Below are 57,327 nucleotides of genomic sequence, written 5' to 3' on the forward strand. Positions count from 1 at the left end.
TAACCCGCTGAAAGCCTGCTGGGCTACCATCATCGGAAGCACGCAAACGACGCTGCCAATAATAAAAGGTCGCTGGGTTGAGGCCGCGTTGCTCGCAAAAAGCCTTCTTGGTCAGACCGGAACGGGACTGCTCGCTTAGGATCGCGTCCCATCTTTGGCGGAGTGCTGTATTGCTCATATCTTCCTTTTGGAACAAAGGTCAGGCCACCAAAAGAACTAGGCAAGATGGGGTTGCTCGGACGCTTACGCTAAAATTATACTATCCATTTTAAGTAATGACTCCGTATCGCTTATTATAGCCTTTCTTTCATTTTCATTAATGCTTTGTATTCTAGTATTCCTATAATGACGGTATACTAACCCTGACATCTTGTCGCTCATCATCTGACAGCCACAAATTGTTCATACTACAGCGTCTTTTTGGAGTACTCGCCTAAATACTTCTTCTGGATTAATCACCTTATTGTCTATTAGTGAATAAGCACTATAAACGACAACGACTGGGCTTTCATGGTCAAGCAATTGCAGTAACTCATCTTGAGTTGCTTTCTTACTCAACTTTTCATATTTGGCATATACATCACTTCTAACACCAGCATATCCAACATTTTTGCATTCCACAAAATCTGACTGTGCAATTGATTCAATTAGTGATTCTGTCTCGTAGCAAGAACTCATTACAAATAGAGAGACCAACAAAATTAATAGTCTATTACTCATTTCTGATATTCTTTCTTTATCCGCAGCTTCTGATCAGTGCTTTGTCTAAGAGTTTTAAATAGTCAATAGAATTGTCGAGATCGGTAAACCAAGCCGTTTCAGCTTCTCTGCTTCAGCTTTAGAAATTCCATAAGCCAAGTATTTATTAATTGAACTCAATTCTTGCTATGATTTTTTTACTATTTGCACCGAACTCCAAGCATATGCGAGCGTGCTGGAGCTTGCGGAAGCATGGACGTATATGCAAAGATGAGCGAGGTACTACATTTTTTCATTTTCAACATCTCGCTTAGCCACATTTTACAATATCTTTCTCACATATACAATGCCGCTTTGGCAATTAAATCTAATCATGAGAAGGGTACTTGGGTCACACTTGGCCATTTTGTTAACATCATCACAGGAGTATTTTGAAGAATGTATATTTCTCTCATTCGCTTGGTTTTCAGCTGTCAGAGTAAGTGTTTTATTATCTGTTCAAGTTTGCCAAAATCTCTTAGAAAAATCCATGTACCAGCTTTTTACATAGCTTGGTTTATCAAACAAATCAGATCGACTAATTTCTACGATTCGCGCTCTAGGGAAGTGTCCACCTAAATTCACATCACCTAAAAATAATCTTCTTGTGATTGGTTCAATCAATAAAAACAATTGATCATACTCACCAAAATTTAGCATGAACTGGTCATAACTTTTCCACTCATCAATACTTTTAACTTCTATAAGTTTATGTAGCTCATCTTCATTTTCATGATGATTAATCCCTAAATATTCTTCAAAGTCTTCTCTTCTGATAAATTCTGTAATTTTCATAGGTCTATTGATCCTTCTTACGAGCCTAAATCGAACATCGCTTTACGTTTATTAAGTTTTGTTTCTTTGACTCTTACCCTAGCTAAAGCCACTCAACTCTCAATCATCTGTTCGTGTTCCTGATTTCGCCCAACTCCAACTACCCCGCAGGCTGACCGAAGGGAGGCTTGACGGGGTAGTAAAGTTAGGCACAGTTTTTACTTCCTTCTTTCTTCATCAATAATTCTAACATCTAGCATTGATTGTTTTAGTTCATTAATATTCTCAATCTCATGTGCATCAATTAGTAAATGACTCATTCTAGGCAGGTTATTTAATTCTACTGATGCTGTTTTAAAATCATTACCGTGCATCCAGAGATTAACAACACTTTCGAGACCCAAAACTTCATTGGGAAATTCTGTGAAACGATTTTTATCAATAGAAAAGAACATAACATTCTTTAGATTTGATATTGATTCAGGAAGATCATTTAATTGATTTCCTCCTAGACCCAGGCTCCATAAGCTTTCTACTTCTCCAAGTTCTCGTGGAATACTTCTGAGATTACAATATCCAAAGTTAGCATTTCTAAGCTCTCGTAATTGACCAATTGCAGGAGATATTTTTTCAAGTCTACTTGCATTCGCTATAATTGAACGAAGGTATTTACAGTTCTGAATCTCATCTGGAATTTCAGTAATCCATGAGCCAGATATATCTAAAACTCTAAGGTTTTTCAATTCTCCTATCCTTTTTAAACTTCTTGATCTAGTATTTCGCAGTTTAAGTTCGTAAACCTTATCAGGTTGTGCTAAAGCCTCTCTAAATGATCTAGCAACAATCATGGTATCCCTTATAACATTATCCTTCAAAATTCCGATTACAATTTTATTGAGATAATCTGATAGAACTGCAAATTTCACTACTTCAGCAGAGTCAAGTTCTAAATAATCAACCTTTATATCTCTTCTTTTATAAGATGAAAACTTACGGAGATAAGTCGTATCGTCAACTTCTTTTTCTACCTCCATATAACCCATGTAATCAAAATAAGGATTATAGAAATATTCGTTACTTTTAAAGTCTTCTTCCTCAAACATATCAAAGATGTAGCTCAATATATTTTCTTGACCATACAATTCATAGTATTCACTTGCCCCTATTTGGATATCAATAATAGAGTCTCTTATATCAAAAATCACGCTGGGAGTCAACAGGCCAACATCCTCAATTTCATTTAATTGTCCTATAATCTTAATCTTTAGCGGCAGTATTTTAAATTTTTCCTCATCTACAGAATGGGTATTATCAGTTACTTGTAATTCTCCGCAACCAACTAAAAGAAGAGCTATAAAAATGAGTGATATGTTATTCATTTGATCAAATTTCTATGAAAAATAATCAATACTATTCTCAGTACTTTTTTCTTTCGACAAGTCATTAAAATTTCACGATGCAGAATCTTTTTCTGGTCTGTATATTTTTATTTTTTTGTTTCATTGTGCCTAACTCCCCTTATACACAAAAACCACCCTAAAAATAATCAAAAAAAATCACCTCAGCCAAAAACACACAAACAACTAACAATCAATAACTTAAATTAAAACTATCCGTTTACAAACGTTTATAAACGGATACAAACGACAGTATACGTTTATTATACGAGTAATACTTTCCCACTCCCCCATCTTTGCAGTGTTACCGGTTGAAAGCGCTCAACCAATACTTTTATAACCAGCACGTATTGCACATCAGGCCTGATATTAATACTGCGCTCAATCATCGTACAACAACTAAAATCAGCGATTATGAACTCTATCAGTAACCACGTACAACTCATAGGCAACCTTGGCCGCGATGTCGAATACCGCGCTCTTAATAATGGCAATTCACTTGCTCGAGTAAGCATTGCTACCAAAGAAATCTTCCGTGACAAGGAAGGCGGCAAGCGCATTGAAACCACCTGGCACCAGCTCATCGGCTGGGGGAAGATTGCCGAAATGATGCAGGTATTTTTAAAGAAAGGCTCCTCCGTAGTCGTACAGGGAAAAATACAACACCAGACGATAGGGGAAGGCGAGTTGAAGAAAACCCAAACGGAAATTGTGGTCAACGAATTTCGCCTCATGCAGTAACATACCCGTTACAGAGTGGCTTGAAGATTTAGGCCACTTCGTACCAAGTATAGACATTAGTATTTATTAATTAGACTTAATTTTTCTTTTAACATTCCGGGCATTAGCCGCTGTCGGCGTAGTAATAATAATTGGTAGCAACACTATCAATAAGGCTACACCACGCTCTCTGCTAAAACAAATACCAACCACCCGGTCCAAACTTTTTTATTATGAATCAAGTACAAAATTCCGTAACCCTCATTGGCAACTTAGGCAAGGACCCTGTAAAGAAAGGCTCCAAGCAAAACACAGTGACCAGCTTTAGCCTCGCCACCAACGAAAGCTACAACAACAAGGATGGAGAGAAAATTACCCTTACTCAATGGCATCGCTGCGTAGCCTTTGGCAAAAAAGCCGATATCCTCGTACAGTATGCCAAGAAAGGAAGTAAGCTCGCCGTACAAGGCAAGATCAAGTACGACCGCTACACCGATAAGGATGGTATCGACCGCTTGTCGATGGATATCATCATCAATGACTTTATTATGCTGGATCAGAAACCGGAAAAGAAGGCTGCATAGTCAGTCGTTCTGATGATTTTATCAGCGTGTCACCCGAAGAGCATGCGTTTTACAGCAGGATATTTTTGTGATATTCATTATTCCGTTTTCCCCCGACCCAGCACAGGGTCGGGGGTTTTATTCCGAATACGAAGTTTACCTTTGTTTAGCACTTGCTATCTTCGCCTTATGCCGCATCATTACTCCCCGTCCCGTAGCTTTTCCTTCCGCTGGCCAGCAAGCTGGCCGAATGGTTTACCAACGCTCGGCCGCAGTGATTTCCGCAGCGGAAGAGAAGCACTCTATGCCCTCGCTCAACACCTCAAATCAACAAGCCTCGATCAAGGGAAAGTACTCCTCCCCGCCTGGGTTCCCGAGGGCGTACAACTTCCGTTTTCGTTGGCACAATGGGAGATTCACTACTACAACCTGGATCAAAACGCCGATCCCAAATGGAAAGAGATCACCCAACAGTTAAATAATCAACATTTTGACCTCGTCGTGCTGATTCATTTCTTTGGCCAGGAAAGGAACGCCAAAAGAATGCAAAACCTACTGCCAGCAGGAAGTAGCTTACTCGAAGACTGGGCCCATAGCTATCCGCATCCTCAGTTCCGCCCCCCTATTAATGGTCACTCGGTCTTGTTTTCGCCTACAAAAATCATTGGCACAACAGATGGTGCCTGGCTCATCGGACCAACTATCATAAAGCCAACTCAAAAAGTCGACCGCCAACATTATCTTTTTCTTTTTTGGCAACTCCTCTACCTGATTGGTAGTACTGCGCTACAATTAAATCTTCCAGGCAGGCAATGGTGTAAAAAGCTGACTGGTGGCGCATACGCACGAGCATATCAGTATTTACTCGCCGGAACGAATACCCCAAAAGCACTAAGTAAAATAGGAAGATGGCTGATCAGACACACGCCACACAACAAAGTTGCTGAAGAAAGAATGGCGCAAGCAGCCTACTATTATGAGCATTTGACGCAAGAAAAAATCCGCTTTCTTGTCAAGGACAACCACCTACTTCATCCTCTTATTGGGTTCCCACTTTGGGTAGATAATCCCCGGCATTTTTCCGCTTACTTACAAGCCCACGGTATCCGGGGGCAAACTTTCACCGATCGGTGGTGGTTTATCAAGGAACACAACTCAAGCCAGTACCAAAGTAGCAAAGACTTACTTGAGCATCATTTTCTATTGCCCATTCAGCACCGGTTTACAGCGCAGGACCTTGCGTATATCGTCGAAGTTGTCAATCAATATGAGGGGGAATAGAAAACAGCAGAACAAGTCTTCAAAGTCCCTTTACCCTATACTAAGTACCCAGTATGATGAGGCTTACCTAAGAGACTCTTACCTCACAAGGAGCACATAAAGGCATTGCTCACATTATCAATGCCCAATCCCCGAATAAGGGTCATTACTCATCCGATAGAGGCCACCACGCTGGGTGCCAATCCAGATTTCTCCCAATTCTACATCTTCTAAGAGGGCCGAAATACCTTGCCCACGAATGCCTGTTTCTCTACCAAAGACCCTGAGTTCATTACGCGTAATATTGAACCGTAAAAGTTGATTTGCAGCAACCCATAAGTCGCCATTAAAANCTACCAGAAGCTGCTGAATGTTAGTCAATGGTTCCGGAAGGCGTTCACTCAGATCATACTCATAGACCAATGACAAAGAATCCGGGCGAGTAGGTATACGATAAAGCGCTTCGTCACCTGCGAAAACAATACTGTCTCCCCATTCAGCAATAGCTTTCACCGGGCCATTGTACAACGGTGGTGGCCCTTCCACACCCCAAAAACGCTGCCACCAGTTTTGTTTTACAGGAGGAGCCATGCCTAAATTGTAAATGGTATCATTCGTGAGCGTAGCTAGCCCACGGTCTGTTCCTATCCAAATTACCCCACGCTGATCTTCGTAAATCGTGTGTACGATATTAGAAGGCAACTGCTGTCCTGCTGTCGAAAAACGCTCCGGCACATTAGAATATCCGCCGTATTCATCAGGCTCAAACAGAAACAGGCCATCTTCCAGGCTACCCACCACTATCCGGCCATCATCAGCGTAATGGATGGAAGTTGGGTGAACAGTTTTAGCAAAAAATGAACTGGTAAATGCCAGTGGTTCTTTCTCTTTTCCCACCAAAGGCCGAAAAGATTGGTAATTCACCAAGAGGTGAACTTCTTTATTTTTCTTAATGAGCCGGTTGAATTTTTCGCGACGGTCAGTCGGTTGTGCTAATAGCTTATGCTGTTGACTAGATTGACTAGACAATAGATAGCAGCCGTCGCTTTCCGTTAGCACATAGAGCCCTTCAGGCTGTTGAACCAGATTGGTAATGGAAGATCTTTGCTGAATACCAGCTGTCTGTCCGTCAGGTAGGGTAAGGGAAAAAGCTACACTTTCCAGTGATTGGCTTTGCCCGCATAAGGCAAAGGTCATCAGTAACACAACGATCTGTAGCTCTCTTCCCCACGATGATGTATGGAAGAACATGTTTTTGGAATTATTAAGGTATTACACAGTTTAATTCAGGGTCGTAGTTTCCTTAATAGTTGGGATATTGGTCTGGGTTAGACTCACTTAGTATTGTAAAGATAGTAGGAATTATTAACAACCCAAACATGGGGTTGTTCTAACACAGCAAACACACAAAAATAAAAACCCAATCCCCCTCTTTACCGCTCAATCTTATAGTCCACACCAAGTTTCGTCAAAGCAGTAACAAAATCATTATCAGCTTTCACTTTACGCGTTTTCGCTGCCAAAGGCAGCTTAACTCTGTTCTGTCGATCTAGTAACACCATACGTAATTGATGCTGCCCTTCATGTTTTTGGCACAATTGATCAAGGCCTTCCACTATTTCGCCTGTAAGCCTATCTAGTGGTAGGGTCAGTCTTATTCCTTTGGTAAGCGTATCGCCTACACTTTCGAGTAAAGAAACATCTTTAATTTTCAACTCCAGGCCGTCATCCCGCCACCCTCGTTGAAAACCAGCGGTAATGAAGATCGCTATCCCAGGCTCCAGCAAATGCTTGAATTTCTGGTAATCCTCGCCGAAAAGCCGGAATTCAAGTTCACCATCGAAATCAGAAACGGTGAAGATCCCCCAACCATTCCCGTTCTTGGAAATCATGTGTCGCGCTCCTGTTACTGATCCTGCCAGCTGCAGCTGAGAGCGTTGTTTGTTACTATCGACTTGATTAAGCGAACAAGTCACAAAATTGGCAACTTCCATCCGGTAATCATCCAGCGGATGGCCGGAGATAAAAATACCAGTAACTTCCTTTTCTCTGTCCAGCTTTTCAATCAGGCTCCACTCTCGGCACTCAGGAGGTGCGGGTTCCTGAACCATTACCTCATCTTGCATGGCGCCAAACAATGAAGTAGCAGCGCTAATTTTATTTTTCAGGTAAGCATTCCCGTATTTCACCAAGTGTTCGATATAGGTATCGTACTTATCGGAAGGCGCAAAATATTGCGCACGGTGAATCTCATCAAAACAATCGAATGCTCCTCCTAAAGAAAGGCTCTCCAATACTCGCTTATTAATAGCTCCTTGATCAAGCCTTGTGAGCAAATCGAAAACACTGACGTAACGTCCATTTTCATCTCGTTCATCCAGAATCGACGTCACTGGCCCCTCTCCTACTCCTTTCAAGGCTGACATCCCAAAACGCACCTGCCNCTTGACATTTACCGAAAAATCAGATACCGACTCGTTGATATCAGGCCCCAATACATCTAAACCCATCCGCTTACATTCCTGTAAGAAAAAGGTGACTTTAGAGATATCACTCTTATTCGTCGTCAAGACCGCGGCCATAAACTCTGCTGGGTAATGAGCCTTGAGGTAGGCTGTCTGGAACGCTACAAAGGCATAACAAGTAGAGTGCGATTTGTTGAAAGCGTAAGACGCAAATGCCTCCCAATCTTTCCAAACCTTCTCTAATTTATCTTTAGGATGACCACGCTCTTCACCGCCTGCCACAAACTTGGGGAGCATCTGATCCAGCAGGGATTTCTTTTTCTTACCCATCGCTTTCCGCAACATATCAGCCTCGCCTTTGGTAAAGCCTGCCAGTTTTTGCGAAAGCAACATAATCTGCTCCTGGTAAACATTGATCCCGTAGGTCTCTTCCAGGTACTCCTCCATCGCTGGCAAATCGTAAGTAACTGGCTCCCGCCCGTGCTTACGCGCAATGAAATTGGGAATATATTCCAATGGCCCCGGACGATACAAGGCGTTCATGGCAATAAGGTCTTCAAAAGCAGAAGGAACCAGCTCCTTCATGTACTTCTGCATCCCCGCACTCTCATACTGAAAAATACCCACCGTTTCTCCACGTTGGAAAAGCTCGTAGGTTTTCTCATCCTCCAGTGGAATAAGATCCATATCCAGCTTTACGCCATGGTTTTCCTCCACCATCCTTACGGCATTCTTGATAATGGTAAGGGTTTTCAAACCCAAAAAGTCCATCTTCAAAAGGCCTGCATCTTCGGCAACGCTGTTATCGAATTGGGAGATGAGCATGCCCGTCTCCTTATCTGCCGTCACCGGAACATACTTGGTAATATCGTCTGGTGTAATCACGACCCCACAGGCATGAATACCTGTATTCCTCACCGACCCTTCCAGCTTTTTAGCCGTTTGGATCATCCGCCCAATTTTATCATCGGCTTCCGCCAACTTACGGAATTGGTAAGCTTTTTCTTTTTCCTCGCTATTTAAAGCCCCTTTCAATTTGGAGTCTATATCTCCTTTAGCGAGTACATTGGCAAGGCTGGCTTTCAGGTGAGCAGGAAATGTTTTTGATACCCGATCTACCTCAGACAGCGGCACGTCCATCACCCGACCTACATCCCGCAAGCTCGATTTTGCAGCCATCGTACCGTAGGTCACGATTTGAGCAACCTGGCTTTGGCCATATTTGTCGATCACATAGTCGATCACTCGTTGGCGACCTTCATCATCAAAATCAATATCAATATCGGGCATGCTCACCCGCTCAGGATTCAAGAATCTCTCAAATAGTAAGTCATACTTGATGGGGTCCACATTGGTGATCCCTACACAGTAAGCAACCGCTGAACCCGCTGCGGAACCACGGCCAGGCCCTACGCTTACGCTCATTTCACGAGCAGTAGTGGTAAAATCCTGAACAATAAGGAAGTAACCGGGATAGCCTGACTTTTCAATGACCTTTAATTCAAAATCAAGGCGTTCTTTGATAGCTGGCGTAATGGTATCGTAACGGCGCTTGGCACCTTCATAGGTAAGGTGCCGAAGGTATTCATCCTGGGTATTAAAACCTTTCGGCATTGGGAAGTTAGGCAGTAGAATATCGCGTGCCAACGTCAGCTTTTCAATCTTGTCATAGATTTCCATGGTATTAGCTACCGCTGCTTGCTGATCGCTAAACAGATTGCTCATCTGCTGTTGCGTCTTGAAGTAGAAATCTGAACTGGAAAACTTAAAGCGCTTATTATCTTCCAGTAAACTATTCGTATTGATACAAAGCAAAATATCGTGCGGCTCCCAGTCTTCCTCTTCGACATAATGGGAATCGTTGGTNCAGATCACCTTGACATTGTGCTTTTGGGCCAATAACAAGAGTTTTTGGTTCACATCCTCTTGGCTCATCCCTGTAAAAATAGGGTTACCATTGCGGTCCTTGCCAATGTCAATATTCTCCAACCCACGATGCCGCTGGAGCTCAATGTAGTAATCTTCACCAAAGATGTTCAACCACCACTTCAGCTCTTTTTCGGCTTCCTCATCTTTACCTTGCAGGATAAGCTGCGGAATAACAGCACCAATACAGCAAGAGGTAACCACCAAACCTTCGTGGTATTTCTCCACCAATTCTTTATCAATCCGGGGAAACTTACTGTAAAGTCCTTCTATAAACCCCAGTGAACAAAGTTTACTCAGGTTTTCGTAGCCCTGCGCATTTTTAGCAAGCATGAGCTGGTGATACCGCTTGTCTTTCTCACCTTTCGCACGAGAGAACGCTTTTACATGACGGTCTTCCACCATGTAAAACTCACAACCAATGATGGGCTTAAGTTTGCGTTTTTCTGCTTCTGCAACAAACTTAAAAGCGCCAAACATATTGCCATGATCCGTAAGAGCAACACCTTTCTGGCCATCGGCCGCAGCCTTGTCCATCATAGTGCTGATCTCAGCAGCTCCGTCCAATAATGAGTATTGCGTATGGCAATGAAGGTGGCAGTAATCTGGCATAGTTCTCTCTAATCTTTCGCTTCAATATTAAGAACACTAAATTAGCCAAAAAAGATGGAGGGCACAGGGTACCTACGGGTAAAGTTTTCCACAAGTGTTATAAAAAAAGGCAGGAGTAAGCTCCATCTCGTCCCTTAGATGAAGATACTCCTGCCCTTGAAAAACTAACACAAAGGGTTATCCCCAATAAGGGGCAAGGGGGAAAGGTTAATGGGGTATTAGGGGGCAATGAAAACCTGCCCTGGCATTTTTCTTGGACATGCCAATGCAAAAAATGTCAGAAAAAAAAGAAGATGGCAGCCTCAGGCCGTCCCCACGTCTGGAGCTGACCATCTTCAAAAAGCAAACTAACACACTACCACCTAAAGTGGCAGCGGGTTGTTAAATAGGGTTTTAAAACCAGGTGTTCTTAAGAGATTCACTTGGCTCAAGATGCAGGAGGTACTTCTTCCACACCATACCAAATTTCATGGTTCGTGATGCCCTCAGCATCAATCGTAACTTTGATACCAGCAGCAGCTTGTTCTATATCAAATTCACTGGTATAGCCTTCTAGGTACAAGTTCCAATCATCTGTAATGACCGTTAAGCCCACCTTGTTTTTTAGTGTATTCTGAAAAGAATACGTTGGTTTGTCACCCTTCAGCAGCGTATGTAGGTGATGATGAATGGACGGTTCTTCATTTTCTAATACTACGCTATAATAACCGTTAGGCTCTTTCGTGAATTGAAGATCAATTCGCTGGTCAAAAAAGGTTTCTACTACCAGATTCACTACTCCGGTTACAGGGTCAACACTGTGCAAAACCAAAGCCCAATCTATTTCCTTCTTGGAGCTAGGATCGACGAATTTCTCATAAACACTGATACTGTTCAGAGAAGGCAGAAAATAAGTGTTCTTCATTCAGAGAATTTTTTAATAAAATTTCAAAAGGGTTTCTTACTGTCCAAATGGTTACTCCTGGAAGCTTTGTATTACAACTACTCTTCAAACAATTGCCTACAAATGAGTACTCAGAAATTAGCTGATCCATCCATTCGTCCATTGTTACCAAGACATCAACTTTATTTTCAAGCATCCAATCCAATGCCTGACGAAAACGATTCCCTTGTTTCCTGGAAAAAGAGGCCGTTAAAAACCTAGGACTGTGTACCCAAACCTGTTCCCCTAACAATAGGTTCCCAAAGGTGAGATTTGTTGCAACCTCTGTCGCCCGGGCATTTGCAACAGCAGATTCACAAGGGTTCCCAAAAATTTTTCGCTGCTGCAAAACACGCCCAACAAGTTCTTTTTTCTTGCGATTCAACTCTCCTCCGAGTATCCCAACGATGCTTGTTTTAGCACTATTGGAATACTTCGGGGTCGGGGAGAGCTTCGTGCCTGTATTCTTTTCAGGCATAATTAATAAGGAGGTGCATTCTTCATTTATGCACCCGTTAAAAGGGGTATTAGGAAAATTTGGGATCAACATTTTTCTGGTGTTTCATTTGATATTACAAATTTAGGGGGCTCAAATATGGATTTCTGTGAGATTATTCCTTGGTTTGTAAAACAGCCCTCAATTGATCTCCTTATTCTCTCAAGAATGCTAGACGACCTACACCAACTTATTCAGTCTTTTACCCGTAAGGAAATAGATGGACTCAATAATTTTTTACTCCAAAATGAGACCCAGCAGACTTTCATCTACCAGCTTCTTTTTCTTTTTTTATATGATGAAGGAGAAGACTACTCCCAAGAAAACATAGCTTCATTCTGTCAAACACATGAGCTTTCTTCAGAGGCATTGCGCGTACACTCCTATCATCTGTACAATAAGATCATGTTCTATCTCAGGGACCCAGAGATACGATCAAACCCAGAATGGAAGATCCAATGCCTAATTCAGGATGCTGAGACGCTTAAACTGAAGGCTCTATTTAACCTTGCTAAAAAGACGCTCAAAAAAGCCCTTAGCATTGCTAAAGAATGCCAGCTTACTGGTTGGGAATACAAGATATACCTTGCCTTAATTGACATTTTATTGAAGCAAAACAGCATTCAAAAATTTGATGAAGCTAAAGAATACTTAGGCCTGATGGCTACGAAGTGGGAAGACTGTAAGCAATCAGAAAAAATCCTCCAATTTAACTTTCACATCTTATTACTTTGGCTCCAAAAGTCCGGCAACCTCAAAGAATTAGCCGCGCAACTAGACCCAGAGTTAGAAAGTATTCCAGCAAACATATCCTTTCCAGCAAAAATCCGATACGCACAGTCGCGAGCTATTATTGCCCAATTAAGCCAAGACAAAAAGAATATGCTTTATTGGCAACAACTTGCGTTTGAGTTTTTTAGTCAATACCCCGAACTAAAAAAGCATTTCCCTCACAACTACTTATCTGCTTACGATAATTACTTGATGGCGACCTTGGTTATAGATGACAAACCCTTATTCAAAACCTTACTTACTGGAATTAAAGACCTAGACTACGATGATGCTTTTATTATCAGTAGGTTCAAAGCGCTTCAAGTCTTTATGCAGATTTCATTTTGGCTACTGTATAAAGACATTACACTTACCGTTCCAGAAACGGAAATTGATGATATTCTAGAGTTATTTGAAGATCATCAGGAAGTCATTAGTGCCTCTCGAAAACATGCAATTATATACAGCTTGGGAGTACTCTATTTTTTTAGAGGTAATACAACTGCTGCCTTATACTGGTGGGGAAATGCGAGCGAAGTAAGTAAAACTAACCCCTATCGCCCGGAAAGACTCCGGCTCATTATTTTACTCTTACTTATTAACGATTATCAAACGCCTGATTTTGATCGTTCCGCACTTTTGGCTCGTATTGACAGTACTCGCAGTAGGCTACGTACTTGGGATAAAAATGCTAAGGGCTTGGAAGAGCACGAGAAAATCACCATCAGGTATATCAGAAAACTCAGTAATCTACCCAATAGAGATAAAAAAGGAGAATTACAGCTCTTGAATAAATTCTATACCGAACTAAAAGCTTACTCCGACAAGGCTGAAGAATCTCAATTGCATCGTTCCTCAGTAATTCTCAGATGGTTAGAATACCAGCTAGGATGTTAACCCTCGATAAACCTCCATGCCCTTACGATAAAATTCATTGATCTTCGTAGGAGATAATAGCTTACCATGCTTATAAAGCACCAGGTAAAAGCCTAAGCCTTCCATCGTCCATCCTTTTTCTATCGCAAAAAAACGAAGAACTTCTTCTTTGAAGTTATGGCGAATGAATTCTTCATCTTCTCCTGTAAGCCAGTAATTCTGGGAAAAATCGAGATGCTGTTCAAAGTCAATATCTTTCGTAATGCCCAACATTTCACCAACCCGATGAAAAAAATATTCAGGACGCATATAAAACTCCGAAAGGCCCAACTTTCGTGACTCTAGGAAAAAGACCGTCTGGAGTACTCGTTTAGAGTGCTTACCCGCAAATTTGAGATAGTGATAATCAAAGACGTGTACCCGTGACTCCAATAAACTATCCTCGTAGCTCATCACATGGTTCAAGCGCCCACGAAATCCGCGCTTGAACAAGCGAAAATCCTGAAGTTGTTGCTTTATCCCCCACTGATCAACAGGATGATAGTCCAATTTCAAGTGGCGAGCCACCTGTTTTAGTTGGTCCCCTCGACTATGTTTTCTCAGCATGATTACCTTCCTTTTATTACGCAAAAAACAAGTAGTCTCTTCTCTTAAGTTTTTCAAATAGCTGGCACGCTTAAAATGAAACGCGTCACCAACTATTTCAAAAACGAAAAGACTATTCATTTTTGTGCTGTCCTTATTGCTTGATCAATTTACCCATCTTTTCGCCAGCATTTGTTCTTAGACGATAAGCATATATCCCGGCGGGTAAATCACCCAAATCTAAAGCTTGTAGACCTGAGCTTACTTTCAGCGATCGAAGCAACTGCCCTTCCGTGTTAAAGACTTCCAAGCTTGCCTCTTCGCTCAACCTTGGTATATTGATCCACACTTGTCCTTGGGTAGGATTAGGAAAGACACGCCATTCTGCAAGATAAGCTTCTTCATTCGCAACTACCTGCATCGCTCGCTCTACCGCAGCAAACACATCAATACGCCCATAGCCATAAGTGGCGTTAGGAATAGCCATCCCCGGAAATGGGCTACAGTCTTGATCACTCAGTAAAGGCACAGCAGTCTCTTGAAGAATGGCTTCAATAGTATCCACCTCACCAGCCAGCTGAGGCGCAGCCGAAATCATCAATGCAACCGCACCAGCTACATGGGGCCCTGCCATACTGGTACCATTCCAACTGGCATAACCATTATTGCGAATCGCCGAACGAACGCCAACTCCAGGAGCTACCACATTAGGCTTGAGCCTAAAACTGCTATCTACTGCGACCGAACCTCGGCTACTAAAATTGGCAATAGTATCATTATCGCGGCTCGCACCAACACTGAAGGAGCCCTCAAAAATAGCCGATGGCGTACTTACAGAATTGCAATTGGGGCCGCTGTTTCCTGCCGAAACCACCACTACTACACCCGCTGCTCTTAATGCTTCAACCGCGGTTTCCATCAATGCAAAATTCAGAGGATTGCAGCCCTCTACCTCTGGGCAACTCCACGAATTATTGATTACATGAGGAGCTTGTTCAGGGTCTGCATTTTCACCATCAAGGTCCGTAGGTGCCAAAAACCAATCAAAGCACTCGATATAACTTGCAGGACTCCCCCAGCCACGTTCCATATTTCGGCAGCCGATCCAATTGGCGGCTGGTGCAACACCAATCTGATTGTCACCACCATCATCGCCAACCATTGTTCCCATCGTGTGGGTTCCATGATTATTATCGTCACAAGGCACGTTTACATCAAGGCCGCAAGGGTTGTTATCCGGGCTAATGATGGTATCATTATGCAGTAAGCTAATTTCCCGAATAGCATCATGCCAATGATAATTATGATCAGCAGAAGTACCGTCATAACCTCTGTATTGCTCAATGATGGTGNGGTGCTCCCATTCATAACCGGTATCTTGTCCGCCTACGGTTACGCCTTCGCCGCGAAAACCTAAAGCCCATACATCATCTGCATTTATTCTTTGAACACCCCATTCCACAACGCCCCGCCCACCAGAAGAAGGTGTGAGGTCCAACGCAGGGCGATCTAGTGCCGTCCAAGGATTGGGCTGTAGGTTTGCGACCTCATCCATCTCTGCTATTGCCCTCGCTAAAGGCAGGTCTACTTCCGTCATCAAAGCATTCACAATCGCAAACGAACGGTACTCCTGATGCTTCATAAATAGCAACACCTTCACCTCCTTTTGTGAACGGCTAGCCACTTTATTTACCTGCTGGTATACGAATTGCCCTTTAGCCGCCTTGCCTCGCAAGCGATAGGCGAGGCTCAGATCTGCCTGTTCTTTAAACGCCACAATAACCTCTACTTTAGCACCGGCTTCGAGTTCAGCGAGCACTTGAGAATCAATTTTTGTTCGCCAATGGCCGGCACTGAGTGACAATGAGCTCAGTAGGATCGTCGCTAATAAAAACAGTTTTCCGTAATACATAAGATATTCTTTAAGCGTAGACAAGAACCCAAAAATACGCATAGCTACCGCCCTACCCCAAAAGTTTTACTAATTTTAAAGTTAATAACGAGACAAATCAGGTAAAACCTAAAATACATGGCCAAAGCGAGTAATGGTGCTAAAAAACATTTGCGGAAAGACCCTGTATTTGCCCCACTGGTTGATAATATTCAACTGGAACCACTCGATTTAACCAACGATATTTATCTCCGGTTATTAAAAGCTATTGTTTACCAACAGCTATCAGGCAAAGCAGCCAATACCATCTACCAACGCTTTATTGCTTTGTTTCAGGACAGCTACCCCCACCCCAACCAGCTCATCCTATTTCAAGAAGACCAACTGAGGGCAGCAGGGCTTTCTCGGCAAAAATCTCAGTATGTCCAAAACGTTGCTCACTATTTTTCTGAACAAGACCTCCATCGTCAGGATTGGTCAAAGGTTCCCGACGAACACATCATCGAGCAACTAACCGCCATCAAAGGAGTAGGCAATTGGACAGCGCAAATCATCCTCATGTTTAGCCTGGGCCGCAAAGACATCTTCCCTAAAGGAGATCTGGCGATCCAACAAAGTATGCAGCAATTGTACCAATTTTCCGGCAAGGGCAAACAACTGGAGCACAAAATGGAGAAAGTAGCCCAAGTTTGGCGGCCCTACCGCACGGTAGCCTGCCGCTATCTTTGGCAATGGAAGGATACGCTGGTTTGACATGCGTTTATCTTAAAATTTCTAGACCTTATCTAGAAAATGAAAGCCTGTTGGCGAATTATTATAATTTCGGAAAGTCAAAATTGCAACATTAAAAATTATCGCACTATGTACCCTCATCTTCAAAACCGCTGCTTACTCGGCCTTCTCCTTTTCTTTGCTTCCCTAGCTGCTGGGTTTGCCCAAACAACAGAAGACTGGCAAGGCAAATGGGACGGTGCCATTGAGATTCCCTCTACGCCACTAGCTTTGCAGATTAAACTTCAAACAACTGCCGATGGTTGGGAGGGGCTGATGAATATCCCGTCTCAGCGAATCAATGACATGGCCCTCGCTGATCTAAAGATCGAAGGTGATCAACTCTCCTTCACCTTACCAGAGGTACCTGGGTCAGCCAGCTTCACAGGCAACTGGAGCCCTGGTACCGTAACCGGAACATTTACCCAAATGGGGCAAAGCTTCCCACTTGTTTTGCAACAGCAAGATGCAGCCGCAGCAGCAGCCCTCCAGGCGAAAATTGATCGTATCAAAAGCCTGGTAGATTCCTTCCGCATCGGTGCTGAAGTCCCCGGACTTGGATTAGGAATTATACACAAAGGAGAAGTGGTGATGGCCGAAGGTTTTGGTCTACGTAATGTTGAAGATGAAGTCCCCGCAACGGCTGATACCCGTTTTGCCATTGGTTCTAGTAGTAAAGCATTTACCACGATGGGCCTCGCCTTGTTGGCTGAAGAAGGGAAACTCGACTGGGATACGCCCATCAAAGAATATTTGCCGGATTTTAAACTCTACGATAAGTTTGCAACCGAGGAGATGACCGCCATTGACCTCACCTCACATCGTTCCGGCTTACCAAGACACGATTTACTCTGGTACGGAACCGACTTTTCACGAGAAGAACTATACCAAAGGCTACAATACTTAGAGCCTTCCGCCTCTTTCCGAAGTAAATGGCAGTATCAAAACCTGATGTACATGACAGCAGGTATTCTTACAGAGCGCTTGAGTGACCAGACCTGGGAGGAATATATCCAAGAAAAGATATTCAACCCTTTAGGAATGGCCAGCGCTAATTTTTCGGTAACCGAGATGGAACAAAGTGACAACTTCTCTTACGGCTACGGAGAAAAAGAAGAAGAAATCACTCGCCTCCCCTTTCATCAGCTAGATGCCATCGGGCCTGCAGGCTCTATCAACGCATCGGCAAAAGACATGCTCAAGTGGGTAGAACTTCAACTGGGTGACGGCCAATACCAAGGGCAGCACTTCATCGGCGGCAGCCAGTTAAAACTGATGCACAAGCCACAGATGATCATGGAGAATACACTTATCGCTGATCCATCCATTTCGCACCCCTCCTATGGCTTGGGGTGGTTCACTTATGATTATGACGGACTAACCGTCGTAGAGCATGGTGGAAATATCGATGGGTTTTCGGCACTTGTATTTATGATTCCTGATGAAGGATTTGGCCTCGTAGCCCTTACCAATAAAAATGGTACTCCGCTTAATTATGTGTTGTCTTATTCCATTGCAGATATTCTTCTCGAACGTGATGGACAAGATTGGTACGAGTTAGTGTTTGGCGATGATGATGAGAACGAAGACGATGAGGAAGAAGAGGAGGAGGAAAAAGAAGAAGAAACAAGCCCTGCCCTCCACCCTTTGGAAGATTACATAGGCACCTATAATCACCCCGGATACGGAGATGTCGTTATCAGCCAGGAGGGAGAACAGCTTATTGTGACCTACTATCACTTTAGTGGTAAAATGGAGCACCAGCAATACGATACCTTCAAAGGAATAACTGAAGGAGACGAGATTGCACTCGACGTCCGTTTTGTGACCGACCGCAACGGACAAATTGAAGCCCTATACTCTTTATTGGATGCCAGTGTACCGGAAATTCGCTTTGATCGACTGCCTGCCGAAAAACTTAGTGACCCTGATTTTCTGGAAACCCTAACCGGCACTTACTCGCTGGAAAATGGTACAGAAATCAAAATCAGCCTGGAGGGCACCAAACTTAAAGCAGATATTATTGGTCAGCCCACTTATACACTGGAGCCACACCAGGGAAACTCCTTCAAACTAAGCTCTTTTGAGGGATTCACAATGGAGTTTATTATGGATGGTAAAAAAGCGACCGCATTGGTATCGCATCAACCTAATGGCGATTTCCGGGCAAATAAAGAGTAAGATTAGGGTGGAAAAAGTGTAAGGGTTAATAACACCAAATACGACTTGATTGAAGCCTATTTGACCAATAAAGTGCTCTCCCTTACTGGCAATTGATAGCGTTAACCCGGAACCCAACCTTTTCTAGAAAAGGTTGGGTTCCGGGTTAACTATGTAGAAATTGAATTGTTAAGCTACAATAAACTATTTTTGCCCGAACAATTCTGGTATGGTCAAGTCTTTGCGAACGATTCAGGCTCCAATTGTGGAGGAACTACAAGAATTCGAACAACGGTTTCGGGATTCTATGCGTAGTCCTGTACCCCTGCTTGACCGTATAACTTTCTATATCGTCCGTCGAAAAGGGAAGCAGGTGCGCCCCATGTTCATTTTCCTCACCGCCAAGCTTTGCAAAGACATCACAGATGCCACTTATACAGCTGCATCGCTAGTGGAGTTGCTCCATACTGCTTCCCTCGTACACGATGATGTAGTAGACGACGCAAATGAACGACGTGGTTTTTTCTCCATCAACGCACTATGGAAAAACAAAGCAGCAGTACTGGTAGGAGATTTTTTACTCACCAGAGGACTAGCCTTAGCACTTAAGAAAAAGCAATACCAACTTTTACAGATTGTCTCCAACGCTTTTGAAGCCATCACCGAAGGAGAGCTTCTCCAGCTAGAGAAAGCCCGCCGACTAGATATTGACGAAGAGGTCTATTACGAGGTAATCCGTAAAAAAACAGCCAGCCTCATCGCATCGGCTTGCGCAGCAGGTGCAGCATCCACTACCACAGATGAAGAAATTGTGGAAAAGATGCGTCTTTTCGGGGAGACCATAGGTATGGCCTTCCAAATCCGAGATGACCTTTTTGATTTTGGTGCCAGCGACGTAGGTAAACCCTTGGGTATTGACATCAAGGAGAAGAAAATGACGCTCCCTCTTATTTATGCTTTGCAGCAAACAGACAAGCAGAATCGAAAACGCATCATTCGCAAGATCAAACGATACAGCGAAGAGCCTGCCACCATCCGTGAAGTCATCGAATTTGTACGCCAAAGTGGTGGCCTGGAATACGCCCGCAANGTGATGCTCCAATTCAGGGACGAAGCTTTTGAAATACTCCACAGTTTTCCCACTTCTCCCGCTCGGGAGTCACTCGAAGACTTGGTGAATTTTGTAGTAGAACGGGAAAAGTAACTTACAAGCGACAAACAACTTCCAGGCTAGCTTGCCAATAGCCCCCTTTGATGAGTTGGACGTTATTCCTGTCAGACTGAGTAAGATAAAGTAATTCAGGGAGTTGCCAGGAGGCAAATTGAAAGTGCTCACCTAAACCTGCCTTTAGCCGAAGCTGTATTTTCTCCGTAAACACTCGCTCAAGCCCAGCAAAAACTTGCCCCGCATTATATAGGCCAGCTCCCCCCTTCACCTGATAAGCAGCGGGCAAAATCAACAGCTCCGTCATACCAACATTTTCGAAACTGTATTCGGAATCTATAGAGAATCCCCAAAAAGCCTGGGCGCCTAAAAAAGCCTGGTAGTTACCTTTGTTATTCAGCTTCAATTCGAAGCCAGGGCCAAAAACAACATTGTCAATACGCAGGGTTTCTTCCAAACCATAGAGCCCGGCAACCGCAATATCCTTCCCTTCGGCCCTTAGTTGCTGGAACCCCATGTATACAAAATAGCTTGTTGTTAACTTGGGAAACCTACATACATACTCAAGGTTGCCCCCATAACTAAACGCATCGAGGGGTTGTACAGCATGTGAATTAGTGCTTCTTCCTTGTGAGTATTGAATCCCTCCACTAAGCTGCCAATGACGTGAACTGGATGGTGTTGATTGAGCATATAAAGAAAAGCTCCAAACGATCAGTAAAAAGAAGAGTGCTAAGCGATTTATTGAAATCATAATAGATTATTGTAAGCGATTTTCCGGTAATTACAAGTCATGAACCACCTCTAAGCTAGCTTGCCAATAACCACCTTTGATCAACCGTGCTCTTTCATAAAGTGGTGTAAGAAAAGGAGAAGGAAGCTCCCATGATGCAAATTGACTCTGCTGTCCTAGCGCTGCCTTTAGTCTGAGCTTACTTTTTGCGCTAAACGTCATTTCTATCCCAGCAAAAAGCTGCCCACCTGTGTATAAACTAGCACCTCCCTTTGCGTTGAAGGAGAGTGGTAAATCATACTGAATATCCATTCTGACATTTTGGAAATCATACTCGGCATTTACAGGAAATCCTAGAAAAGCCTGTGCCCCTAGTAAAGGATGAAGCCTCCCCTTATTATTCAACTTTAACGCTATCCCTGGGCCTGTCCGAATATTATCGATACTAAGGGTTTCTTCTAAGCCAAAATCATTTTGATATGCAATAAGAGAGCCTTCCCCCTCTATCCGCTGAAAGTTAAGGTTTGCAAAATAGACTAATTTGATTCGAGGAAATGTAATCACGTATTCAAAATTGCCCCCGATACTTAGTGAACTGAGTGGTGGCGCAGGATCAGTAATAGTATTTCGACCTTGATCATATTGAACACCAGCACTAAATTGCCAATGCCGTGAATCTGACTGGGGGGATTGAGCACATAATGGAAAGTACAAATTAACCATTAAGCAAAAAAGCGCTAAGCGAGTTATTAAAATCATGCTTTATCAGATTATGAGCGTCTTGCATACTAGGGCCAGCTTAACCCCTTTTAGGTACAAACGCGCATTTTTAATAAAATGGCACGCTTTAACTATTGTTAAGTATCAGAAAAAATACTTTCTTTGGTAAAGCCTTAATCTATGGAGCAGTTTTTGCCTTTTCTAGGAATCCCCCTTGTCTTTATCGTTTTTTTTGTCCTTTTTCGTTACATCTTTCCCAGACTTGGAGGATGGAGTACCTTGGCAGAACGGTACAGCACCCCGCTAAAAAGCACGCAAATCAACGGCGAGCGTATCCACTTTGGTGAAATTAATGTCGGCGGGCTCAACATGAAAAATATGGTTCGTGGGTACAAAACAAAAGAAGGGCTATTCCTAACGCAGTATTTATTTTTTCTGAGTAAAACCACTAGCCTTTTAATCCCTTGGGAGGCTTTTCAAACACCAGAACGTAGGGATTTTCTTTTCATGAAACGCGTACGTTTATACGTCGGGTTCCCTAGTAAGACCTATCTGGAAATGCCCGAAAAGAAATACCGCCAAATCGAGGATCACCTGCCTAAGAAACTGAGAGAAGGTTAGAAGCTGCTTATTTCCAAGCTTAGCTTACGCCTTCGTTGCGTAAGCTAAGCTTGAAAATAACTCTAAAAATCATCATCATCCATACCACCTCCTTCACGGTCACCTCGGCTTCGTTGGCGCTTATCTTGGCGCAGACTGTAATTGAAGCCCAAATAAACGATTCGACTTTCTCGCTGGTAGGTTGCGTCAGAGGTAATACCTTCAGAAATAGTCAGGAAGCTAAATTTACGCGTTTTAAACAAATCAGAAGCCCGCAAAGTAATAGTCCCTTTTCCTTTTAGAACCTTCTGCCGAAAACCTAAATCAACAGAACCAAAAGCTCTCATCTCGCCTTGCGGGCGCACCCCGGCAGAACGATAGAAGCCTGTAAGTTGTACACCAAGGTCCTTGAACAGCGTATAGCTCGCCTGCATCCTTCCTGAAAACTGATAACCTGCCGCGTCAAGATCCGACTCTAGGTCATCGCTGTCGACTTCAGTGCGATAGCCATTACCACTGATAACAAGTTGCAACTTATCTACAGGGCGAATCGTTCCGATTACTTCTACCCCGTAATTACGCCCACTAGCGAGGTTGGTCGAGGTCCGAAGGTTTACACCTGTAGCTGGGTCGGGGATAATGATACGTGTAATCATATCGGTCGTTTCTCGCCAGTATCCCCCTAAGGTAACAGACCCCTTCTCTGAACTACGCAGGTAATTAAACTCATAACTATTGGTATACTCCGGCAATAGAAACGGGTTTCCACCGCGAGGATTAAGAGGATCACCAAAGTCAATAAAGGGATTCAATGACCGAAAACGGGGGCGATTAATTCGTCGACTATAATTGAGCTGTACACTTGAACGATCACTCAACTGATAGGTTAAAAACGCGCTGGGGAAGAGACTAAAATAATCGTTAGGGTATACTTCCTTAGTCGGTTCAATCAACTCCGCACTCGTATAGGTTTGTTCAGCTCTCAAGCCAGCTTGCCATTCCCAATTGTCACCAAAACTGCCTTTCAATATTCCGTATGCAGCATAGACATCTTCCTGGTAGCTAAAGAAATTACTAAAGCTTTCCAAGAAGACAAAATCATTAACGGCAGGGTCAAAGTCAAATAACTGGTTGTCTATTGAAACCCCACGCAGGGTAACACGGCTACCTGTTTCAAGCGTCGTACTCTCACTAAGGGGGTGTGTATAATCTCCTTGAAACAACCACACATCATTCCCCTGCGGCTGTGGATTCAACTGCCGATCCATATCAAAAATGGAACCATCTTCGGCAAAGAAGTCTTCAAAGAAATTCTCATTCTCCATTTCCTCCTGTTCAGAATGTTGAGCACTGAGCGTTAACTCCCGGCCTTTTTCGCGAAAGCGTTGGCGATAATCAAGGTTCAGTTCCCAAGAGTCGCTGGTTTCGGCACCTACCTCTCGACGCAAGCTACGGTACAGAAATTCATCGTTCCCTCCTAAAAACAGGTTGTCTCTGTTGGAGGTATTCTCACCAGAACGATCTGAATAATTACCACGCAGAGAGATACTGCTACGTGGGCCCACAAAATACTCTACGCCCCCCTGAAAGGTATGGCTCAAGCGGTTTCGATCTCCTCTAATGTCTTGATCCTGTATCCAAGTCGTATCAGTAGTCATCGTTGTACGGTAGAGCATCCCTTGGAACCAGCGATCATCATTGTTATAACTATAACCGGTCTGGATGTTAAACTTACCTACCCGATAATTAAGGTTTACATTGCCATTGTATTTATCGTTGGTACCGATATTAATAGACGTTTGGATATTAAAACCTTGTTTATTTTGCTGTTTGGTTATGATATTAATGATACCTCCCATCCCTTCGGGATCGTATTTTGCGGAAGGATTGGTGAGAACTTCGATACTCTCAATGGTTCCGGCAGCAAGCTGCTGTAGAAAGCCCTGCCGATCAAGTCCGGTCAATGCCGAAGGTTTGCCATTGATAAGAATCCGAATATTGGAACTCCCTCTCAAGCTGATATTACCATCCAAGTCAACCGTAACAGAAGGAATATTACGTAGAAGGTCTTCTGCGGTACCACCACTGCTGGCGATATCTTGTTCTACATTGAACACTTTACGATCCAGACCAAATTCTACAGCTGCTCGCTCGGCAGTCACTTCGATTTCATCCAGGTTGTTGGCACCGGCGCCAAGTAATACTTGACCAAGCCGCCCCATTCGCTGCTCCGCATTTAGCTGGATACCAGTCTGTTTAAAACTTGCGTAGCCCAAATAGCTGATTTCCAAATCATAGTCCCCGTAAGGCAAGTCCTTGATCACAAATAATCCACGCTCATCCGTTGTGGTTCCAGTTATCAGATCAGTAGTCCCTCCTTGGTACACCAACACATTGGCTAAAAGGATGGCTTCTTCTGTTTGTTCATCGGCTACACGGCCCAATACTGCACCAGTGCCATCTGCCAATTCCAGTTGTGGCCCGCCACCAGGCCGACCTCCGCCCGGACGGCCACCAGGAGGTTGAGCAAATACAAACAAGGGTAATAAAAGTAAGCCTGTAAGCCAAAATGTAAGTGTTTTCATCATCTAGTCTTCGAGTGATTAATATTGATATCCGTATTAGACCTTTGATAGTCTGGATTTTTTCCTTACTAACTAAAATTTCCTCCTTCAAACGACAACCAATTAGAAACCCCCTTTCCGTAGCTTTGTTCGCTACCAAAAGGGGGTTAACAGATCATTAGGAACCTCGTCTTAATCCATCAGTAAAGTTTTGCGGATATACCGGCCATACTTACGTCGGTAAACGCGGTATACTCGCTTCATGTGATGGTAACTGTAAGGGTTGACATCCTCGCCTTGTGGAGAAAGAAAACCTTGTTGTTTCATCCACTCATCATTGTAAATCTTACCCAAGTACCGACTACCATGGTCAGGAAAAAGTACGACGACGACATCCGATGGCTTCAGCTGATGCCGTAATTTAAAGACCGCATCCATTGCTGATCCACTCGAGTACCCTACCATCAGGCCTTCTCTACGGGCCAATGCACGTGCACGCAATGCGCTATTGCGATCGGTAACTTTGATAAAATCATCAATGACATCAAAGTCAACATTATCAGGAATAATCGTCTTCCCCAGTCCTTCAACTTTATAGGAATAGATTTCATTTTTATCGAAAACGCCCGTTTCCCAGTACTTCTTAAGTACCGATCCATAAGCATCTACCCCAATAATTCTGATATTGGGATTCATTTCTTTGAGGTACTGAGCCGTTCCCGAGAGGGTGCCGCCCGTACCAGCGCAACAAATATAATGAGTAATTTTTCCCGCTGTCTGTTCCCAAATTTCAGGCCCGGTAGAGTGGTAATGGGCTAGCTGGTTGTTCTTATTCCAATTCTGCCGGAGATAAACGGAATTAGGAATATCTCTTTCCAGTTGCTCTGCACGTGAATAATAAGAACGAGGGTCTTCAGGAGCAACATCTGCCGGACAGATGACCACCTCTGCGCCAAGGCTACGCAACAAGGCTAATTTTTCCTGACCAGCTTTACTCGTTACAGTAAGTACACAACGGTAGCCTTTAAGTGCCGACACCATTGCCAGACTGTAACCGGTATTTCCGCTGGTCGCCTCAATAACGGTTCCACCGGATTTAAGTATCCCTTTAGCTTCCGCTTGTTCGATCATGTATCTTGCGACCCGATCTTTGGCAGATTGGCCAGGGTTAAAGGCTTCGACCTTAGCGTAAACATTGGCGGGGACAATTCCTTGAGTAATGTTTGTTAACTTAATCAAAGGGGTATTCCCAATAGTTGCTACTACATTTTCGTGATGCATAGGCGCTTTATTTTATCAAGCAATGGGCTGATTAACCAACCCTGGGCAAAAAACAGAACAAGATCCTTACCCACAATGTTCTTTCTAAGAATGATCAGCCAGTGAGTAAAGGCATTGCTATTCTAAATCTTTAGCGAAAGATAATAGAAATTGCTCGAATCATTACAGAAAATAAATCGATATTGCTTCGTTATTCCGAAACCTAATCGTGGTTTCTGCTGCAAAACTAATAAGCTCGGTGAAAATTAGCCCGATCACAAACTTTATTTTCCATGCCCACCGTAAAAACAGTTATCAAAGCCAGGGTTATTCTTTATGATCACGGCCGCATTTTGTTACTTAAACAAACCAAGCCCAACGGTGGTAATTACACCCTTGTAGGAGGTACCGTTGAAGCAGAAGAGTTTGCCCAACAGTGTCTTATCAGGGAAAGTAAAGAGGAAGCTGGCATTACTTTAGAGCAAAAAGACCTTACGCTCGTACACGTCATGCACAAGCGTTCCAAGAACGAACACCGTATTGGTTTATTCTTTAAAGCCTCTCGCTGGGAAGGTAAATTAAGAGCTCGTGAGAAAGAAAAGTTTAAAGCTGCTCACTGGTTTGATCTCGATCGCCTGCCAACAAATCTGACACCTACCATTCAGCAGGTGCTCAAATGTTATCGCAAGGGCATCTTCTATTCCGAAATGAGTAAAAAGTCGGAATCAAAAGTACGCGGCCAACTTAACACGAGATGATCTACGGGGTTGCTTATTAGAAGGAGCCGTTTGATCAGGCAATAATTTGCGTTGCTGAAGGTTAGTGCTATCTCCCTGTTCTTGGCAACCAGCAGTTTGGCTTCCTTTGCTCTCTTCCTGGTCTCCATGCACTGCATAGTCCTGGCGTTCCACAAATTGCTCTAAACGGGGGTCAAACGTCAAAAGGTGATAACCTTTTTCACCACTCCAAGGGCTGGAATACTGGCGAACGTAATAAGTTTCTCCTGTACTCGGATCTATCCGCTCTTCAATTGTTTCATCAGCAGCAGCAATCATCGAAGCTTTTGCAGATGGATCCTGTTGAAAAAAGGCGGGACTAGAAAGTGCTTTTTTAGAATTACACTGAGCGACCAACGTCGCCGAGCACATAGTCAGTAACAATACGGTAAGTACAAATAGCTTTTCCATAATACTGAATTGTATGATAGGTCATATCCACCACTAAACTGGTGCTAGACATTACCTATCTGTTTTTTACAAAAATCGGGTATCTTAAAGGTATACATTTTGTTCTGCGATACCTTACTTTTGGTTATTATTATTAAGACAACTACCTCAACTTTAACAATCTATTTAGAAATAGAAGGCTTAAAATAGTACTCCCCGAGTATTTTCGTCTGAAAATACTCGGGGAGCGACAACACACTGAACGCCAATAACCTGTTTGGGAAATGGCATATTCTTAAACAATTACTAGAACTTCAAGCCTACACTCAGACTGAGTACATTGTTTTTGCCTTCACTGCCAGCAAAAAAATCGGTCAGCCCTTTTTCATAAGTAAGGTCAGCAGTAAAAAACAGGATATCAATTCCTACGCCCATGTTAGCGCCCCAGGTAAGGCGATTGAGCTCATCTGTCGAGAAGTCAAAGTTATTTACCTCTTTCACTCCCATAACATAAGTAGGCACAATGCCTCCTTTTAGGTGTAGACCTAACAAACCGTTATCTCCTGTCACTCGAATACCTATATTCAAAGGTGCTTTAATACTCTGAATCGTTGTTTCTTCAGAAAAATTGACTTCTGTATCCTCATTGATATCCTGCATCAACCGTGCAGTATAGCTTTGATATTGTACACCAGGGTTAAGGAATAATACGCCATCGCCGATCCGAAAATCAAGCCCGGCATGCCATCCGGTACGAGCTTCTGCTTCAAAATCATTCAATTTAGCGTCCAGTGCGGATAAATTGACGCCCACTTTAGGGGATACGGTTACCTGAGCCATCAGGGATTGGGTAACAAAAAACAAACTCAGGAACAGGGCTACAAATTTCAATGTTTTCATTTTCTTGGACATTTTGGTGTTGGGAACGCTACAAACAAAAAGCAGAGGTTGCCTCTACTTCTGGTTCCCGATTGGTTTCAAATAGATGATGTGGGTAATAAACGAGCCCCCCTAAGAAAGTCGTGTGAAGGAAAAGTTAAAGTTGAATTAAGCTATTTCACCTGAATCTCCACTATCGGAATCATTATCTCGACGCGAGTACCGGCAGCAATGCCAGTACTTTCGTCGTAGAGGTCGATGGTACGCACCGATACTTCCTGCTTTTTAGTTCTCCGTAATAACTCTAGTCTTTTCTCTGTAATCTGGGTACCGCGAGAGCGATAGTTTTGCCGATTTGGGTCGTTTTGCTGCTGGGCCAGCGCTTTTTCACGACCGATTCCATTGTCTTCGACTGTACAGCAAATGGTATCATCATCCCATAATTTAAACTGGACGGTGATCAAGCCATCTTTACGGGAGCGCAGGCCGTGCTCCAGGGCATTCTCTACATAAGGCTGTACAATCATAGTGGGTACCCCAAGAATGTCTTCCTCCAAATCATCATCAACAATTACACGATAAGAAAGCCGGTCTTCAAAGCGCAGCTTTTCATTGATGTAGAGGTAATCTTGTAAAAACTCTATTTCCTTTTCTAGAGAGATGCTTTCTTCATCAGAATAATCGAGGCTCTGCCTCATCAACTTTGCAAACTTGGCGAGATAACGAGAAGCAATGGCTCCTTTATTAGAAGTGATAAAATGCTGTATCGAGTTGAGCGCATTGTAAATAAAATGCGGGTTCATTTGGGCGCGTAAGGCTTTCAGTTGCAAGCGGGTAGCTTTCAACTCTAGCAACTCTGTCTCTTGTTGTTTTCGAGCAGCCTGGTATTTCATTTCCAGTTCTTGTTGCTGCCTTCGATCCTGATCTTCGTGGTATACCTCCAGAAAACGATCGTGATCTAATTGGTATTCATAAGCCAATCGGTAATCTTCCGTTTCAGCATAGAGACTGGCAAAATCACTGTGCACCTCTGCCAGCATTTTGTAATCTTCCTCTGCTTCAGCGTAGCCTAATGCCTCCGTGAAAGAGGTTTGGGCAGCAACATAGTTTTCCTGTTCCATTTCAATACGCCCTCGCCAAGAAGCGATAACACAAAGGTTACTGGAATCATTGGGATTGAGTTCACGATGTAGGTGTTCGGCACGATGCAACAATTCCAGGGCTGCCGTAAAATCGCCTTCTTCAAAAGTGCAAAAGCCCAGATTGGCGTAGGCGCTGGCACGAGCTTCTAAACTGAGGTCATCACGAGTATCGATAACTTTTTGGAGAAAATCCTTGGCGGGAGCAATTTCGCCCAGCCCAAGATAAGCCCGACCAACGTTGAGATAATGCCAAGCCAATCGATTTGACATTCCCAATCTTTCACACAAATCTACCACCTGGAGAAATGCCCGAACACTTTTTTCGTATTCTTCATTATGTTCATAAACCTGGCCTAGTCCGGCAAATGCCAACGAGCGAAAATATTCATCCCGCAAAGGAAGCGCTTCCTCTTTTATTTCCAGCATAGAAACAGCGTTGAGGAATTGCTCTGTTGCTATAGCGTGGTTGCCAGCGTGCAGATACAAGTAACCCCGCCGACAGGCAATCCGAGAATGCAGCTGCTGATCTGGGAAGTTTTTCAACATTTTCAACGCTTTCTGTAAAAAGCGCTCTGCTGCATCTAGATCATTGAGGTTGATAGAGATACCTGCATATTCAATCTGTAGTTCAGTGAGCTGTTTGACAGAGCCAGCCGCCTCCAGGTATTTTATTCCTTGGCTGGCCGTTTCTGCGGCACCTGTAAAATCATACAGCTGATTTTGGACTACCATCTTATTAAGAAAATAACGAAACATAAAGTCTTCTACTTCATGTTGCTGAAGTAAATTCCACTGTTCCAGTAATAATTGCTGGGCCCGTAATACATTGGTGTATGCATAATGCCCTGCCAGCTGATCAATGATCGCTAATCGTTGGAGAGGATCTTCTTGTTGAGCAAGTTTTTGCTCCCACAAGCCTGGTTGGATAGCTATTCTTTCAGATGCCGCAAACATAAGGGTCACATAGTTTGGTTGAGTGGGAGAATGGTATTTTAAACCATAATCGCATAGAATTGGGGCATTTTTATCCCCCAAAGGCCTGTTAATTTTCTGTATCCTATGTGGTAAGAATAAGGGATGGGGTATTTCACCACATGATCACATGATTTTTTCAGAAGGGATGGAACTTAACACTTATTCGATATAACCCAGCGAAGATACAAAGATTGAGGGAAATAAAAACAGGACTACAACGCTGTTAAGCGTGCAATCCTGTTTATTAATCTTTTGTAGTCTGCTGACGATAATCACAGCAAAGTTAAGGGAGACCACTACGGTAAAACTACTGAGGCAAAATGCCGCCACAACCTTTGTTCCAACGCCGCTTTTTACGGCCGCCTTTGAACTTGGTCATTTCCTTTTTTGGCAATGGTTTTAAATCCTTATCCTTTTTGAGCTTATCAATGCCAGAGTTCTTGTCTTTGGCCATGGTTCTCGATTTAAGGAAAAACGTTTTCAATGTATTCTAGTGCCTCTCAATGCACTAAGCAGGAATAAAGATAGTTAAAATAATCGACCTAACCTACCTCTCCCTGCTTCTTAACTACCGGATCATCAATGGATTCGAAGATAAATAATTAGCATACCAATATTAACACAACCGTAATACTGCCTTAGCCAGCAGCTTACAAACCATTCTGCAGGCGTTTCATCTGCTCCATAAAAGCAGGGCGGCGGCGGCGGGAAACCTCAATTTTTATATCATCATCCATGATTAAATAGCCTCCGTCTCCTTTGACAAACTTACGCATGAAGTTGAGGTTGATCACATGCCTTTTGTGTACCCGGTAGAAATTGAAGGGTACCAGCATATCTTCATATGCCTTGATCGTTTTAGAGGCCGTAATTTTTTCTCCACCATTGAGGAAGATATGCGTATAATTATCTTCTGCTTCAAAACGAACGACATCTTTGATATTGACAAAATAGATACCATCCAGGGCCGAAATGCTCATTTTTGTAAAAGCATTCGGGTTATTCATGTAGTTCTGGAAGATATCCAGACGTTTATCGATCTCGTTTTGCTTGTCGGGGTGAATACGTTCTACCGCTTCTACCAAGGTATCAGGATCAATTGGTTTCATTACATAACCAATCGAGCTGTACTCACAAGCCTTAATAGCATAATCTTCATAAGCCGTGACAAAAATAACATCAAAAGATACTGGCTTCAGGCGGTTTAACAGTTGAAATACCAAGCCATCCGGCAAGCTAATGTCCAAAAAAGCGACATCGGGCTTGATTCGGGAATTAGAAAGCAACTTGTATCCCTCTTCTACTGACCCCGCAGTGCCAATAATTTCGACTTCTTCACAATGTTCTGCCAAGAGACTCTTCAGGTTGTTTAATCCATTGATCTCATCTTCAATGATAACAGCTTTGATCACGTTTACTAGTTTTTGGTTTCCGCTTCCATCAGCGCTAAATATTACGCTGAGTGAACAGGAATAAGATAAGTAGGTAAGTATATATAGTGGTAGTTTCTCTTGGTATGCTTGGCCTAATCGCTTACATTGAGTCAACGGCCAGATATACCCATTACGAAGTGGATTGGGTATAAAAACAAATGTAAGTATTATTTTTGGCTTTGAAAACAGTCAGTGCATGAGTAAACCGCAGAGCAAACCAAAGCGTAAACCAGAACATCCGCCACATATTAACCCGACACGGGAGAAGTTGCACGAAATCATTTTCGAAGCGGACACCCCTGTGGGCAAGGTCTTTGATATTGCTCTACTAATACTCATTGTCCTAAGTATTCTGATGGTCATGCTGGAAAGTATTGACAACTTCCAGGCCAATCACAAAAAGATCCTGATTATCATCGAGTGGGTACTGACCGTCATTTTCACGATAGAATACGTTCTTCGTTTGTGGGCAGTTTACAATCCCTGGAAATATGCCCGCAGTTTTTTTGGCGTTATTGACCTGCTAGCGATACTGCCTACTTATATCGCTTTTTTCTTTGGTGGAGCGCAAGCTTTTCTGGTTATTCGGGCTTTACGGCTCATGCGAATATTCAGGATACTCAAACTTGGGCATTTTCTTTCCGAAGGACAATACATTGCCTCTGCATTGCGGGCCAGTTTTACCAAAATCACGGTGTTCCTCTTCTTCATTTCCATCTTGGTCACTATCCTCGGAGCCATTATGTACTTGATCGAAGGTGGTACCAACCAGGGTTTCTCCAATATACCCAGCTCTATTTATTGGGCTATTGTAACCCTGACAACCGTAGGTTATGGTGATATTACTCCCCTTACTGCCGTAGGAAAGATGCTTTCCGCTATAGTCATGGTACTAGGTTATGCGATCATTGCTGTACCTACCGGCATTGTTACGGGTGAATTGATCAAGCAAGCGCGTGACAACCGCAACAATACTCAAGCATGCCGTTATTGCGGTCAGGAAGGCCACGATGACGACGCTGAATACTGCAAATACTGCGGTAATATCCTCAATTTACCTAAAATTGAAAATGATGATGAGGAATCCTCAATGTTTTAGGTTTGCTGACTAACCCCGGCAAGGCCCTTTCCTTCATTCTCGTGTATGCTTGCAATACTTTCGGCTTCCCTTCCTTATCTTCCATTTTTTAAAAACACTAGTCCCATACCATGGAACCCAAATCTTTTGATGCCGAAGCTGTATTCCAGCGGGCAATGACTGCCTACCAAACCGGAGAACTGGGAGAAGCAGAACAGCTTTTACGGATCATTCTTGTAGAAATGCCTGACCACGACGGCATTATGGTAACCTTAGGTGGCGTCTTACTCGCCGGTGGCCAAATAGCCGCAAGTATTGAGATAATTCAGCAAGCTCTTCAACTTAATAGTACTAACCCCGATGCCTATTTAAACCTGGGTATCGCCTATCAACAAAATGGGCAGACTGAAGAAGCAATTAGTGCTATTCGACAAGCTGCTCAGTTTGCCCCTCAACGCCCCGACATTGGGTATAATCTGGCCAATNTGCTCCTGGAGACCCAACAATTTCCGGAGGCAATAGCCATTTTGCAAGAGATTATCGGACAACAGCCCAATTTTCTCCAAGCCTACCATACGCTGGGTGCCGTTTACAGTTATCTGCAAAAAACAGAAGCGGCTCAACAAACCTACGAGCAAGCACTCCTGGTTGCGCCTAATGACCTCCTGACACTTACCACACTCGGCAACTTATTGGCCGACAATGGTCAAACAACTATAGCTACGGAGGTTTTTCAGCGCACCATCCAGGCCCACCCCGATCACTTTATGGGCTACGCCCTACTTGGCAAATTTTATCTCGACCTTGGTAAAAATGAAGATGGACTTAAGACATTAGAAAAAGCTTATTCTCTACACCCTGAGGACCTAAATATCAACATCTTACTTGGTAATGCTAACAAGGAACTTGGCCGCAACGATCAAGCCGAACAGTTTTATCGAAGAGCTTTGGACATTAGCCCTGGAGACCCTGGGGCTCTCAGTAACTTCCGGCGGCTGATGAGCAGTAAACTGCCCTATTGGCATTTTGAGATGCTTGCTGATAGCGAACGGAATAATGCCTATCAAGCTGCTATAGAAAAAGTCGTAACCCCGGATACCAGCGTATTGGATATCGGCACAGGCTCTGGTCTATTGTCTATGATGGCTGCTCGGGCAGGTGCAGAACGAGTGATTGCTTGCGAAATGAATGAACGCCTGGCCGCTACTGCCGATGAAATTATCAACCTCAATGGATACGATAAACAAATCAACCTTTTCTCTAAAAAGTCGACTCAATTAAAAGTAGGGAAAGAAATAAAAGAAAAGGTGGACTTGATCATTTCAGAGATTCTGGATGTAGGAGCCTTAGGAGAAGGCGTCTTGCCATCGATCCGACATGCTGTTCATAATCTGGCAAAACCGGAAGTTAAACTCATCCCGGCAGGGCTTCAGCTACATGGCCAGCTCATTGAAATCCCATTCCGAAGCAGGATTTCCCCCGTAAGGGAGATCGCTGGTTTTGACCTGTCTCCTTTTGAACAGTTTCGTATTCCGGATGAGTATTTTAGAATCATCCTCAAGGCAGAAAATTACCAAGAGCTTTCGCCGGTCATTCCTTTAATGACGATAGATTTTTACCAGCTTCCTCCTGCCGTCCCTGATGACCAACCACGAGAAACGTTGCTCGAATTCCCTATTCAGAAAAGCGGCACTATGCACGCCGTTGTTTTTTGGTTTGACCTAAAGCTTGATGAGGAAATCACCATGTCTTCACGGCCTAACGGAGAGCTAGAGCACTGGGGGCAGGCACTGTTCTGTTTTCCTGAGACCAGAGATGTTCACGCCGGTGAGAAGGTGGCTGTTCGAATGTTACAGAGTGATATGATGATCAGGTTTAGGGTGTGAGGTGGTTGATGGTTGATGGTTGTTGGTTGTTGGTTGATGGTTTTTTTGGGGTGTCCCGGTTTTTAGTACGGGGTGCGGAGTGTAGTCTGGGCTTCAGCCCGGACGTGGGTTGGGTGGTAACTTTTTAGTGCGGGGTGCGGAGTGCGGAGTGTGCGGGGTGACCTTTATTTATGAGTTTTAGATTCTTGCTCTTGCGTATCAGAGAATGCCTTACTGGATAAGTCCCCAAAAAAGGAAATGCCCTCTTTGGGGGTCGTTCTAAACCTGACAAACGCTGTCCTACCTATCGTGTATGAGCTCATTGCTTGAAATGGAAGATGGAGCCTACCAATGCGCAAGACGGAGCCTGGAGCGCGGGGTATTCCGATCCTCCACCGGAAACCACGGACAAAGGACAGCAGTGGAACCGAAGGTACGAACGGATGGCCTGGTGCCGAGGCACGAAGGCATGGCCCCAAATAAAATTGACTTAGAGCTTATTCGGAAAATTCCAGGGCAAGCTCTTATAAAAAGTCTGGGCCAAACACCTCGCCTACTTGGGTGCGGAGCATTTTAATTTCCTGTTCGCGGGACTTTGGGCAGATCATTAAGACATCGCCTTCGTCGACGATAATATAATCATCAAGGCCTGCAACTACGGCCAGCTTGTTGCCAGTGATCCGTACCAGGGTATTGTNGGTATCATGCAAGAGGATGGCTTTGCCTTGAGTGGCATTTCCATCTTCATCCTGTTTCATTTCCTGGTGGAGACTACCCCAGGCACCGAGGTCACTCCAACCAAACTGGGCAGGAATAGTAAAGACATTGGTCGCTTTTTCCATGATCGCGTAATCGACAGAAATCTTGGGCGTCTGAGGATAGACTTCATCGATAAAGGCCTGCTCCTGATCCGTGTTGTAGCACGCGAGGTTTTGCCCCAACAGCTTGGTGATTTCCGGAGCGTAGGTATTAAAAGCTTCCAGAACGGTAGCAGCACGCCAGACAAAAATGCCGGCATTCCAAAGATAATCACCGCTGGCAAGGAACTCACGAGCAACTTCTAATTTAGGTTTTTCGGTGAACCGTTTTACGGGATAAACACCATCCGCGCCCTGACTAAACTGGATATAGCCATAGCCTGTATGCGGGCTATCCGGAGCAATACCCAAAGTAACCAATGCATCATTTTCGGCCGTAAAGGACAATGCTTTGCGGATGTTATCAACGAAGAGGGGCTCGTTGTTAATGAGGGCATCACTGGGTGCAATCACCAGGTTTGCATCAGGATCAAGCTGGTGAAGCTTGAATGCTGTATAGGCTACGCAAGGTGCTGTATTGTTGCGAGAAGGTTCGCACAATATCTGATTCTCCGTCAACTCGGGGAGGTGCTCCAACACCTGCGCTTTGTACTGTGCATTGGTAACAATAAAAATACGCTCTGCGGAAGTAAGATTAAGAAAGCGCTCGAAAGTAAGCCTCAATAGGCTTTTACCAGTACCCAAGATATCTAAAAATTGCTTGGGGCGTTCTTCCCGGCTGGCTGGCCAAAAACGGGAACCGACACCACCCGCCATAATTGCTACGTAAGTGTGTTGATCTTGCATGAAGGAGAATAAATACTTTGATAAATGTTAGCCCCTAAGGTAAGGAGGATTTTTTGAAGTCGGAAGTGGGAAAGCGGAAGTCGGAGGTGGGAAAGCGGAAGTCGGAAGTAGTTGATGATACTTGTGGCAAACTTCCAACCCTTAAACGCTTACACTTACCCAACTTTTACACTTTTCAAAGTCGGAAATGTTTTGAGATCGAGACTGCTTAGAAATGGTAAAACACCCCTCTGAGAAAACGTGTGCCCAGATAATTCCGACTTCTGACTTCCGCTTTCCGAATTTAAAAAGGGCTGTTCTTGCGAACGAGCCCTTCCTCTCTTCTAGTATAACAAATATAGGCGCTACGCCATTTCAGGTGTAGTCACTTTGATGTTGATCTGACAATCAATCTCCAGCAAATACTCGTCGTTGGAGAGTGCTTTAAGCTGGCTTACCAATTGATCCCTTTCCGTCTTAATTTCTGTCAGGCGTTTTTTCAAATGGGAGGTATCGCTACCAAACCTTTCGAAGGTACTGAGTATCTGATGGTTCAGAAATCTGATTTTATCATTGAGTAAAGAACATAACACTTCGCGCGCTTGCTCGGGGCCGTAAGTGCTGTTGATTAAAGTAATTTGCTGATCTTGCATGGCTATTGTTTTTTATAACAACACAAAGATGGCACAAATGATTCATAGGTTTTTATTTATAGTTTTTAATGACATCATAAACAAAACCTATCATTCACTTTACCTCTCTTGCCTTTACATGGAAGAGAGTTTATCTAAAAATGTATCCATCTGGTTTTCCCAGGTATAAGGTTGAAGCTTGTGGGGATCAATTCGCCAGGGAAGGGCACCGGAGAAGGCCCAGGTGCGGTAGGCATGGAGGAGAAAAGTGCGTAGTTGTTCAGCGCTTTCAGGGTTTGAGCTAGCGTAGACAAAACCCGCCCCGGTTTGTTCAACTACCTGGCTGAGTTCAGGATCGGGCGGGCCGTGAAGGAGGGTAATAATGGGGCGACCTGCAGACAGGTAGCTGCCCAGTTTAGCGGTCATGATGCCACCATAATCTTTGGCAGACCAAGACAGTAGTAAATTAAGTTGGCTATTGCTTTGCATTTCCCGCGCTTGCGCCAGCGGTACTATTCCGTGATTGGTGCTTAGGTAGCCGAGGGTGTGGCGAGAGGCCCATTCTTGCCAGAGGACGCCATCTTTTCCTGCGTAGTGCAGTTCAAGGTGAGCAGGGTTGAGCTCGCCCTCATTGATGAGTTCGCGCAATAACCGCAGTAGCGGCTCTGCTGATTGCAAGCCAGGATACAAAGACCCCGTATAGGTGATAGTAAAATGCGGTGAGGCTGGTGCAGTGAGAAAACCGTTAGGTAAACTGGCCAAACCATTCCGTACGACGGTTACCTCCTGGTGATCATTGCGCAAGCGCTTTGCCAGCCCATCAGAAACGGTGGTCACTACATCGGCTCGTTTGAGTAAGCGTTTCTGCCACCAAGTTTGCAAGCGCGGCCACCAAACATCTTTCCTTACGGGGTCAACGGGCAGGTCGCGAAAATCTGCGATCCAAACGAGGTGAGGGAAACGTTTCTTCAGACGGTACGCCACCAGATGGTCGGCCCAAGGGCGGAAGGAACTGAAGAGGTGGGTTATCTCTTCTTGCTCGATGAGCTTTGCAGCGGCGCGGTAGCTTTCACGCAAATAAGTATAGCCCCCATCTCCTGTGAAAAGAATGAAAGGATAGGCGTGATAAAGGGAGCGAAAGAAGGTGTGACTCTTGCTACTTTTTTCGCTTATCGCTAAATGTCCTGCCTGCTGACGATGAGCCGCCCTTCTTGTCCGAAGGTCTCTGGTGGGAATCAATTTGATATCTACAGGAGCGCCTATTGTAAGATCAGCATCCTGGGGAAAGATCGACTGATTGGCTGAGGTTTGCACAGAATAGGGAATCCCTCTTTTGGCCAATTGCATAGAGATATGATACCACCGCAAGCTGCCGGGGTGGCTAACAGGGGGGTATTTATATGCTAGGAGAAGGAAGTGCATAGGTTATTGTTGTGCCTTATTCTTTTCCAATAAATCTTGAATAATCTCTAGATACTGCTGCGCAACAATCGCCTCACTGTAGCCTTCTCGAACCAATTTCCGGCCATTGCTTCCCAGTTGAGACAATTCCTCTGGCTTGCTGCGAGAAGCTTGCAGGATCGCTTCGGCCAAAGCTGCCGACGAGCGCGCAGGAACTCGCCAGCCCGTCTTTCGAGGAACCGCCAACTCCCTGCACCCCGGAACATCTGTAGCAATAATAGGCTTGCCCATCGACATAGATTCCAACAAACTACGAGGGATCCCCTCTCGATAGCTAGGTAAAATAACTACTTGGCTACGACCAATATATTTCCGAACGTTCTCTTGATAACCATGGTAGGCTACACGGGGAAGATCAATGCCAGCCTTCCATATTTTTTCAGGAATACAACGTGGGTGCTGGCGATCAAGCTCTCCGACCAAATGAAGGTGGGCATCGGGCAAAAGATGATGAATCTGATGCCAGGCATTAAACAATTCTTCCAGTCCTTTATCAATTAACATTCTGCCCAAGAACAGGAAATGCTTGGCAAGGTAGGGTGCCCCCAGGTCATTGGGAGCAAACTCATTCATATCAATTCCCGAGCCGGGAATCAATTGCCACTCCTTCGCTTTTACACCGATTTTTTGCAGTGCCTCAAGATCGTGAGCATTTTGCCCAACGATGACATTAGACGTAGGTAAGCTAAAGCGATAGAGGGCTTGAGTAATCTTTCTCAGCAATACCCCATTCAGCCAGGTTGTTCCCAAGCCTGTGATCGTAGCTATAGAAGGAATGTCTACTTTTTTCGCGGCTATACTGCCATAAATATTAGGCTTGATGGTAAAATGCAGAATGAGATCGGGCTGTAATTCCCGATATTTCCTTACCAAAGTCCGGTATAACAAAACATCACTGACCGGGCCGTTGCCATATTGCTGTAGACTGGGCAAGTCGACAAATCGTAGGCCTGCTGCTTCTAGCAGTTTTTCTTTGCCATCGCCGGGTGCCAGTGCAACAACATCATACCCTTCGTGCAGGAGCATCCTCCATAAACTCTTACGAAAATGCAGGATATTAAAGGCGGAATTAGAGACGAGAAGAATGGTGGGCTTGATGGCTAAACTTCTTTACTACTTGCTGGTGTCAACAATTTTTCTAGATGATAGAGGTATTTTGATCCTAAGTTTAAATCAAACAATTGCTCGTAGGAAAAGCAGCCAATTTCAAAGCTCTCCTGGCTTATCTGTAGGTCTTTTAATACAGCATTTGTTGTACACAAATATAAGACAATTAACACATTTACCTGATGATTCACCCTTGCCGTAAACACTTCCAACAGCTCTTCCACCTGTACTTCAATTCCCAATTCTTCTTTTATTTCCCGTTTCAAGGCTGTTTTAACCCCTTCTCTTCGCCCTATTTTTCCACCTGGTAAATCCCATTCATTGCGTTCATTTTTCAACAAAACAACTTTGCCATCAATAAAACAAATTCCCTTGACGGAAACAGGCATTCTGTAAGCAAAGAGATCAGAGGTCAACCAGCGGCCAATCGTTCTCAAGTAGAGTTTTTTTAGGGGTAGCTTCATACAGAGAGCACCTTTTGAAAAGTGTACCCTAAAGTGTGTTTCGTACAAAGGCGCAAAGACAAAGAGGTTTTTCCTCTTTGCATACCAATAGGTTGTAGATTATTTAAAATTATTGGACACACTTTTATAAACACTCTCTTCTTAATTAGCTTATTTCGCTGTTATCCAGCACCGAAAATTTTGAATTAAGGCTAGAAAACTCAGGAACAATATCTTTCATTTTACCCACGAGGAGCAATACATCATTTTGGTCCATTAGTTTTACTAGGGCAGCCATCTCGGTTTCTATTTCGTGATAATCATTAGCCCTCACTGCTGCTTTTTGAATCTTGGGGTGGTGAGTGGCAATAACACCTTCACCATCGTCGAGCAGCTCTTCGTAAAGCTTTTCGCCGGGCCGCAAACCTGTAAAGCGAATTTCAATATCCTCTCCTGGGACTAGCCCAGCCATCTGTATCATCTTATGGGCGAGATCAATAATCTTAACAGGTTCTCCCATATCAAAAATAAAAATCTCGCTGCCTTTACCCATCGCTCCGGCTTCCAGCACTAGCTGGCAAGCTTCGGGGATGGTCATAAAGAATCGGGTAACCTCCGGATGTGTGACGGTTACAGCTTGCCCATGTTCGATTTGTTTTTTGAAAATCGGAATCACGGAACCATTCGACCCCAAAACGTTCCCAAAACGAGTGGTAATAAACTGGGTATGGTGATCGCCCCTGCTACTGAGCGCCTGGACATAGATTTCGGCAATCCGCTTGGAAGCGCCCATGACATTGCTGGGGTTGACCGCTTTGTCTGTAGAGACCATGACGAACTTTTGCACCTGATGTTTCACTGCTAAATCCGCCAGGTTCATTGTTCCCATTACATTGGTACGTATTGCCTCTGCTGGAAAATGCTCCATGATCGGTACGTGTTTATACGCAGCTGCATGAAAAACGTATTCCGGTTGATACTTTCCAAAAAGTTGCTCTAACATCCCCTTGTTTCGCACATCGCCGATAACGGGAAGGAACCGTTTATTCTTTACAGCAGTTTTCAAACTCAATTCCAATTGTGCCAAAGGCGTTTCTGCCTGATCTACCCCAATCAACAATCCCGGTTCATAGGGCAATAACTGCCTGACAATTTCACTACCAATAGACCCTGCACAGCCTGTTACCAAAACAACCTTTCCCTGGATACTTTCCCGAATACCTTTCTGGTCCAATTCGATAGCAGGACGGCTGAGTAGATCTTCAAAACGAATTTTGCGAAGCTGCCCCAAGTCCAGTTTGCTATTCAACCAGTTTTCCGTTGGAGGAACCTTCATGACTTTGACCTGATGCTCCAGGCATTCGTTGATGAACGCTACTCTGCGAGTCTCTGGCAGCCCATTGATCCCAATGATGGCGTACTTAATATTGTACTTTTTGACAACCGCTGCAAACGATTTTTCAGGATTAAAAATCCGAACGCCGTTGAGGTATTTTTTGTGTACCCTGGGGTTATCATCAAAAAAAGCAGTAACCCGGTAATTGTGGGTCGTATTCTGTTTGAGTACATTATGTAGCATAGCTCCAAGTTCTCCGGCACCAAAAATGGCGGTATTCAGTCGATTGGCACCTTGCAACCTGAGGCGATCAAACAATAGGCGTAGAACAATTCGCGAACCGCCTGCCAGAAGTAGCAGCACGAAGTAATCGACTAAAACGATGGGTAATACCTCCTTGGGCTTAAATGGTGTGGCCAAAAACTTGAGTAACAAAAAGAAAATCGCCGAAGAAAGGCTGGCGGCATAAAAAACACTTTTGTAATCTTTCTCGCCTACATAGCGAACGATCAGCAGATAGGTTCGAAAAACAATAAAGGAAATTGCTCGAAATGCCAATAACAACACCGGTCCCCAGGTGAGTAAGAGATTGAGGCGTTCAAACTCAAAGTCCCCGGTCAGTAAAAGAGCAATGGTAATGGCAATAAGCGCATATACCATATCTACACCAAAGATAAATAGCTTGGTGACGTAACCGGCAATTGGGTTAGCGCCTAAAATTGATTTTTGGGAATTGAACTTCATGGGGGGATTCTGATCACTAATAGTCCTGATACAATTCGTACATGTTGGTACTCAAGCCAAAATAAATGTGCTGGCTATTGGGCAAGCCCAGTGCAGGTTCATCTTCCGTGCGGCTTTGAATACCTAGTTGCAAGCGTAGGTTGTAAACAGGGTTAGCAAGGTACGCAATTTCTGCCCGCCAGTAAAGGAGTTGGCTTTCTACACCACTACCTGGAAACAGCCCGGTATCCGCCGAGCGAACATTAAAGGACTTATAAATATTACCACCCCAGTTGGCTTCTTTGTTTTCATCACGGCCTAGCAAGGCCGTATGCACCGCAGCCTGGCCCTGCCAACGCCCTTTTCGGTAATTCGTTTGGATCAATATTTCTCTAAAGTTGGCACCAAGTGGATGAGCTAAAGGTTGGTTGTAATGCCCCCAATTGGTGAGCACATCGCGGTGACTATAGGTATGTGGGCGAGCGGAGTTGTATTCGGCTCGCAAAAACAGGTTGCGAATACCTAGTGCATCGCCCCATTTTACGCCCAATTGCCAGGCCAGCATGTTCCGCCAGGGGCCGTTTGTCCAGTCGCGAATTTCTGAAAAGGTAAATTCATCAATGGCCACCTGCCCGTAAGCTTTGATACCCCGGTTGAACTGGTAACTGGTATTGATTCCCATGAGGGTATTGCCGCCATTGGCTCCAACAGAGAATTCTACCGGTCGGTAAAGGATGACTGGGTTAAGAAAGTTAGCATCAAAACCATAGCGATTTAACTCATCCCCCCACATGATTCCTTCGAACAACCCCAAGTTCCAGCGTTGGCCTATATTGACACTCAGGTAATGCATGGAGAGATACTTACGGGCAAAAACCTCGTCGGCTAGCTCCACCTCTGGCCGAATATCATTCATGATCGCCCAAAGGTTGACATATTTGATTCTACCCACAGTCGTCTCTATACGAAAGAAAGGATAGTTGACGCTATTATCAGACATCAACATCGAGCGGTAGCCTTCGCCCAGAAACTGCTTGCCACGCCCCAGGCGTAAATGGAAAAATTTTGCAGGAGTGTAGGCAATTTCTCCGGAAGCGTAAGCGAAATCCGAGGCGAAATCACGAAAGCCTTTCCGTAGCCAGTAGCCCGGTACGACCCTGCTTGTTCCCGCCTGCTGGTTGACGTGCGCCGCAAAGCGGGCTTGGCTTTCGACCAAAGAGGTATAGAAGGTAAACCGCTTGCCCAATTGCCCTTCGATGCGGAGACCACGGCTGTTGCGGTAGGTGGTTTCGTAATCTGGTGATTCGCTCTCCTGCCCGTATTCAAAATGAACGGCAGGGTTGATAGTCAGCCAATAGTCTTCTCCTTGAAAAGAGAAAAGGTTTTCTTGAAAAGCTTTGCGGTCAAACCAGTTGTTGAAACCGGGTACTTTGGTAATGGTATCGGGTAGCAATTCGCTTTTGCGGCTGTAGGAGCTCACCTCGGTGGTGCGCCAGGGCAAGATAGCGGTGTGGATGTTGTGCTCACTGCGCAGTAGGTCATTCTCGTACCAGGCCCGTTCTGCTTGATTGAGTTGGATGGTAGAAAACTGGGCGGAGAGGGGGCTTTGCAGGCAGAGGGTTAATACGACCAGCGTAAACACGCGCAAGGACGTCCGCTGGGAATGAACTCCGTGGGCGTTATTTTTTGATTCCATGATTTTTTTAATTTTTTAGTGGATCGCTCGGGCCACGGCCCGCTCATGTCCCCTGCTCGCGGGGGTGGCCGAAGGTCGGGGGTGGACAGCCCGTCGCCGCAAGGGCTGCCCTCCCTCGACCCTGTGGATCGGTCCCTCCAGAGGGACACATTTGATGGCGCTAGAAGAAACAACACCTTAAACCGCAAACAGGGCTACAACCCTAAACAATGTCCTCCTCTAGAGGAGGTGCCCGCAGGGCGGAGGTGGGACTGCCCTCGAACAAACAAGTACCTAGTCGCAAACAGGATCATACTAGCTAGCTGCGCAACACGACCCCAACACCTTCTCTAGACTGGCAAAGATGCGCTCGAAGTCTTCCTCGGTGAGGTTGGAACCGCTGGGGAGGCAGAGACCAATGTCGAAGAGGTGCTCGGCAGTAGTACCACCGTAATAATCACAATCTGCGAAGACGGGCTGCAGATGCATGGGTTTCCAGAGGGGGCGGGCTTCGATGTTATCGGCTTCTAGCGCGAGGCGGATGGTTTCGCGAGTGAGGCCCTTGTTTTTCGCAGGATCAACGAGGATGCAAGTGAGCCAGCGGTTGCTGAACATGCCTGCTTGCTCTTCCTGGAATTGGATATTAAAGCCTTGCTCGTTCCATTGCTCGAAGTAGGTGCAGTAACGCTCGAAGTTGGCGCGGCGCTGGGCGACCCGCTCGTCGAGGACCTCCATTTGGCCACGACCAATACCAGCCAAAACATTACTAAGGCGGTAGTTGTAGCCCACGTGAGAATGTTGATAGTGGGGTGCATTATCACGAGCCTGGGTAGCCAGAAAGCGAGATTTGGCGATGAGGGCTTCATCATTCCCCACCAAGGCTCCTCCCCCACTGGTAGTGATAATCTTATTGCCATTGAAGCTGAGGATGCCCAATTTGCCAAAGCTTCCACAAGGGCGACCGTTCAAACTAGCTCCGAGGGCTTCGGCTGCATCTTCGACAACAGGAATACTGTATTTTTCGGCGATAGCCATGATTTCGTTCATTTTGGCAGGAAGCCCGTACAGGTGCACCGGAATAATTGCTTTGACTTGCTTACCCTTCGCCCGTTGATCTACGATGGCCATTTCGAGCGCCTGCGGATCCATGTTAAAGGTATCTGCTTCCGAGTCGATAAAGACGGGTTCAGCGCCCTGGTATTTGATAGGGTTGGCGGATGCCGAGAAGGTCATACTCTGACATAAGACGACATCGCCCAAACCTACATCTAGCAGGATGAGTGCTAGGTGAATCGCCGATGTGCCACTGCTGAGTGCAGCAGCGTGAGCGACGCCTACTTTTTGGGCCAACACTTCCTCAAAGGCGTTGACATGGGGGCCCAGCGGGGCGATCCAATTGGTCGCAAAAGCTTCGGCTACGTAGACTTCCTCGCGCCCCGACATGTGGGGGGAGGAGAGCCATATTTTAGGTTGGTTCATGGTGGAGGAGCTCCCTCTGTCCTAGCGGACATCTCCCTCGCGGAGGGAGAATTTTGGGAGCGATTTAAGGGGTGATTAACTTTTGCCCAACTCCTCCCTGGAAAGGAGGGGCTTTTTTGTAGAAACAGGGGTGAGGTGTCGTAATTTTAGGGAGTGATTTGCTACGGGTTTATGGACTGGGCTCCCTCTGTCCTGTGGACATCTCCCTCGCGGAGGGAGAGTTTTGGGGGCGATTTTAGGGGTGATTAACTTTTGCCCAACTCCTCCCTGGTAAGGAGGGGCTTTTTTGTAGAAACAGGGGTCGAGGTGTCGTAATTTTAGGGAGTGATTTACTACGGGTTTATGGGCTGGGCTCCCTCTGTCCTGTGGACATCTCCCTCGCGGAGGGAGAATTTTGGGGGCGATTTAAGGGGTGATTAACTTTTGCCCAACTCCTCCCTGAAAAGGAGGTTTTTTTTTGTAGAAACAGGGGTGAAGTGTCGTAATTTTAGGGGGTGATTTACTACGGGTTTATGGGCTGGGCTCCCTCTGTCCTGTGGACATCTCCCTCGCGGAGGGAGAATTTTGGGAGCGATTTTAGGGGTGATTAACTTTTGCCCAACCCCTCCCTAGAAAGGAGCTAACACTTCCGAATTCCTACTTCTGATCTCCGACTTTGAACCAGGCGTGGACCATACCGGCGTATTCATGGAGGAGCTTGGCGCTGATGTCTATTTTACGGGTGCTAGGTTTGAAGGCAAAGGATTCGTAGCCGGGGTCCGGCATGACCAAGTGATTAGTCGGTGCGGGGATGGGGTCAAGGCCATGATGGCGAAACCAATATAGGGCCCTCGGTATATGCAATGCCGATGTCACTAAAACCAGGGGAATGGTGTCCGAAAAACGTTGGCGATAAGCAAGTGCTTCTGCTTCGGTATTATGGGCAGTAGGCTGCAAAAGGGTATCCTGAGGAGCAACGCCCAATTGAAGGGCCATCTCTGCCAAAACCTCAGCTTGTGGTTGGCGGCCCGATGCGGAATAACCGGAACAAATCAGTTTGGCTTGTGGCAATTGCTGTTTGATGCGTACGCCCTCTAACAGACGCTTTAAGGCGGGTTCGGAAAGACGATCGTGGACGGTAAATCCTGGGGCATTGCTGTGGCCTGCACCGAGGACGAGGATGTTGACGGCTTGTTTTTCAAGCTCATTGATAATGTCATCATCAAGCTGTGTGTATCGACTTTCCCGATTCTCTGCCAAGAATTTCGGCAGTGGTGAAGCACTGACCAGCAGTAGCCAAAAAACACTGTAGATAGCGGTGATTTTTGCCAACTGATGCTTTCCCCGCCAATATAAAAGCGCAGCGATGAAGGCTGCGAGATAAAAATGAAGGAGGGGGTCGAGGAAAGGGGCGGTGAGGAGGCGGAGCATGAAGTATTACTCCTTTTCCTTGATCACAATCCGTTCTTTAAAACGAAAAAACACTGTTTCATTATCACTGATCCTTTTGTAGACGATCATCCCAGCTCCTACTGTGTTATTGTTACCGATTTGGGCACCGGGAATGGTGGAGGCATTGGTGCCGATCATGTTTTCGTTTCCTATTTTGGTATTCCCCGAAAGGGCGACCTTAGGACTGATAAAATTATAATCGCCCAGAATGGTATCATGCCCAACGGTGCAGCGGGAATTGAGCATATTGAACTTCCCTATTTTCACCTTGGGACCTACGGAAGCATTATGAGAAACAACCGTCCCCTCTCCTATTTCTGCGGAAGGGGATACCAGTGCGGTAGGGTGGATCAGGCCAATAAACCGACCGCCACCAGCTTGAATTTTTTCTATCAAACCTCGCCGGTACTTCAAATTGGCGATCCCCATCAAATAAGCGACATCATTGCGCACTTCGTGGTTCTGGATGTCGCCCAAGAAAGGCTCTGCAAAACCGTAGTGTGCATGGTTCTCGGCATTGTCATCGAGAAAGCCGACCACTTCAATTTCTTCCCTGCCTACAGCCTGATTGTAATGGCGGATATAGTCTCGTAGCTCGGCAGCGTGCCCGCCAGCTCCGATGATAATAATGTTTTCCATGATAGGTTTTTAATGAGCGGTATAACCGCCATCGATCGTTAAAGTTGTGCCCGTCACCCAGCGAGATGCATCACTTAGCAAATAGATGCAGCCATTAGCGACATCGGTGGTTTGGCCCAAGCCTAAAGGATGCATAGCTGTAATACGTTCCAGTGCTTCTGTATTTTGGCTATAAGCCGCTTGTTCCGACATCGGTGTCTCTACCACGCCGGGCGCTACCCCATTTACACGAATGTGCTTGCCTGCTAGTTCCAATGCCAGCGACCGGACGCCAGCTTCCACCGCTCCTTTAGTAATACTATAAATTGTTTTACCTCTCTCCCCTACCTGTGCCATGACCGAACTGATAAAGACGATGCTTCCCCCTGTTTTGGCAAAGTGAGCAGGCTTAACTAACAAACGAGTGAGCTCTATGGCGCCTATGACATTAACTTCCAGGTAGGTCCTGAGTTTATCTGGTCGAATCATACGCAGTGGTAAAGTTGTAGAAATCCCTGCACAATGAATAACCCCATCGATTTTCCCGAGGGCGCCGACACTTTCTCTTACGGCATTAGCCATTGCTTCATGGGCTTGCATATCTACAGATACCCGGTACTTTTTTACCGCTGGATGACAGGCCAATTCTGTAGCATTGAGAGCTTCCATGTTGCGACCAAAAAGGATCAGGTTGGCACCTAAAGCGCTGCAACTTATCGCGCACTGCCTCCCAATGCCCGAAGAAGCTCCGGTGATCAGAATGTTCTTGCCCTGAAGATGGAATGGATGCTCCACTTATTCTACTTCTATCAGTTCACTCAAATAGCACTGCTCCAAGCTCAAAATGCTGGCAGCCCAAGATAACCCTACGCCAAAACCGCAGAGCAACACCTTTTTGGCCGAAGGCAATACTCCTTGCAACTCCGATACAATGGTTAGCGGAATAGAAACAGAAGAGGTATTGCCAAATTTATCCAGCGACACAGGGACTTTTTCGGGGTCTACCTTCATCTTTTTGGCAAGGTAGGAGTTCATGTAGCTATTGGCTTGATGAAACACAAAAAAGTCGACCTGTTCCCGCTCCAGACCAGCAGTGGCCAGGATGTTTTTCACTGTTTTCGGTATTTCCCGTAATACAAAATTAAAGACATCGGCGCCGTTCATATAGGCCTGTTCGTCGGAACGCATATTACCGTATTCATCAACTACTTTTTCCTTGACGGTCTCCGCGTTGCTGGGGTTGCGATAACCGCCCGCGTCAATTTTGATCAGCGATTCTCGGGAGCCATCGGAATGCAGCGAGAAAAAGCTTTCGCCAAAATGATCTCCCTTTTCTATTAAGGCTGCGACGCCGCCATCGCCAAACAAGAAACCCGTTTTTCGATCTTTAGGAGAATACACCCTGGAACGTGTTTCTCCATCCAGGAGGAGTGCTTTGCGAAAAGCCCCCTGTTGCATAAAACTGTATACCACGGACAAGCCGTAAATGAAAGCAGAACAGCCCAAATTCAGATCAAAAGCAGCGGTTGATTTATCCAAGCCCAAGCGGTCTTGCAAGATAACCGCAGTTGCGGGCATCCGATAATCAGGTGTTTGGGAAACAAAGATCAGTAAGTCAATCTCCGACCGGTCGACCGAAAGGTCATTCAACAAACGATCCGCCGCTGCAAAACAGAAGTCGGAAGCACACTGGTGAGGCTCTGCAAAGCGGCGCTCCTTTATGCCTGTTTTTTCTACAATCTCGCGGACGTCTTCTGCCGGAAAATGCTCGGTGTAGGCGTAGTTGTCAATGGTGTTAGCAGGTACTGCCGCTGCTAATCCACTAATGCCTATATTTTGAAAACGGAGTTCAGCCATGTTTGATGTAAGGTTTTAGAGATTTTTGCCAGTAGGTTAATGTGTCAAACCTTACTTGGTACTTAGTACGGGGTATTGGGTACTTGGTATTGGGGCTGACTTGAGGCGACACTACCTCCTTTAGCTAAGCGCTTGCTTTTTTTACAGCGTTTAAGAGATCTTCAACGGTTTCTAGTTTTTCGAATTGTGCATTTTCGATTTGGAGTTCAAACTCGTCGTCAAGCATGGCGATGAGAGATAAGCGAGCGAGGGAATCCCACTCGTCGTAATCGCGGAATTGGTCGCTGAGGTTGACCTCGTTTTCTAATTCCAGGGCCTCTTTGAAGGCTTCGATGAATTTATCTTGCATAATGAATTATTTGTCGCGCAGAGGTTTTTTTAGCCACTAAGGCACTAAAACACGGAATTACACGAAAGATTTTTTTGGGTTGCCACCAGGACTCAGAGGTTTTGCCACGGAGGCACGGGGGCACGGAGGTTTTTTTTAGCCACTAAAGCACGGAAACACGGAATGACACGAAAGTTTTTTTGCTTTTTTGTGCATTGGTGTTTTTGTGGCTACGAAATGAGACACGGGAGCATGGAGGTTTTTTAGGTTTTGATGCTTCCTTTAAACTCTTCCACTGTGGCGCTGGTGCCGGAGCTGATGCCTTCGCGGCGGAGTACTTTTTGGGCGGTGAGCCAGAGGATTTTCAGATCAAAAGAGAAGCTGAGATGGTCTACGTAGTAAACATCCAGCTCGAATTTTTTCTCCCAGGAGATGGCGTTGCGGCCGTTGACTTGCGCCCAGCCGGTGATACCGGGACGAACCTCATGGCGGCGGGCCTGTTCGGGCGTATACCGCTCCAGGTACCTGACCAGTAGCGGGCGGGGGCCGATGAGGCTCATATCGCCTTTGATGACGTTGAGGAGCTGAGGGATTTCGTCGAGGGAGGTGGTGCGGATGAAGCGGCCTATTTTCGTGAGCCTTTTTGCGTCTGGTAACAATTTACCGCTGGCATCCTTTTTGTCGTTCATGGTTTTGAACTTGATGACGTTGAATACTCGCTCGTGCTTTCCTGGTCTTGGTTGTGTAAAAAATACGCTACCTCTATTGGCTATGAGTAGCGCTAAGTAAATGAAAACGAATATTGGTGATGCCAACAAGAGTACAACCAGAGCCAAGATGGTTTCTAAAATTGGTTTAAATAGACGAACGTACATTATCTCAAAAACACCTTTGCATTCTCTTTAGTAAATTGAGAACTAGCTAATAGGCTATTCTCTTTTAGGCGATTCAATTCCGTTCTATTTGCTTCTAAACGGATTAATTGTTGTGCTAATTCCTCCAGATTATCTCCGCGAGATGTAAGACCACAATCATATTGGGTAATTAACGCTGATAAGCCAGAGTTTTTAGAACAAATACCTAGCACAGGATTACCAATAGATAAAATATTAAAGGTCTTACTTGGAATACTTAAGTCACTGGCCTGACTATCCAGCGTTACCACGTTGATGTCAGCAGCATACAGGTTATGAGACAGGTTCTCGATGGGTTGCCACGGAAGCAGATGTACATGACTGAATCCTTTTTCCTTGAGTAGGTTGTCCAATGTCTTCTGCTTTGCACCGCCACCAATGATAACAATGGCAAACTTTTCAGGGTCCAGGTACTGCCCTAATTCCACCAGTTTTTCAACGGGATGTGTTAGCCCTAAATTGCCGGAATACACCAAGACAAACTTGCCCAGGCTATGGGTGATCTTCAGGATCAGATTATCCTCTTTTTTGATAAAATTGAAATCAGAGGCTTCGCTCCATAGTGGCACAATCTCTATCTGACTTTCATCAGCAACATACTGCGCGGCTAAACGCTTCATGCCTTCCGTCAGCGTAAAAATTTTACGTGCCTTCTTGAATGCCCTCCGGTTGAGGTCTGACCAAATCCGGTAAATGGCACCCGAAGGTTTGGTATAGCCGTAGTGAACCAGTGCATCCGGATACATATCGTAAATAAGGATATCAAAGCTACAGCCTGCCAGCCAAGGGATAAATGGCGTAAAAGGTGGATTGGTGATAGCAACAATATGAGCATTACGATACCGGAACAAGACGATCCAGAACATGGAGAGCGACGCTGACAACCAGGTCCAGATTCTCTTGAAAGCCGTATCACGGTTGTAAGGAGTTATTTTATGCCATTTCACATCAGCAGGCAACGGGTTTCCCCTTTCGACAATCGAACCTGCGATGATTACTCGATGAGCATACTTTGAGGCGTAAGCTTCCAGCATATCTATTTGCAGATAGCCGGAAGCTTGGTCCAATATGACAACCGTATCGGTTGGGCCACTAGGCATTTTTAACCTCTTGATTGATCCAATCAAATGTTTTTTTCATCCCATCAATGAGTGGCATAGCAACCGCCCAACCCATTTTTTCTTCATAAAGGGTATTGTCAGAATTCCGGCCCATCACACCAATGGGGCAGGCAAAGCCATACTTAGTTTTGAATTCTTCTCCTTCAATATTATCAATACTTAGGTCCTTACCTGAAATATCGATGGTCATTTGTGCCAGCTGATTGATGGTCACCATTTCTTCCGAGCCAATATTGACGGGCCCCAGAAAGTCATCTTGCCGCATAAAACGCAATACAGCTTCAAGGCAATCATCAATATACAAGAAGGAACGTGTTTGCTGCCCTGTCCCCCATACCTCTATGCTTCCGCCTTCATCGGTTTCTGCTACCTTGCGACACATCGCAGCCGGTGCTTTTTCCTTGCCACCCGTCCAGGTGCCCATGGGCCCAAAAATATTGTGGAACCGCGCTACGCGAACATCCAGCTTGTAGTTGCGATTGAATGCAAGAAAGAGCCGTTCAGAAAACAACTTTTCCCAGCCATACTCTGAATCGGGGGCAGCAGGATAAGCAGAATCTTCTACACAATTAGGGTTATTGGGATCCACCTGATTGCGCTCCGGGTACATACAAGCGGAGGAAGAGTAAAACACTCTTTTGGCCCCCTGCCTGCTGGCCTCATAAGCCACATTAAGGTTGATCATGGCCGAATTGTGCATGACATTTGCATCATTATCACCCGTAAAAATATAACCAGCGCCACCCATGTCGGCAGCTAATTGATAGACCTCGTCAAAAGGGTGCATTTCGCCGCCCTCTTGAACCGACATCACTTCCTTTACTTTTACAGGGTCACGCAAATCTGCACATAGGTATTCGTTGCACATCTCCTCGTGGTTCCAGAATTCGTGCGCTTCTTTGATATCAACCGAACGAACCCAAAACCCTTCGTTCTTTAAACGGTGAGCTAAGTGGCCGCCGATAAAGCCGCCACCGCCTAATACAAGTGCTCTTTTCATTAGAAAATTATTTTTCATTTTAGATTTTGAGGAATTATTTTGATGATTTCCAAGCTTTCAGTCTTCTCCATGTCAATGTCAAAACACCAATTTTTCATAAAGATCAATATACTCACGATATCGTTCTTTTTGGTCAAAACAAACTTCTGCTCGAAGACGGCAAGCTTTAGACAGTGCTTCCTTATTTTTATTCTTGATAGAGAGGATAGCTTCTTTCAAACCAGCAATGTCTCCCTTTTGTACCACTTTTCCTGTTTCATCGTCTGCAGCTTCAGGACTTCCTCCCGTATCATAGGTTACCACAGGCGTACCACAAGCTAAGGCCTCGATATTGGTCGTAGGGAAATTATCCTGATAAGTGGGATTTACGAAGCACAGGGCTTTGCTGTACCACTTCGCAAGTTCTTCCACGCTTTCTGTCCGCGCAATTCCCGTTATTCCCGGTGGCAATTGTTCGATTTGTGCTGGGCTTAAGCCAATTAGTACAATGCTGTAGTCTTCCGACAATACCTTGCGGAGGCGGATGAAATCAGCTAAACCTTTTCGCTCGTCCCAAGTGCTTGCTACGCCTAGAACAAGTTGGTCTGTTTTGTTTTGTTGTGGTTGAAAGACCTTCAAGTCAGTGCCATTGTAAATGTGGTGTACGGGTAGCTCTTGTAAAAAAGATTGTTTGACTTGATTCAATAACCACTGAGAATGAACTACTAAATGAAGGTTCTGAGGAAGTTGAAACAAACGCTTTTTATCCCGAAAATTTCGACTCGATTGATCGACTCCCAAACTACGAGGATATTTATCTATTTTAGGACAAGCATGGCATTCTGTTAGCCACTTATTGCAGGCAATACTATCATAGTACGTACAATGCCCAGTGAATGCCCAGCAATCAAAGAGTGTCCACACGATTGGTATTTCTCTTTCTTTTAAGTAGTTGAAGAGGACTTCTATATTTAAGTAATACCCATGCAGATTATGCAAGCCAATGGCATCTGGTTGGATTTCTTCCAACTGCTGTACCAATGCTTGCGTTGCGCGTGTAGAACCAAATCCATGCCTGTCGAACAAGAGCGTTTTAGCGCCGTGCAGATAGTTGTCTAGCGCGTTTCCAATTTTAATCTCTTTAGACTGGCTTGGATTCCCGTTGCGGCCATAGGCGATGTAGGATTCGTGTCCGCTATCCAAAAGCACTGCCCCAATGCCTTCTGCTATTCGCCCGGTGCTGCCAGTGTTGATGGTTGTGTTGATTTGGAGTATTTTCATTCAAAATTGCACTCTAGTATTGAAATATTTTTTTTCAATACTATATCATCTTTAAAAAGAGACGCCCCTCTTTTAGACAAATCAGAGTAATAACCTAAATCCTCTTTCTTTTGGATTAAGAATTCCATTTTATCAGCAATCGACTTATTTGTTTGTTCAGCCATTTGTCCGAATTTACCATTTCCAACTAACTCTCTACACCCACTGCAATTGGTGACAATAATAGGTTTACCTAATATCATAGCCTCCATTAATGAAACTGGTAAAGCTTCTGATTTTGAAGTCATAATAAATATATCAGATGCATCAAGATACGGATATGGGTTAGGCTTAAAGCCTACAAAATCAATTGTTTTCTCCAATCCTAATGAACTTACTAAAGCCTTTAATTCTCTTTCAAGAAATCCTTTCCCGAGTATTTGGACTTTGAACTTTAAACCTTTATCAACCAGTAGCTTTGACGCATGTATTAGTTTGTCATAAGCCTTAACGGGATACAAACTACCTATAGTCACAAATGTGATAATGGATGATTTTTCTACTTCAAAGGCATTTTTCTGTGCTAAGATATTTTTTTCATTAACAATATTGTAAACGACTGGCATTTTGGGGAATTCGCCAAAGACATTAATAAACTCTTTTTTACTATCCTGAGATACAAAAACAATAGCGTCTAATTTCTGATATCGATTATTAATAAGTTTAGTCTTGTAGCGATTATTCTGGTAAAATTTCGAAAAATTAGAATATGATTCATATGAAGAATGAACCCAGGATACTTTATTTCCTGGACTACGCATCATCAAAATCAAATTGGTAAAATTACCGTCGATATAGCTAATTGATAGTTCGTAATCTCTATTTAGTTTTTTTCGCACAACATATTTAAACCAGAAAGTCCAACCTATCCGCTTTTGCAAGTAGGCCAAAAAACGAACTAACAGGTCATTTTTAAACATAGGAATAACGTTAACTTCAGAAGGTATCTGATTAGTATATATTCCTCTATAGGACACTACTGCTAAATCAATTGAATATTGCTTAAGGTCTAATAAGTTCAACAAATTCAGCAAAGCCCTTTCAGCTCCACCTCCAACTAACGATGGAATAAGTATAAGGATTCTTTTATTATTCTTTAAAAGCATACTAGGTTATCATTTAAACAAAATCCAACACTATGATAATGTCAAAGAACAAAATTGGTTAGACCTCAATATCCCTCGCTAACGTTTTGTCTTTTTAATCCTCTCACTCAATGCAGAACTACCTAAAAACGCTACATCAGTATATTCATTCTTTACCCAGTGCAGTAATTCTTTGAGTGCAGCTAAACTACTCTCCCGATTTGTTTGATCTAGACGGCTTGTATAATTGATACGATGAGAGGAAACAATAGCGGGCAGCTTCCATTTAAATGCATAACGAATCTGCTGTTTTGCCATTATTAGAGCTTGCTTTTGTCCGTAAAGAGAAGGTTCAAAAATCACATTGCGTACCGAATAAATTTGACCTAACTTATTTTTTTGACCTGTATATCGGTAAATTTTTCGTTGTGAAAAGCCGGGTTCGTTCTTTGGATGTAATTGGGCTCGTTGCCCCTGTATAAAGTATATTGAGTTTGCTGCTAAGAAATCTTCAATGGGTTTACCCCAGCGGTAACAAGGGGCAATAAACGATTGAGGCGACTCTCCCCAAACCTCTCGGAAGATATTTAAGCCTTCATTCAAGCTTTGTATTTGTTGTGTTATTTCGCTACGATTATCATAGTCCAAGGCATCCATATACTCCATGGTATAGCCTGTGGATGATGCTATTGCAGGACTGAAAATTCCTTCATAAAAAGCTTCTCGAGTTTGTTTATCTCCTTTTTGTAAAGCCCTCATCCAACGGTTTACATTCAAGTGTTCAGCTCCATGAAACTGTACTTCAAACACTTCTCCATGTACACCATTTTTCACCTTTTCTATGACATCTTGACTCTTGCTATATGTCTGATAAGTTTGGTGAAACGGTTCGCGGAAATACCTTTTAAAATTAGCTTCTTCTATTTTTTCGAAATCAGGATTAGCGGCACAATAATTCAAAGTAAATACTGCACCAAGACCACTTATGCCGGAAACTTCTCTTAAAACCTCCTGTAGCCTATCTATATCTTCATTAGTTTCCAAACCATCGTAAAGTTGGTATGGATTAGCTTCTATAGTATGCCCAAGACTCTTTAGTGCATCCCTTGCTTGGCTTGAACTCATCCGGATACTCCCCCAGTCGTCTGACTCGATAGTTAATATTGGATTATGAGTCCGCCAAGAAGGCAAATCAAGCACCCAACGTTTTAACTCTCTGAATAGCTTCATTTGTTTGCTATAAGGTATCCAAGTTCCGTAGATGTCATAAACTCCAAACTAGGCCACTTTTTTAATATGGTTTTAAGTAAACGATCAAGTTCCTTAAGCCCATGATCCCGGTTATGAACAGCTAAACCGCCAATATAATTGACGCGATGGGAACTAATTACGGCAGGTTTGTTATACCTGAACGCCATTTCAATATCATATAGGCAAGAAGCGACCCAGTCCTTTGATCGGTCACTTGGTTCAAAAAAGCAATTCCTTGTTATCGTAAGTTGACCGAAGCGATTAGTTTTCCCAAGCCAGTGGAAGCGGTTTTTTGTTTTCCCATTCCCAAATACTTCCTTTTGTAATTTTGGAGAAGATATATATTCGATACCGTTTGCTTTCGCCGTTTTAAACAAGGCATTATTTATCGGGCCATTTGGGGGGACAAAAAATCGGGCTCTCCTATTAAACAGTTGCTCAAACAGCTTTAGACCGCTGCTTATTACGTCATGTTGCATTTCCAAATCTGAAGTTTCCTCTAAATCAAAAGCAGCTTGATAATCCAAGGCTAACGAGGTATTTACCGCCCACATTTGGGATTCAAAAGCAGCTACGGTTGGTTTATCCTCAGCCTTCAGCTTGCGTATCCAAGAGGTGATATTCAAATGTTCACGACCATGAAATTCAGGAACGAACAAGTGCTCTTGAAAACCTTCCCTCCAATAATCGAAAGCATTTTCAATACCATATCTTTCTAGCGTTTTCAGCATCGGCTCATAAAAGTATTGCGTAAAATTAGATTTAGCAATACCCTCAAAATCAGGATTAGCGACCAAAGCCATCGCAGTAAATACGGGATATTTTCCCTTGGAATCTTTGAAAGCTGTTAAAGTGTTAAACAATTGCTCAAAATCATCCTTACTGGCCAATGTGTCATATAGGGAATAGCGATAACGTTCTTCTCCTTTGCCTAAGTCAAAACCCTTTCGCTCAAGTGATTCTCGGATTTTATTACTTGGCATACGAATACTTCCCCAGTCGTCAGATTCGATGACTATTATCTTGGCCTTGATAGATTTGCCAACATTATTACTGAGGTGTTTCAGTAGGCTCATATATGCTAGTTTTGCCTAGGAGGCTTCTATCAACAATTCCACTTAGGTGAAAATGTTATTAATTTGAAAAAATGTATTGCAGATGTGTACTTTGAAATAAAACTTTATTCATACTAGGAATCAGTAGTGTCCGGTTAAAAAACAAGGAACCTTCATAAGGTTTCTGTTTATCAATAAGTTACAACGGTTTTCTTCGGAAACGATTTGAATCGCCTGCGAAGAAGGCCAAATTAGCGCCCAAAAGAGGGTAGCTAATGAATCGAGGTAAATATGTCTTTGCGCAGTTGATGAGTTTGATCAATCACAAAGAGTTTACCAAGTATGTTGACAAGTACGGCGGTAATTATCGAGTTCGCAATTTCACCTGCTGGCATCAGTTTTTGTGTATGAGCTTTGGCCAG

At 44.3% G+C, this 57,327-nt stretch carries 51 protein-coding genes; 12 read left to right on the forward strand and 39 right to left on the reverse strand.

Annotated elements, in window-relative coordinates:
* From tnpA to A3EU_RS0120035, 4 genes are all read right to left on the reverse strand, one after another.
* The coding region (gene tnpA, locus A3EU_RS35575) for an IS66 family insertion sequence element accessory protein TnpA (protein ID WP_020537981.1) at positions 1-178 on the reverse strand (178 nt) is incomplete at its 3' end.
* Between the two features lie 224 nt (positions 179-402).
* Positions 403-720 (reverse strand): hypothetical protein, encoded by a 318-nt coding sequence (locus tag A3EU_RS0120025; RefSeq protein ID WP_020537983.1) that lies wholly within the window; start codon positions 718-720, stop codon positions 403-405.
* A 477-nt stretch (positions 721-1,197) separates the two neighbouring features.
* Positions 1,198-1,533 (reverse strand): hypothetical protein, encoded by a 336-nt coding sequence (locus A3EU_RS0120030; protein WP_020537984.1) that lies wholly within the window; start codon positions 1,531-1,533, stop codon positions 1,198-1,200.
* Positions 1,534-1,730: 197 nt separating this feature from the next.
* Positions 1,731-2,891, reverse strand: coding sequence for a leucine-rich repeat domain-containing protein (locus A3EU_RS0120035; protein ID WP_020537985.1), 1,161 nt, complete (start codon positions 2,889-2,891; stop codon positions 1,731-1,733).
* Between the two features lie 432 nt (positions 2,892-3,323).
* Here A3EU_RS0120035 and A3EU_RS0120040 point away from each other — a divergent pair, with 432 nt between their 5' ends.
* The 3 genes from A3EU_RS0120040 to A3EU_RS0120050 all read left to right on the forward strand — a co-directional run bounded on the left by A3EU_RS0120040 (position 3,324) and on the right by A3EU_RS0120050 (position 5,473).
* The gene (locus A3EU_RS0120040; protein ID WP_020537986.1) at positions 3,324-3,650 is read left to right on the forward strand and encodes a single-stranded DNA-binding protein; all 327 of its coding nucleotides are present in this window, start codon (positions 3,324-3,326) and stop codon (positions 3,648-3,650) included.
* A gap of 212 nt (positions 3,651-3,862) precedes the next feature.
* A complete protein-coding gene (locus tag A3EU_RS0120045; protein ID WP_020537987.1) occupies positions 3,863-4,213 on the forward strand; it encodes a single-stranded DNA-binding protein in 351 nt (116 codons plus the stop codon).
* Positions 4,214-4,381: 168 nt separating this feature from the next.
* Entirely contained in the window at positions 4,382-5,473 is a 1,092-nt protein-coding gene (locus A3EU_RS0120050; protein WP_020537988.1) for a hypothetical protein, read from the forward strand.
* A 117-nt stretch (positions 5,474-5,590) separates the two neighbouring features.
* Here the strand turns inward: A3EU_RS0120050 and A3EU_RS0120055 are convergent, their stop codons facing one another.
* The 4 genes from A3EU_RS0120055 to A3EU_RS0120070 all read right to left on the reverse strand — a co-directional run bounded on the left by A3EU_RS0120055 (position 5,591) and on the right by A3EU_RS0120070 (position 11,927).
* Positions 5,591-6,703 (reverse strand): two-component regulator propeller domain-containing protein, encoded by a 1,113-nt coding sequence (locus tag A3EU_RS0120055; RefSeq protein WP_020537989.1) that lies wholly within the window; start codon positions 6,701-6,703, stop codon positions 5,591-5,593.
* A 182-nt stretch (positions 6,704-6,885) separates the two neighbouring features.
* A complete protein-coding gene (gene dnaE, locus A3EU_RS0120060; RefSeq protein ID WP_026211490.1) occupies positions 6,886-10,455 on the reverse strand; it encodes a DNA polymerase III subunit alpha in 3,570 nt (1,189 codons plus the stop codon).
* A 427-nt stretch (positions 10,456-10,882) separates the two neighbouring features.
* Entirely contained in the window at positions 10,883-11,359 is a 477-nt protein-coding gene (locus tag A3EU_RS0120065) for a hypothetical protein (RefSeq protein ID WP_020537991.1), read from the reverse strand.
* A complete protein-coding gene (locus A3EU_RS0120070) occupies positions 11,310-11,927 on the reverse strand; it encodes a hypothetical protein (protein ID WP_020537992.1) in 618 nt (205 codons plus the stop codon). The genes A3EU_RS0120065 and A3EU_RS0120070 overlap by 50 nt, the downstream gene beginning before the upstream one ends.
* A 114-nt stretch (positions 11,928-12,041) precedes the next feature.
* Between A3EU_RS0120070 and A3EU_RS0120075 the strand changes: the two genes are divergently transcribed.
* Complete coding sequence (locus A3EU_RS0120075) at positions 12,042-13,541, forward strand: hypothetical protein (protein ID WP_020537993.1); 1,500 nt, start codon at positions 12,042-12,044, stop codon at positions 13,539-13,541.
* Here A3EU_RS0120075 and A3EU_RS0120080 read toward each other — a convergent pair.
* Positions 13,530-14,126: a hypothetical protein gene (locus A3EU_RS0120080; protein WP_156825845.1), complete on the reverse strand. Its 597-nt coding sequence runs from the start codon at positions 14,124-14,126 to the stop codon at positions 13,530-13,532. The genes A3EU_RS0120075 and A3EU_RS0120080 overlap by 12 nt on opposite strands.
* A gap of 133 nt (positions 14,127-14,259) precedes the next feature.
* Positions 14,260-16,059 (reverse strand): S8 family serine peptidase, encoded by a 1,800-nt coding sequence (locus A3EU_RS31180; RefSeq protein ID WP_020537995.1) that lies wholly within the window; start codon positions 16,057-16,059, stop codon positions 14,260-14,262.
* A gap of 75 nt (positions 16,060-16,134) precedes the next feature.
* On the opposite strand from A3EU_RS31180, the gene A3EU_RS0120090 reads away from it, so the two are divergent.
* The 3 genes from A3EU_RS0120090 (at position 16,135) to A3EU_RS0120100 (ending at position 20,131) form a co-directional block, all read left to right on the forward strand.
* A complete protein-coding gene (locus A3EU_RS0120090) occupies positions 16,135-16,749 on the forward strand; it encodes a DNA-3-methyladenine glycosylase family protein (RefSeq protein ID WP_020537996.1) in 615 nt (204 codons plus the stop codon).
* Positions 16,750-16,857: 108 nt separating this feature from the next.
* The gene (locus A3EU_RS31185) at positions 16,858-18,948 is read left to right on the forward strand and encodes a serine hydrolase (RefSeq protein ID WP_020537997.1); all 2,091 of its coding nucleotides are present in this window, start codon (positions 16,858-16,860) and stop codon (positions 18,946-18,948) included.
* Positions 18,949-19,156: 208 nt separating this feature from the next.
* The gene (locus A3EU_RS0120100; RefSeq protein ID WP_020537998.1) at positions 19,157-20,131 is read left to right on the forward strand and encodes a polyprenyl synthetase family protein; all 975 of its coding nucleotides are present in this window, start codon (positions 19,157-19,159) and stop codon (positions 20,129-20,131) included.
* A gap of 1 nt (position 20,132) precedes the next feature.
* Here A3EU_RS0120100 and A3EU_RS0120105 read toward each other — a convergent pair whose 3' ends face one another.
* Together A3EU_RS0120105 and A3EU_RS0120110 are read right to left on the reverse strand one after the other, a co-directional pair.
* On the reverse strand, positions 20,133-20,846 hold the full coding sequence (locus A3EU_RS0120105) for a hypothetical protein (protein ID WP_156825846.1): 714 nt from the start codon (positions 20,844-20,846) through the stop codon (positions 20,133-20,135).
* Positions 20,847-20,876: 30 nt separating this feature from the next.
* A complete protein-coding gene (locus A3EU_RS0120110) occupies positions 20,877-21,584 on the reverse strand; it encodes a hypothetical protein (RefSeq protein WP_044086248.1) in 708 nt (235 codons plus the stop codon).
* A gap of 141 nt (positions 21,585-21,725) precedes the next feature.
* Between A3EU_RS0120110 and A3EU_RS0120115 the strand changes: the two genes are divergently transcribed.
* A complete protein-coding gene (locus A3EU_RS0120115; RefSeq protein WP_020538001.1) occupies positions 21,726-22,166 on the forward strand; it encodes a hypothetical protein in 441 nt (146 codons plus the stop codon).
* Between the two features lie 62 nt (positions 22,167-22,228).
* On the opposite strand, the gene A3EU_RS0120120 is transcribed toward A3EU_RS0120115, so the two are convergent.
* Both A3EU_RS0120120 and A3EU_RS0120125 read right to left on the reverse strand, forming a co-directional pair.
* The gene (locus A3EU_RS0120120; RefSeq protein ID WP_044086249.1) at positions 22,229-24,733 is read right to left on the reverse strand and encodes a TonB-dependent receptor; all 2,505 of its coding nucleotides are present in this window, start codon (positions 24,731-24,733) and stop codon (positions 22,229-22,231) included.
* A 168-nt stretch (positions 24,734-24,901) separates the two neighbouring features.
* On the reverse strand, positions 24,902-25,990 hold the full coding sequence (locus A3EU_RS0120125) for a PLP-dependent cysteine synthase family protein (protein ID WP_020538003.1): 1,089 nt from the start codon (positions 25,988-25,990) through the stop codon (positions 24,902-24,904).
* A gap of 272 nt (positions 25,991-26,262) precedes the next feature.
* Here A3EU_RS0120125 and A3EU_RS0120130 point away from each other — a divergent pair, with 272 nt between their 5' ends.
* Complete coding sequence (locus A3EU_RS0120130) at positions 26,263-26,727, forward strand: NUDIX domain-containing protein (RefSeq protein ID WP_020538004.1); 465 nt, start codon at positions 26,263-26,265, stop codon at positions 26,725-26,727.
* Here A3EU_RS0120130 and A3EU_RS0120135 read toward each other — a convergent pair.
* The 5 genes from A3EU_RS0120135 to A3EU_RS0120155 form a co-directional block, all read right to left on the reverse strand.
* Positions 26,695-27,156 carry a hypothetical protein gene (locus A3EU_RS0120135; RefSeq protein WP_020538005.1) on the reverse strand — a complete coding sequence of 154 codons (462 nt, stop codon included), beginning with the start codon at positions 27,154-27,156 and terminating at the stop codon, positions 26,695-26,697. The two genes, A3EU_RS0120130 and A3EU_RS0120135, sit on opposite strands and share 33 nt — an antisense overlap.
* 285 nt (positions 27,157-27,441) lie before the next feature.
* Positions 27,442-28,035 (reverse strand): outer membrane beta-barrel protein, encoded by a 594-nt coding sequence (locus tag A3EU_RS0120140; protein WP_020538006.1) that lies wholly within the window; start codon positions 28,033-28,035, stop codon positions 27,442-27,444.
* Positions 28,036-28,187: 152 nt separating this feature from the next.
* Positions 28,188-30,110 (reverse strand): histidine kinase, encoded by a 1,923-nt coding sequence (locus A3EU_RS0120145; protein ID WP_020538007.1) that lies wholly within the window; start codon positions 30,108-30,110, stop codon positions 28,188-28,190.
* A gap of 328 nt (positions 30,111-30,438) precedes the next feature.
* Positions 30,439-30,585: a hypothetical protein gene (locus A3EU_RS34345; RefSeq protein WP_020538008.1), complete on the reverse strand. Its 147-nt coding sequence runs from the start codon at positions 30,583-30,585 to the stop codon at positions 30,439-30,441.
* A gap of 196 nt (positions 30,586-30,781) precedes the next feature.
* Positions 30,782-31,543, reverse strand: coding sequence for a LytR/AlgR family response regulator transcription factor (locus tag A3EU_RS0120155; protein ID WP_020538009.1), 762 nt, complete (start codon positions 31,541-31,543; stop codon positions 30,782-30,784).
* 217 nt (positions 31,544-31,760) lie between these two features.
* On the opposite strand from A3EU_RS0120155, the gene A3EU_RS0120160 reads away from it, so the two are divergent.
* Both A3EU_RS0120160 and A3EU_RS0120165 read left to right on the forward strand, forming a co-directional pair.
* Positions 31,761-32,663, forward strand: coding sequence for an ion transporter (locus tag A3EU_RS0120160; protein ID WP_020538010.1), 903 nt, complete (start codon positions 31,761-31,763; stop codon positions 32,661-32,663).
* Between the two features lie 242 nt (positions 32,664-32,905).
* Positions 32,906-34,528: a tetratricopeptide repeat protein gene (locus A3EU_RS0120165; protein WP_425412719.1), complete on the forward strand. Its 1,623-nt coding sequence runs from the start codon at positions 32,906-32,908 to the stop codon at positions 34,526-34,528.
* A gap of 503 nt (positions 34,529-35,031) precedes the next feature.
* On the opposite strand, the gene A3EU_RS0120170 is transcribed toward A3EU_RS0120165, so the two are convergent.
* From A3EU_RS0120170 to A3EU_RS0120270, 20 genes are all read right to left on the reverse strand, one after another.
* Positions 35,032-36,111 (reverse strand): mannose-1-phosphate guanylyltransferase, encoded by a 1,080-nt coding sequence (locus tag A3EU_RS0120170; RefSeq protein WP_020538012.1) that lies wholly within the window; start codon positions 36,109-36,111, stop codon positions 35,032-35,034.
* A gap of 344 nt (positions 36,112-36,455) precedes the next feature.
* A complete protein-coding gene (locus A3EU_RS0120175; RefSeq protein ID WP_020538013.1) occupies positions 36,456-36,743 on the reverse strand; it encodes a hypothetical protein in 288 nt (95 codons plus the stop codon).
* 114 nt (positions 36,744-36,857) lie between these two features.
* On the reverse strand, positions 36,858-38,144 hold the full coding sequence (locus A3EU_RS0120180) for a glycosyltransferase family protein (RefSeq protein WP_020538014.1): 1,287 nt from the start codon (positions 38,142-38,144) through the stop codon (positions 36,858-36,860).
* A 3-nt stretch (positions 38,145-38,147) separates the two neighbouring features.
* Positions 38,148-39,281 carry a glycosyltransferase family 4 protein gene (locus A3EU_RS0120185; RefSeq protein ID WP_342670967.1) on the reverse strand — a complete coding sequence of 378 codons (1,134 nt, stop codon included), beginning with the start codon at positions 39,279-39,281 and terminating at the stop codon, positions 38,148-38,150.
* A 2-nt stretch (positions 39,282-39,283) separates the two neighbouring features.
* Complete coding sequence (locus A3EU_RS0120190) at positions 39,284-39,679, reverse strand: NUDIX domain-containing protein (protein WP_044086254.1); 396 nt, start codon at positions 39,677-39,679, stop codon at positions 39,284-39,286.
* A gap of 220 nt (positions 39,680-39,899) precedes the next feature.
* Positions 39,900-41,813: a polysaccharide biosynthesis protein gene (locus tag A3EU_RS31190; protein WP_020538017.1), complete on the reverse strand. Its 1,914-nt coding sequence runs from the start codon at positions 41,811-41,813 to the stop codon at positions 39,900-39,902.
* Between the two features lie 16 nt (positions 41,814-41,829).
* Positions 41,830-43,488 (reverse strand): hypothetical protein, encoded by a 1,659-nt coding sequence (locus tag A3EU_RS31195; RefSeq protein WP_020538018.1) that lies wholly within the window; start codon positions 43,486-43,488, stop codon positions 41,830-41,832.
* 294 nt (positions 43,489-43,782) lie between these two features.
* Positions 43,783-44,946, reverse strand: coding sequence for a DegT/DnrJ/EryC1/StrS family aminotransferase (locus A3EU_RS0120205; RefSeq protein ID WP_071596867.1), 1,164 nt, complete (start codon positions 44,944-44,946; stop codon positions 43,783-43,785).
* 636 nt (positions 44,947-45,582) lie between these two features.
* A complete protein-coding gene (locus tag A3EU_RS33110; RefSeq protein ID WP_020538020.1) occupies positions 45,583-46,356 on the reverse strand; it encodes a YdcF family protein in 774 nt (257 codons plus the stop codon).
* A gap of 6 nt (positions 46,357-46,362) precedes the next feature.
* Positions 46,363-47,016, reverse strand: coding sequence for an acetyltransferase (locus A3EU_RS0120215; protein ID WP_020538021.1), 654 nt, complete (start codon positions 47,014-47,016; stop codon positions 46,363-46,365).
* A gap of 9 nt (positions 47,017-47,025) precedes the next feature.
* Complete coding sequence (locus A3EU_RS0120220; protein WP_020538022.1) at positions 47,026-47,790, reverse strand: SDR family NAD(P)-dependent oxidoreductase; 765 nt, start codon at positions 47,788-47,790, stop codon at positions 47,026-47,028.
* Entirely contained in the window at positions 47,791-48,852 is a 1,062-nt protein-coding gene (locus A3EU_RS0120225; RefSeq protein ID WP_020538023.1) for a 3-oxoacyl-ACP synthase III family protein, read from the reverse strand. It lies immediately after the preceding gene.
* Between the two features lie 124 nt (positions 48,853-48,976).
* The gene (locus A3EU_RS0120230) at positions 48,977-49,201 is read right to left on the reverse strand and encodes an acyl carrier protein (protein WP_020538024.1); all 225 of its coding nucleotides are present in this window, start codon (positions 49,199-49,201) and stop codon (positions 48,977-48,979) included.
* Between the two features lie 242 nt (positions 49,202-49,443).
* Positions 49,444-50,055, reverse strand: a complete 612-nt coding sequence (locus tag A3EU_RS0120235; RefSeq protein WP_020538025.1) for a sugar transferase — start codon at positions 50,053-50,055, stop codon at positions 49,444-49,446.
* The gene (locus tag A3EU_RS0120240) at positions 50,055-51,194 is read right to left on the reverse strand and encodes a glycosyltransferase family 4 protein (RefSeq protein ID WP_020538026.1); all 1,140 of its coding nucleotides are present in this window, start codon (positions 51,192-51,194) and stop codon (positions 50,055-50,057) included. Before A3EU_RS0120240 ends, A3EU_RS0120235 begins: the two co-directional genes overlap by 1 nt.
* On the reverse strand, positions 51,187-52,215 hold the full coding sequence (locus A3EU_RS0120245; RefSeq protein WP_026211492.1) for an NAD-dependent epimerase/dehydratase family protein: 1,029 nt from the start codon (positions 52,213-52,215) through the stop codon (positions 51,187-51,189). Before A3EU_RS0120245 ends, A3EU_RS0120240 begins: the two co-directional genes overlap by 8 nt.
* A 78-nt stretch (positions 52,216-52,293) precedes the next feature.
* Positions 52,294-53,475: a glycosyltransferase gene (locus tag A3EU_RS0120255; RefSeq protein WP_020538028.1), complete on the reverse strand. Its 1,182-nt coding sequence runs from the start codon at positions 53,473-53,475 to the stop codon at positions 52,294-52,296.
* A complete protein-coding gene (locus A3EU_RS0120260; protein ID WP_020538029.1) occupies positions 53,472-54,620 on the reverse strand; it encodes a glycosyltransferase in 1,149 nt (382 codons plus the stop codon). Before A3EU_RS0120260 ends, A3EU_RS0120255 begins: the two co-directional genes overlap by 4 nt.
* A gap of 78 nt (positions 54,621-54,698) precedes the next feature.
* Entirely contained in the window at positions 54,699-55,829 is a 1,131-nt protein-coding gene (locus tag A3EU_RS0120265) for a hypothetical protein (protein WP_020538030.1), read from the reverse strand.
* Entirely contained in the window at positions 55,826-56,926 is a 1,101-nt protein-coding gene (locus A3EU_RS0120270; protein WP_020538031.1) for a hypothetical protein, read from the reverse strand. The genes A3EU_RS0120265 and A3EU_RS0120270 overlap by 4 nt, the downstream gene beginning before the upstream one ends.
* A gap of 254 nt (positions 56,927-57,180) precedes the next feature.
* On the opposite strand from A3EU_RS0120270, the gene A3EU_RS35580 reads away from it, so the two are divergent.
* Positions 57,181-57,327, forward strand: a 147-nt coding sequence (locus A3EU_RS35580) for a DUF4372 domain-containing protein (protein WP_020537459.1), incomplete at its 3' end; no start/stop codon positions are given.

Origin of the sequence: Lewinella cohaerens DSM 23179 (assembly GCF_000379805.1) — a bacterium.
Taxonomy (GTDB): Bacteria; Bacteroidota; Bacteroidia; order Chitinophagales; family Saprospiraceae; genus Lewinella; species Lewinella cohaerens.

Coding starts and splice junctions, on each gene's coding strand:
- A3EU_RS0120025 (WP_020537983.1), bottom strand. CDS start 720: ATGAGTAATAGACTATTAATTTTGTTGGTCTCTCTATTTGTAATGAGT.
- A3EU_RS0120030 (WP_020537984.1), bottom strand. CDS start 1,533: ATGAAAATTACAGAATTTATCAGAAGAGAAGACTTTGAAGAATATTTA.
- A3EU_RS0120035 (WP_020537985.1), bottom strand. CDS start 2,891: ATGAATAACATATCACTCATTTTTATAGCTCTTCTTTTAGTTGGTTGC.
- A3EU_RS0120040 (WP_020537986.1), top strand. CDS start 3,324: ATGAACTCTATCAGTAACCACGTACAACTCATAGGCAACCTTGGCCGC.
- A3EU_RS0120045 (WP_020537987.1), top strand. CDS start 3,863: ATGAATCAAGTACAAAATTCCGTAACCCTCATTGGCAACTTAGGCAAG.
- A3EU_RS0120050 (WP_020537988.1), top strand. CDS start 4,382: ATGCCGCATCATTACTCCCCGTCCCGTAGCTTTTCCTTCCGCTGGCCA.
- A3EU_RS0120065 (WP_020537991.1), bottom strand. CDS start 11,359: ATGAAGAACACTTATTTTCTGCCTTCTCTGAACAGTATCAGTGTTTAT.
- A3EU_RS0120070 (WP_020537992.1), bottom strand. CDS start 11,927: ATGTTGATCCCAAATTTTCCTAATACCCCTTTTAACGGGTGCATAAAT.
- A3EU_RS0120075 (WP_020537993.1), top strand. CDS start 12,042: ATGCTAGACGACCTACACCAACTTATTCAGTCTTTTACCCGTAAGGAA.
- A3EU_RS0120080 (WP_156825845.1), bottom strand. CDS start 14,126: ATGCTGAGAAAACATAGTCGAGGGGACCAACTAAAACAGGTGGCTCGC.
- A3EU_RS0120090 (WP_020537996.1), top strand. CDS start 16,135: ATGGCCAAAGCGAGTAATGGTGCTAAAAAACATTTGCGGAAAGACCCT.
- A3EU_RS31185 (WP_020537997.1), top strand. CDS start 16,858: ATGTACCCTCATCTTCAAAACCGCTGCTTACTCGGCCTTCTCCTTTTC.
- A3EU_RS0120105 (WP_156825846.1), bottom strand. CDS start 20,846: ATGATTTCAATAAATCGCTTAGCACTCTTCTTTTTACTGATCGTTTGG.
- A3EU_RS0120110 (WP_044086248.1), bottom strand. CDS start 21,584: ATGATTTTAATAACTCGCTTAGCGCTTTTTTGCTTAATGGTTAATTTG.
- A3EU_RS0120115 (WP_020538001.1), top strand. CDS start 21,726: ATGGAGCAGTTTTTGCCTTTTCTAGGAATCCCCCTTGTCTTTATCGTT.
- A3EU_RS0120120 (WP_044086249.1), bottom strand. CDS start 24,733: ATGATGAAAACACTTACATTTTGGCTTACAGGCTTACTTTTATTACCC.
- A3EU_RS0120125 (WP_020538003.1), bottom strand. CDS start 25,990: ATGCATCACGAAAATGTAGTAGCAACTATTGGGAATACCCCTTTGATT.
- A3EU_RS0120130 (WP_020538004.1), top strand. CDS start 26,263: ATGCCCACCGTAAAAACAGTTATCAAAGCCAGGGTTATTCTTTATGAT.
- A3EU_RS0120135 (WP_020538005.1), bottom strand. CDS start 27,156: ATGGAAAAGCTATTTGTACTTACCGTATTGTTACTGACTATGTGCTCG.
- A3EU_RS0120140 (WP_020538006.1), bottom strand. CDS start 28,035: ATGAAAACATTGAAATTTGTAGCCCTGTTCCTGAGTTTGTTTTTTGTT.
- A3EU_RS0120145 (WP_020538007.1), bottom strand. CDS start 30,110: ATGTTTGCGGCATCTGAAAGAATAGCTATCCAACCAGGCTTGTGGGAG.
- A3EU_RS34345 (WP_020538008.1), bottom strand. CDS start 30,585: ATGGCCAAAGACAAGAACTCTGGCATTGATAAGCTCAAAAAGGATAAG.
- A3EU_RS0120160 (WP_020538010.1), top strand. CDS start 31,761: ATGAGTAAACCGCAGAGCAAACCAAAGCGTAAACCAGAACATCCGCCA.
- A3EU_RS0120175 (WP_020538013.1), bottom strand. CDS start 36,743: ATGCAAGATCAGCAAATTACTTTAATCAACAGCACTTACGGCCCCGAG.
- A3EU_RS0120180 (WP_020538014.1), bottom strand. CDS start 38,144: ATGCACTTCCTTCTCCTAGCATATAAATACCCCCCTGTTAGCCACCCC.
- A3EU_RS0120190 (WP_044086254.1), bottom strand. CDS start 39,679: ATGCCTGTTTCCGTCAAGGGAATTTGTTTTATTGATGGCAAAGTTGTT.
- A3EU_RS31190 (WP_020538017.1), bottom strand. CDS start 41,813: ATGAAGTTCAATTCCCAAAAATCAATTTTAGGCGCTAACCCAATTGCC.
- A3EU_RS31195 (WP_020538018.1), bottom strand. CDS start 43,488: ATGGAATCAAAAAATAACGCCCACGGAGTTCATTCCCAGCGGACGTCC.
- A3EU_RS0120205 (WP_071596867.1), bottom strand. CDS start 44,946: ATGAACCAACCTAAAATATGGCTCTCCTCCCCCCACATGTCGGGGCGC.
- A3EU_RS33110 (WP_020538020.1), bottom strand. CDS start 46,356: ATGCTCCGCCTCCTCACCGCCCCTTTCCTCGACCCCCTCCTTCATTTT.
- A3EU_RS0120215 (WP_020538021.1), bottom strand. CDS start 47,016: ATGGAAAACATTATTATCATCGGAGCTGGCGGGCACGCTGCCGAGCTA.
- A3EU_RS0120225 (WP_020538023.1), bottom strand. CDS start 48,852: ATGGCTGAACTCCGTTTTCAAAATATAGGCATTAGTGGATTAGCAGCG.
- A3EU_RS0120230 (WP_020538024.1), bottom strand. CDS start 49,201: ATGCAAGATAAATTCATCGAAGCCTTCAAAGAGGCCCTGGAATTAGAA.
- A3EU_RS0120235 (WP_020538025.1), bottom strand. CDS start 50,055: ATGTACGTTCGTCTATTTAAACCAATTTTAGAAACCATCTTGGCTCTG.
- A3EU_RS0120240 (WP_020538026.1), bottom strand. CDS start 51,194: ATGCCTAGTGGCCCAACCGATACGGTTGTCATATTGGACCAAGCTTCC.
- A3EU_RS0120245 (WP_026211492.1), bottom strand. CDS start 52,215: ATGAAAAGAGCACTTGTATTAGGCGGTGGCGGCTTTATCGGCGGCCAC.
- A3EU_RS0120255 (WP_020538028.1), bottom strand. CDS start 53,475: ATGAAAATACTCCAAATCAACACAACCATCAACACTGGCAGCACCGGG.
- A3EU_RS0120260 (WP_020538029.1), bottom strand. CDS start 54,620: ATGCTTTTAAAGAATAATAAAAGAATCCTTATACTTATTCCATCGTTA.
- A3EU_RS0120265 (WP_020538030.1), bottom strand. CDS start 55,829: ATGAAGCTATTCAGAGAGTTAAAACGTTGGGTGCTTGATTTGCCTTCT.
- A3EU_RS0120270 (WP_020538031.1), bottom strand. CDS start 56,926: ATGAGCCTACTGAAACACCTCAGTAATAATGTTGGCAAATCTATCAAG.